General features: G+C 65.0%; 60 protein-coding genes and 1 pseudogene (2 of these 61 only partly in view). 39 read left to right on the top strand and 22 right to left on the bottom strand.

Annotated elements, in window-relative coordinates:
• Together ACZY1I_RS18615 and ACZY1I_RS18610 are read left to right on the top strand one after the other, a co-directional pair.
• A protein-coding gene (locus ACZY1I_RS18615) for a hypothetical protein (protein ID WP_463755937.1) crosses the window boundary here: on the top strand, positions 1 to 1,417 show its 3' portion. It extends 47 nt beyond the left edge of the window; only the last 1,417 of its 1,464 coding nucleotides appear in the window; its start codon lies off the left edge, out of view; its stop codon occupies positions 1,415 to 1,417.
• A gap of 300 nt (positions 1,418 to 1,717) precedes the next feature.
• The gene (locus tag ACZY1I_RS18610) at positions 1,718 to 2,773 is read left to right on the top strand and encodes an HGGxSTG domain-containing protein (RefSeq protein WP_463755936.1); all 1,056 of its coding nucleotides are present in this window, start codon (positions 1,718 to 1,720) and stop codon (positions 2,771 to 2,773) included.
• Positions 2,774 to 2,888: 115 nt separating this feature from the next.
• Here the strand turns inward: ACZY1I_RS18610 and ACZY1I_RS18605 are convergent, their stop codons facing one another.
• Genes ACZY1I_RS18605 through ACZY1I_RS18595 form a run of 3 tightly spaced genes read right to left on the bottom strand, consistent with a single transcriptional unit; the run spans position 2,889 to position 5,087 of the window.
• A complete protein-coding gene (locus tag ACZY1I_RS18605; RefSeq protein WP_463755935.1) occupies positions 2,889 to 4,136 on the bottom strand; it encodes a tyrosine-type recombinase/integrase in 1,248 nt (415 codons plus the stop codon).
• Positions 4,137 to 4,158: 22 nt separating this feature from the next.
• A complete protein-coding gene (locus ACZY1I_RS18600; RefSeq protein WP_463755934.1) occupies positions 4,159 to 4,905 on the bottom strand; it encodes a RusA family crossover junction endodeoxyribonuclease in 747 nt (248 codons plus the stop codon).
• Positions 4,902 to 5,087, bottom strand: a complete 186-nt coding sequence (locus ACZY1I_RS18595; RefSeq protein WP_463755933.1) for a hypothetical protein — start codon at positions 5,085 to 5,087, stop codon at positions 4,902 to 4,904. The genes ACZY1I_RS18600 and ACZY1I_RS18595 overlap by 4 nt, the downstream gene beginning before the upstream one ends.
• Before the next feature lie 594 nt (positions 5,088 to 5,681).
• Between ACZY1I_RS18595 and ACZY1I_RS18590 the strand changes: the two genes are divergently transcribed.
• From ACZY1I_RS18590 to ACZY1I_RS18570, 5 genes are all read left to right on the top strand, one after another.
• Positions 5,682 to 6,359: a helix-turn-helix transcriptional regulator gene (locus ACZY1I_RS18590; protein WP_463755932.1), complete on the top strand. Its 678-nt coding sequence runs from the start codon at positions 5,682 to 5,684 to the stop codon at positions 6,357 to 6,359.
• A 92-nt stretch (positions 6,360 to 6,451) separates the two neighbouring features.
• Positions 6,452 to 7,846: a PE family protein gene (locus ACZY1I_RS18585; protein ID WP_463756293.1), complete on the top strand. Its 1,395-nt coding sequence runs from the start codon at positions 6,452 to 6,454 to the stop codon at positions 7,844 to 7,846.
• Between the two features lie 79 nt (positions 7,847 to 7,925).
• On the top strand, positions 7,926 to 8,219 hold the full coding sequence (locus ACZY1I_RS18580; RefSeq protein ID WP_463755931.1) for a putative quinol monooxygenase: 294 nt from the start codon (positions 7,926 to 7,928) through the stop codon (positions 8,217 to 8,219).
• A gap of 6 nt (positions 8,220 to 8,225) precedes the next feature.
• Complete coding sequence (locus ACZY1I_RS18575; protein ID WP_463755930.1) at positions 8,226 to 8,516, top strand: hypothetical protein; 291 nt, start codon at positions 8,226 to 8,228, stop codon at positions 8,514 to 8,516.
• A 234-nt stretch (positions 8,517 to 8,750) separates the two neighbouring features.
• Positions 8,751 to 9,638, top strand: a complete 888-nt coding sequence (locus ACZY1I_RS18570) for a hypothetical protein (RefSeq protein WP_463755929.1) — start codon at positions 8,751 to 8,753, stop codon at positions 9,636 to 9,638.
• A gap of 19 nt (positions 9,639 to 9,657) precedes the next feature.
• On the opposite strand, the gene ACZY1I_RS18565 is transcribed toward ACZY1I_RS18570, so the two are convergent.
• Positions 9,658 to 10,464 (bottom strand): MBL fold metallo-hydrolase, encoded by an 807-nt coding sequence (locus tag ACZY1I_RS18565; RefSeq protein WP_463756292.1) that lies wholly within the window; start codon positions 10,462 to 10,464, stop codon positions 9,658 to 9,660.
• Positions 10,465 to 10,475: 11 nt separating this feature from the next.
• Positions 10,476 to 11,261, bottom strand: a complete 786-nt coding sequence (locus ACZY1I_RS18560; RefSeq protein WP_463755928.1) for an alpha/beta hydrolase — start codon at positions 11,259 to 11,261, stop codon at positions 10,476 to 10,478.
• A 68-nt stretch (positions 11,262 to 11,329) separates the two neighbouring features.
• On the opposite strand from ACZY1I_RS18560, the gene ACZY1I_RS18555 reads away from it, so the two are divergent.
• Together ACZY1I_RS18555 and ACZY1I_RS18550 are read left to right on the top strand one after the other, a co-directional pair.
• A complete protein-coding gene (locus ACZY1I_RS18555) occupies positions 11,330 to 12,112 on the top strand; it encodes a sulfite exporter TauE/SafE family protein (RefSeq protein WP_463755927.1) in 783 nt (260 codons plus the stop codon).
• A gap of 29 nt (positions 12,113 to 12,141) precedes the next feature.
• Positions 12,142 to 13,077, top strand: coding sequence for a catalase family peroxidase (locus ACZY1I_RS18550; protein ID WP_463755926.1), 936 nt, complete (start codon positions 12,142 to 12,144; stop codon positions 13,075 to 13,077).
• A 76-nt stretch (positions 13,078 to 13,153) separates the two neighbouring features.
• Here ACZY1I_RS18550 and ACZY1I_RS18545 read toward each other — a convergent pair whose 3' ends face one another.
• On the bottom strand, positions 13,154 to 14,260 hold the full coding sequence (locus tag ACZY1I_RS18545) for a glutamate--cysteine ligase (RefSeq protein ID WP_463755925.1): 1,107 nt from the start codon (positions 14,258 to 14,260) through the stop codon (positions 13,154 to 13,156).
• Between the two features lie 266 nt (positions 14,261 to 14,526).
• Here ACZY1I_RS18545 and ACZY1I_RS18540 point away from each other — a divergent pair, with 266 nt between their 5' ends.
• Complete coding sequence (locus ACZY1I_RS18540) at positions 14,527 to 15,174, top strand: TetR/AcrR family transcriptional regulator (RefSeq protein ID WP_463755924.1); 648 nt, start codon at positions 14,527 to 14,529, stop codon at positions 15,172 to 15,174.
• Between the two features lie 10 nt (positions 15,175 to 15,184).
• Here the strand turns inward: ACZY1I_RS18540 and ACZY1I_RS18535 are convergent, their stop codons facing one another.
• Entirely contained in the window at positions 15,185 to 15,616 is a 432-nt protein-coding gene (locus ACZY1I_RS18535; protein WP_463755923.1) for an anti-sigma factor antagonist, read from the bottom strand.
• A gap of 154 nt (positions 15,617 to 15,770) precedes the next feature.
• On the opposite strand from ACZY1I_RS18535, the gene ACZY1I_RS18530 reads away from it, so the two are divergent.
• Positions 15,771 to 16,424 (top strand): TetR/AcrR family transcriptional regulator, encoded by a 654-nt coding sequence (locus ACZY1I_RS18530; protein WP_463755922.1) that lies wholly within the window; start codon positions 15,771 to 15,773, stop codon positions 16,422 to 16,424.
• 7 nt (positions 16,425 to 16,431) lie between these two features.
• Here ACZY1I_RS18530 and ACZY1I_RS18525 read toward each other — a convergent pair whose 3' ends face one another.
• Positions 16,432 to 17,097, bottom strand: a complete 666-nt coding sequence (locus tag ACZY1I_RS18525; protein WP_463755921.1) for a DedA family protein — start codon at positions 17,095 to 17,097, stop codon at positions 16,432 to 16,434.
• Between the two features lie 111 nt (positions 17,098 to 17,208).
• On the opposite strand from ACZY1I_RS18525, the gene ACZY1I_RS18520 reads away from it, so the two are divergent.
• Entirely contained in the window at positions 17,209 to 18,846 is a 1,638-nt protein-coding gene (locus ACZY1I_RS18520; protein WP_463755920.1) for an acyl-CoA synthetase, read from the top strand.
• Here the strand turns inward: ACZY1I_RS18520 and ACZY1I_RS18515 are convergent.
• Both ACZY1I_RS18515 and ACZY1I_RS18510 read right to left on the bottom strand, forming a co-directional pair.
• Positions 18,839 to 20,071 (bottom strand): hypothetical protein, encoded by a 1,233-nt coding sequence (locus ACZY1I_RS18515; RefSeq protein WP_463756291.1) that lies wholly within the window; start codon positions 20,069 to 20,071, stop codon positions 18,839 to 18,841. The two genes, ACZY1I_RS18520 and ACZY1I_RS18515, sit on opposite strands and share 8 nt — an antisense overlap.
• A gap of 74 nt (positions 20,072 to 20,145) precedes the next feature.
• Positions 20,146 to 20,632 (bottom strand): annotated as a pseudogene (locus ACZY1I_RS18510) (PPE family protein); the annotation flags it as partial.
• 391 nt (positions 20,633 to 21,023) lie between these two features.
• Here ACZY1I_RS18510 and ACZY1I_RS18505 point away from each other — a divergent pair.
• Positions 21,024 to 23,396, top strand: coding sequence for a PE family protein (locus ACZY1I_RS18505; RefSeq protein WP_463755919.1), 2,373 nt, complete (start codon positions 21,024 to 21,026; stop codon positions 23,394 to 23,396).
• 17 nt (positions 23,397 to 23,413) lie between these two features.
• Positions 23,414 to 24,178 carry an IclR family transcriptional regulator gene (locus tag ACZY1I_RS18500; RefSeq protein WP_463755918.1) on the top strand — a complete coding sequence of 255 codons (765 nt, stop codon included), beginning with the start codon at positions 23,414 to 23,416 and terminating at the stop codon, positions 24,176 to 24,178.
• Here the strand turns inward: ACZY1I_RS18500 and phtC are convergent.
• From phtC to ACZY1I_RS18475, 5 genes are read right to left on the bottom strand one after another with little or no spacing between them, the layout of a single operon-like run.
• Complete coding sequence (gene phtC, locus ACZY1I_RS18495) at positions 24,166 to 24,897, bottom strand: 3,4-dihydroxyphthalate decarboxylase (protein ID WP_463755917.1); 732 nt, start codon at positions 24,895 to 24,897, stop codon at positions 24,166 to 24,168. The genes ACZY1I_RS18500 and phtC overlap by 13 nt on opposite strands.
• Complete coding sequence (gene hcaB / locus ACZY1I_RS18490) at positions 24,894 to 25,688, bottom strand: 3-(cis-5,6-dihydroxycyclohexa-1,3-dien-1-yl)propanoate dehydrogenase (protein WP_463755916.1); 795 nt, start codon at positions 25,686 to 25,688, stop codon at positions 24,894 to 24,896. The genes phtC and hcaB overlap by 4 nt, the downstream gene beginning before the upstream one ends.
• The gene (locus ACZY1I_RS18485; protein ID WP_463755915.1) at positions 25,672 to 25,938 is read right to left on the bottom strand and encodes a dihydrodiol dehydrogenase; all 267 of its coding nucleotides are present in this window, start codon (positions 25,936 to 25,938) and stop codon (positions 25,672 to 25,674) included. Before ACZY1I_RS18485 ends, hcaB begins: the two co-directional genes overlap by 17 nt.
• Positions 25,935 to 26,459, bottom strand: coding sequence for a 3-phenylpropionate/cinnamic acid dioxygenase subunit beta (locus tag ACZY1I_RS18480; protein ID WP_463755914.1), 525 nt, complete (start codon positions 26,457 to 26,459; stop codon positions 25,935 to 25,937). Before ACZY1I_RS18480 ends, ACZY1I_RS18485 begins: the two co-directional genes overlap by 4 nt.
• Complete coding sequence (locus ACZY1I_RS18475) at positions 26,456 to 27,775, bottom strand: aromatic ring-hydroxylating dioxygenase subunit alpha (protein WP_463755913.1); 1,320 nt, start codon at positions 27,773 to 27,775, stop codon at positions 26,456 to 26,458. Before ACZY1I_RS18475 ends, ACZY1I_RS18480 begins: the two co-directional genes overlap by 4 nt.
• Positions 27,776 to 27,920: 145 nt before the next feature.
• Between ACZY1I_RS18475 and ACZY1I_RS18470 the strand changes: the two genes are divergently transcribed.
• Both ACZY1I_RS18470 and ACZY1I_RS18465 read left to right on the top strand, forming a co-directional pair.
• A complete protein-coding gene (locus ACZY1I_RS18470; protein WP_463756290.1) occupies positions 27,921 to 28,847 on the top strand; it encodes a Rieske (2Fe-2S) protein in 927 nt (308 codons plus the stop codon).
• Positions 28,847 to 29,332 carry a hemerythrin domain-containing protein gene (locus ACZY1I_RS18465; RefSeq protein ID WP_463755912.1) on the top strand — a complete coding sequence of 162 codons (486 nt, stop codon included), beginning with the start codon at positions 28,847 to 28,849 and terminating at the stop codon, positions 29,330 to 29,332. The genes ACZY1I_RS18470 and ACZY1I_RS18465 overlap by 1 nt, the downstream gene beginning before the upstream one ends.
• Positions 29,333 to 29,335: 3 nt before the next feature.
• On the opposite strand, the gene ACZY1I_RS18460 is transcribed toward ACZY1I_RS18465, so the two are convergent.
• On the bottom strand, positions 29,336 to 30,106 hold the full coding sequence (locus ACZY1I_RS18460; RefSeq protein WP_463755911.1) for a class I SAM-dependent methyltransferase: 771 nt from the start codon (positions 30,104 to 30,106) through the stop codon (positions 29,336 to 29,338).
• Positions 30,107 to 30,209: 103 nt separating this feature from the next.
• On the opposite strand from ACZY1I_RS18460, the gene pcaH reads away from it, so the two are divergent.
• From pcaH to ACZY1I_RS18445, 3 genes are read left to right on the top strand one after another with little or no spacing between them, the layout of a single operon-like run.
• Entirely contained in the window at positions 30,210 to 30,917 is a 708-nt protein-coding gene (gene pcaH, locus ACZY1I_RS18455) for a protocatechuate 3,4-dioxygenase subunit beta (RefSeq protein ID WP_463756289.1), read from the top strand.
• Positions 30,904 to 31,482: a protocatechuate 3,4-dioxygenase subunit alpha gene (gene pcaG, locus ACZY1I_RS18450; RefSeq protein ID WP_463755910.1), complete on the top strand. Its 579-nt coding sequence runs from the start codon at positions 30,904 to 30,906 to the stop codon at positions 31,480 to 31,482. Before pcaH ends, pcaG begins: the two co-directional genes overlap by 14 nt.
• Positions 31,479 to 32,696, top strand: coding sequence for a lyase family protein (locus ACZY1I_RS18445; protein ID WP_463755909.1), 1,218 nt, complete (start codon positions 31,479 to 31,481; stop codon positions 32,694 to 32,696). Before pcaG ends, ACZY1I_RS18445 begins: the two co-directional genes overlap by 4 nt.
• On the opposite strand, the gene ACZY1I_RS18440 is transcribed toward ACZY1I_RS18445, so the two are convergent.
• Positions 32,684 to 33,331: a TetR/AcrR family transcriptional regulator gene (locus tag ACZY1I_RS18440; RefSeq protein ID WP_463755908.1), complete on the bottom strand. Its 648-nt coding sequence runs from the start codon at positions 33,329 to 33,331 to the stop codon at positions 32,684 to 32,686. The genes ACZY1I_RS18445 and ACZY1I_RS18440 overlap by 13 nt on opposite strands.
• 219 nt (positions 33,332 to 33,550) lie before the next feature.
• Between ACZY1I_RS18440 and ACZY1I_RS18435 the strand changes: the two genes are divergently transcribed.
• Together ACZY1I_RS18435 and ACZY1I_RS18430 are read left to right on the top strand one after the other, a co-directional pair.
• Positions 33,551 to 33,850: a PE family protein gene (locus ACZY1I_RS18435; RefSeq protein ID WP_463755907.1), complete on the top strand. Its 300-nt coding sequence runs from the start codon at positions 33,551 to 33,553 to the stop codon at positions 33,848 to 33,850.
• A gap of 40 nt (positions 33,851 to 33,890) precedes the next feature.
• On the top strand, positions 33,891 to 35,036 hold the full coding sequence (locus ACZY1I_RS18430) for a PPE family protein (RefSeq protein WP_463755906.1): 1,146 nt from the start codon (positions 33,891 to 33,893) through the stop codon (positions 35,034 to 35,036).
• A 13-nt stretch (positions 35,037 to 35,049) separates the two neighbouring features.
• Here the strand turns inward: ACZY1I_RS18430 and ACZY1I_RS18425 are convergent, their stop codons facing one another.
• Entirely contained in the window at positions 35,050 to 35,850 is an 801-nt protein-coding gene (locus ACZY1I_RS18425; RefSeq protein WP_463755905.1) for a class I SAM-dependent methyltransferase, read from the bottom strand.
• Between the two features lie 191 nt (positions 35,851 to 36,041).
• Here ACZY1I_RS18425 and ACZY1I_RS18420 point away from each other — a divergent pair, with 191 nt between their 5' ends.
• From ACZY1I_RS18420 to ACZY1I_RS18400, 5 genes are read left to right on the top strand one after another with little or no spacing between them, the layout of a single operon-like run.
• Complete coding sequence (locus ACZY1I_RS18420; RefSeq protein WP_463756288.1) at positions 36,042 to 36,725, top strand: helix-turn-helix transcriptional regulator; 684 nt, start codon at positions 36,042 to 36,044, stop codon at positions 36,723 to 36,725.
• Positions 36,722 to 37,150, top strand: a complete 429-nt coding sequence (locus ACZY1I_RS18415; RefSeq protein ID WP_463755904.1) for a hypothetical protein — start codon at positions 36,722 to 36,724, stop codon at positions 37,148 to 37,150. Before ACZY1I_RS18420 ends, ACZY1I_RS18415 begins: the two co-directional genes overlap by 4 nt.
• A 21-nt stretch (positions 37,151 to 37,171) precedes the next feature.
• Positions 37,172 to 37,519 (top strand): cupin domain-containing protein, encoded by a 348-nt coding sequence (locus ACZY1I_RS18410; RefSeq protein ID WP_463755903.1) that lies wholly within the window; start codon positions 37,172 to 37,174, stop codon positions 37,517 to 37,519.
• A gap of 20 nt (positions 37,520 to 37,539) precedes the next feature.
• Positions 37,540 to 38,406 (top strand): NAD(P)H-dependent flavin oxidoreductase, encoded by an 867-nt coding sequence (locus tag ACZY1I_RS18405; RefSeq protein WP_463755902.1) that lies wholly within the window; start codon positions 37,540 to 37,542, stop codon positions 38,404 to 38,406.
• Positions 38,407 to 38,458: 52 nt separating this feature from the next.
• Positions 38,459 to 39,673, top strand: coding sequence for an alpha/beta hydrolase family protein (locus ACZY1I_RS18400; RefSeq protein ID WP_463755901.1), 1,215 nt, complete (start codon positions 38,459 to 38,461; stop codon positions 39,671 to 39,673).
• 9 nt (positions 39,674 to 39,682) lie between these two features.
• Here ACZY1I_RS18400 and ACZY1I_RS18395 read toward each other — a convergent pair whose 3' ends face one another.
• Positions 39,683 to 40,186 (bottom strand): DUF1990 family protein, encoded by a 504-nt coding sequence (locus ACZY1I_RS18395; protein ID WP_463755900.1) that lies wholly within the window; start codon positions 40,184 to 40,186, stop codon positions 39,683 to 39,685.
• A gap of 33 nt (positions 40,187 to 40,219) precedes the next feature.
• Here ACZY1I_RS18395 and ACZY1I_RS18390 point away from each other — a divergent pair, with 33 nt between their 5' ends.
• The 9 genes from ACZY1I_RS18390 (at position 40,220) to ACZY1I_RS18350 (ending at position 48,795) form a co-directional block, all read left to right on the top strand.
• Positions 40,220 to 41,086, top strand: coding sequence for an aldo/keto reductase (locus ACZY1I_RS18390; RefSeq protein ID WP_463755899.1), 867 nt, complete (start codon positions 40,220 to 40,222; stop codon positions 41,084 to 41,086).
• 23 nt (positions 41,087 to 41,109) lie between these two features.
• Positions 41,110 to 41,733 carry a PaaI family thioesterase gene (locus tag ACZY1I_RS18385; RefSeq protein WP_463755898.1) on the top strand — a complete coding sequence of 208 codons (624 nt, stop codon included), beginning with the start codon at positions 41,110 to 41,112 and terminating at the stop codon, positions 41,731 to 41,733.
• Positions 41,734 to 41,797: 64 nt separating this feature from the next.
• Positions 41,798 to 43,858, top strand: a complete 2,061-nt coding sequence (thrS, locus tag ACZY1I_RS18380) for a threonine--tRNA ligase (RefSeq protein WP_463755897.1) — start codon at positions 41,798 to 41,800, stop codon at positions 43,856 to 43,858.
• A 2-nt stretch (positions 43,859 to 43,860) separates the two neighbouring features.
• Positions 43,861 to 44,427 (top strand): ATP adenylyltransferase, encoded by a 567-nt coding sequence (locus ACZY1I_RS18375; RefSeq protein ID WP_463755896.1) that lies wholly within the window; start codon positions 43,861 to 43,863, stop codon positions 44,425 to 44,427.
• Positions 44,424 to 45,065 (top strand): phosphatidylinositol phosphate synthase, encoded by a 642-nt coding sequence (gene pgsA, locus ACZY1I_RS18370; protein ID WP_463755895.1) that lies wholly within the window; start codon positions 44,424 to 44,426, stop codon positions 45,063 to 45,065. The genes ACZY1I_RS18375 and pgsA overlap by 4 nt, the downstream gene beginning before the upstream one ends.
• Positions 45,065 to 46,012: a phosphatidylinositol mannoside acyltransferase gene (locus ACZY1I_RS18365; RefSeq protein WP_463756287.1), complete on the top strand. Its 948-nt coding sequence runs from the start codon at positions 45,065 to 45,067 to the stop codon at positions 46,010 to 46,012. The genes pgsA and ACZY1I_RS18365 overlap by 1 nt, the downstream gene beginning before the upstream one ends.
• On the top strand, positions 46,012 to 47,136 hold the full coding sequence (locus tag ACZY1I_RS18360) for a glycosyltransferase family 4 protein (protein ID WP_463755894.1): 1,125 nt from the start codon (positions 46,012 to 46,014) through the stop codon (positions 47,134 to 47,136). The genes ACZY1I_RS18365 and ACZY1I_RS18360 overlap by 1 nt, the downstream gene beginning before the upstream one ends.
• Entirely contained in the window at positions 47,136 to 48,194 is a 1,059-nt protein-coding gene (locus tag ACZY1I_RS18355) for an NUDIX hydrolase (protein ID WP_463755893.1), read from the top strand. Before ACZY1I_RS18360 ends, ACZY1I_RS18355 begins: the two co-directional genes overlap by 1 nt.
• 1 nt (position 48,195) lies before the next feature.
• Entirely contained in the window at positions 48,196 to 48,795 is a 600-nt protein-coding gene (locus ACZY1I_RS18350) for a hypothetical protein (protein WP_463755892.1), read from the top strand.
• Here the strand turns inward: ACZY1I_RS18350 and ACZY1I_RS18345 are convergent.
• On the bottom strand, positions 48,769 to 50,529 hold the full coding sequence (locus ACZY1I_RS18345; protein WP_463755891.1) for a PE-PPE domain-containing protein: 1,761 nt from the start codon (positions 50,527 to 50,529) through the stop codon (positions 48,769 to 48,771). The genes ACZY1I_RS18350 and ACZY1I_RS18345 overlap by 27 nt on opposite strands.
• A gap of 203 nt (positions 50,530 to 50,732) precedes the next feature.
• On the opposite strand from ACZY1I_RS18345, the gene pdxS reads away from it, so the two are divergent.
• The 4 genes from pdxS to ACZY1I_RS18325 all read left to right on the top strand — a co-directional run bounded on the left by pdxS (position 50,733) and on the right by ACZY1I_RS18325 (position 53,967).
• Positions 50,733 to 51,659: a pyridoxal 5'-phosphate synthase lyase subunit PdxS gene (pdxS, locus tag ACZY1I_RS18340; RefSeq protein WP_463755890.1), complete on the top strand. Its 927-nt coding sequence runs from the start codon at positions 50,733 to 50,735 to the stop codon at positions 51,657 to 51,659.
• A gap of 9 nt (positions 51,660 to 51,668) precedes the next feature.
• Complete coding sequence (gene tesB, locus ACZY1I_RS18335) at positions 51,669 to 52,514, top strand: acyl-CoA thioesterase II (RefSeq protein ID WP_463755889.1); 846 nt, start codon at positions 51,669 to 51,671, stop codon at positions 52,512 to 52,514.
• The gene (pdxT, locus tag ACZY1I_RS18330) at positions 52,511 to 53,098 is read left to right on the top strand and encodes a pyridoxal 5'-phosphate synthase glutaminase subunit PdxT (protein WP_463755888.1); all 588 of its coding nucleotides are present in this window, start codon (positions 52,511 to 52,513) and stop codon (positions 53,096 to 53,098) included. The genes tesB and pdxT overlap by 4 nt, the downstream gene beginning before the upstream one ends.
• 113 nt (positions 53,099 to 53,211) lie before the next feature.
• The gene (locus ACZY1I_RS18325; RefSeq protein WP_463755887.1) at positions 53,212 to 53,967 is read left to right on the top strand and encodes a YebC/PmpR family DNA-binding transcriptional regulator; all 756 of its coding nucleotides are present in this window, start codon (positions 53,212 to 53,214) and stop codon (positions 53,965 to 53,967) included.
• Between the two features lie 4 nt (positions 53,968 to 53,971).
• On the opposite strand, the gene ACZY1I_RS18320 is transcribed toward ACZY1I_RS18325, so the two are convergent.
• Positions 53,972 to 54,490 carry a DUF2617 family protein gene (locus tag ACZY1I_RS18320; protein WP_463755886.1) on the bottom strand — a complete coding sequence of 173 codons (519 nt, stop codon included), beginning with the start codon at positions 54,488 to 54,490 and terminating at the stop codon, positions 53,972 to 53,974.
• A gap of 4 nt (positions 54,491 to 54,494) precedes the next feature.
• On the bottom strand, positions 54,495 to 54,611 hold the end of the coding sequence (locus tag ACZY1I_RS18315) for a DUF4178 domain-containing protein (RefSeq protein WP_463755885.1). 429 nt of this gene lie beyond the right edge of the window; the window shows 117 of its 546 coding nt (coding positions 430-546); its start codon lies off the right edge, out of view; the stop codon is at positions 54,495 to 54,497.

The raw sequence follows: 54,611 nt of genomic DNA, 5'->3' as shown, positions 1-54,611 counted from the left end.
CAAAAGGGATGACATGAGCTTAGGCGACCCGTCGACATGGGTCAAGTCAAATACGAACGGGCACAACGGAAATCAGGTATCGGTCGAGTGGCCGAATGATGATTGTTCCGGTGACGGCGACGAGTGGTTCTGGAAATCTTCAAAGATTTTGAGTGATCTGCGACAATTCGCGCAATCGCGTTGGGTACCACCCTATTCGATGCTCGGTTGTGTGCTCGCCAGAGTCGCCACAACGATTCCGCCCGAAGTCGTCTTGCCGCCGTTGCGTGTCGGCTATGCCAGTTTGAACTACTTCGTTGCCCTTGTCGGTTCCAGCGGCGCAACCAAGAGCGGTTCTATCGTGGCCGCCCGCGATTGGCTAATCACTGACCCCGATGTCCCAACGTCCAAACCCGCCAGCGCCGAGGGCGTGGCGAAGTTGTACGCCTACGTCACCAAACCCAAAAGTGGCGCGGGTTACCAGGTCGGCAAGGCGTGGACGGCTCTTGCTGTCATCCCCGAAGTTGAATCACTGACCGTCGCATCTAGCCGGTTAGGCAACGGCGTTATGGCCGAGCTGCGCGGAGCGTGGAGTGGCGAACGGTTAGGTTTTGACTACGCCACCGAAGACAAGCGCATTGTGATCCGCGATCACCGCTACCGCCTGGCGATGATTCTCGGTGTCCAAACAACCGCAGCGGAGACCCTGTTCAAAGGCTCTGAAGTAGGCACACCGCAGCGGTTTCTGTGGATGCCCGCCTATGACCACGAACCACCAGAACACGAACCTAGGCCGTCGCCACGGCTGGACCTGCCGTCCTGGTCAGTAGGTGATACCAAGACCGATCTCGCCCGCGCGAACCTGTTGCATCTTTCACCCGACCCCGGGAGCTTCCACGTTCTGCGCGTTCCTGAATCAGCGCGTAAAGCAGTGCGTCTAGAAGCAAGGGCCGCGCTCATGCGCGGTTTGACCGACGACAACGAAAACGGACACAGGTTGCTCTTGCAGCTCAAAACCGCCGCGCTGATGATGGCGCTCCACGGACGGCTTGACGAAATCACCGAAAATGATTGGAAGCTGGCCGATCACGTCGTCACGGTCAGCGATGGTCTGCGTTCCGAAACGCAACGAATCATTGCCCGCACCAAAAAGACTCGCAGCACAGTTGCCGCTGAGGTCAAAGGTGCGCTGGCCGACGTTGCCGAATCCAAGCGAGAAGAATTAGCGGTGTCGCGGGTCGCGAATAACATCATCAAGCAGCTTGGCAAATCTGGTAAATCGTTGTCGCGCAGCGAATTACGGAAATCGTGCATCTCTAGCCGCGATAGACCGTATTTCGATCCAGCGCTGTCAAAACTGATCAACGATCAGACGGTGAGAATGGAGACCTCAACGAATACGAAAGGCCAGAAAGGAGAGGTGATTTGGTTGCTGTAGCAAACCCGGTGGGGAGCTGTAGCGTTCGCCAGGGCAAAGGGGTGGACAGGGTGGACACCGTGGACAGGGTGGACACGAACACGTTTTCGACTGAAATCCGTATCTGCGTTTGACCAGGAAAAATGTAACTAGACCTGTATCGCATACCGGCAGCATGCGGGAATTTGCGCGGGCAGTGTCCACCGTATCCACCCTGTCCACCCTGACCGCGTTTGCACGAACGCCGCTCAGTGATTTCAGCAAACAAAAATCCGCATTTTCGGCGGAATTGACAGTAGAAATGAATCGAAAGGTGTTGAAATGCCGCGAAAGATGACCGATGCCGAGAAGGTGTCACGTAAGAGGGCTAGGTGGTTGGCGGAGCTTAAAGCAACGCTGAACAACGATGAGCTGAATGAAGGCACATTGCGAGAGATGGGCTTGAATGCGACGGATATCGCACAAGTATTGGGTTTGACTGATTCGCGGCCTGATTGCGCGCCAAGCGATGATGGAAGCGGAATTTTAGATGTTGAAGTGATATCAGTTGAAAACGATAGCGGCGATCACCCCTCGGGCAATAGACCTATGGAAGCGGCGGCAGCCCACCTACCAGCAGTTATTCAAGCCAAGCACTACGAACCGAACGGCACCAAAGAAGCTCAGTGGTCGAAATCCTCTGTGCCGGAGCGCCGTTGCAAAGCGCACAAAAAAGACGGTTCACAATGCCTGAATGCTGCGATCAAAGGCGGCACGGTTTGCCGATACCACGGCGGCGCAAGCAAATTCGTGCGTCAAGCTGCGCGAGCACGTCTGGACAATGCAGCCGACCTCATGGCAAAAGAACTGCTGGGGATTGCGATCAACGGTGAATCCGAGTCCAACCGCCTATCTGCCATCAAAGATGCCCTGGACCGTAGCGGCTTGAAAGCACCGAACGAAGTTGTGGTGTCTGCCGGCGCATCATCGGGCTTTGATGAAATTTTTGAAGACATCACTTCTGGCAGCAGAGCGGAGAGCCGCGCGGCCAGAGGCCTAGAACCTGACCCGATGGATTTTCTCAACGTAGAGCATGATGTTTCACACCCCGCACCTGCCTCAACCACAAATCAATCGAATGATGTTGACTACCAACATGATTCAAGATCGCAGAATGAATCCGGCAATCAATTCAATGAAACGCATTGCGGCGGCGCAGCGGCTCCGCTGGCCGATGAGACCCCACCCGCTAGGCCATCACCCCGGCGACGTGCCGATAGGCCGCGACATGACCGCTCAGGGCCGCATATCACCGGCGTTGACGCTATCGTGACAGCCAACGTCACCAACGCGCGCACAGGTGCCCTGCGAGCGCTGCCACCTGGCCGGTCAGGATAGGACATTGACCTGCATGGATAGCCGATGGATAGCCCAAACAGACGGGCCGGGCAGGGTATCACGGCTTTGACCTGCATGGATAGGCTAGTACCCGGCTGGTTTTGATCCAGCCGGACTACGAAACCTGCTGTGTTTCAATGGCTTTGACCATTTGCGCGTCTGTTGAATCCTCGGGTAGTTCGGGCACGTTTGCAAGAGCCGACAACGCAGCGGCGATTTCGACGGCACGGCCTGAAACCTGGCCCTGATAGCGCAGAGATGCCGTAGACGTGCTGTGGCCTAGTCGGGCCATCGTTTCGGGCAGGTTGGCTACGCGGGCCGTTTGGTGGCCTGCGAAGTGGCGCATGTCGTGAAGCCGCATACCTGACACGTCGGCACTTGTGCAGGCCAAGCGGAAGGCATCACGAATCACGCGGTCTGCTACGTGGCAACCCTTGCGAACGGGAACGAACAACCGGCCATCCCTGCCAGGTTCGGCGAACTTGTCTAGGTGCGATTGAATGTCGGCGCGGAAGTGCTCAGGCACGATGACCGTGCGGCCCTTGTGTGACTTTGGAGTGCTGACGATGCATCGGTTCAATTTGGAATCAGCATCAGTAGTAGACCGATGGGTGACACCGCGCGAGACTGTGATGACTTCGCAGCCGTCGCTAATATCCTTGCGCCGCAGTTCAATCACTTCGCCAAAGCGCAAGCCGCACCATGCCGAAATGAGTACGTACGCTTTGAATTTCGGCTCTATCTTCTCCGCGATCACTTGCAACTGCCCAATCGTAGGCACGACAGCTTCGCGAGTAGTTTTGACCGACGTTGCGCCTTCAATCATGCAAGGGTTTTTGTCTAGTAAGTCATCTGCGACAGCGGTTTTGCAGATCGCGTGGAGCAATTGGTAGGCATGTGAACGGTACGTTGGCTTGTCCCGCAAAGTTGTTGCGTACCAATTGCGCACAGTGGCCGCGTTCAACTGTCGAACCAACACGTTGCCCAGCTTGGGCGTGATGTGCTTGTCCAATAGCGTCTGATACTGGATCGCAGTACGCGGCTTTAGGTTCCGCTGTTCAATCCATTGTTTTCCGTAATCGGCCAGTGTCTTGTCCGTTTCGAAGATTGCCGCGATGGCAAGTTCACGTTGCTTTGGCCCCACCCAATCCAATCGTGTTGTCTTGCCGGTGCGTACTTTAACCTTCGCTTGTTCGATCTCACGCCGTTCGGTCGCTAACCATTCCTCAGCATCCATCTTGCGCTCGAACGTCTCGGGTGCAAAATGACGCGCATTATCTGGTCCTACGTAGGACGCTTGGAAGCGTCCACTGGTCCGCTTACGTATCCAGCCCCACCCGCGATGATTCTTGGTGCCGCTCATCGATATCTCCCCAAAAATTCTGCTACTGCGGTAGCGTGATAATTCCCGACAGGATTTTTGGATCCGTCGGATCATCATAAATCACATCGGTATCCCAAGGGTGAACTGCACGTGCGCCGATTAGGTAGTATCCAATTGATCCGCCATATTCAAAGCGACGCGCCGTCAGGCACTGGACTTGCTTGTCATTATTGTAAAGCACACCTTGAAGTGCATCTAATAAGCCTTTGGCGAGATTATCCGTATCCTTCGGGTAGTTGGGAGTGTGTGGTAGTACCGCTGCAACACTCATGCATATCGGCGACTCGCCCCACGGTTTGTATCGTTGCGTTTTTTGCAACTGCTCGCGAATTGCTTCAACAATAACTTTGTTGCGATTTCCGACCGACTGAGCGGACCACGGTGGAACTTTGATAGGCATATTTAGAATCATTGGAAATGTGCCGTCGTCACGCACAATGGGTTCACATGCGTTGCATAAGACTTGAGTTAGTTTGCGGACTTTGGAAGTTATGTCGTTTGAAACAGGCACAGCGAAGCGCGGGCGTTTGCCAAGTAGCGTTAAAGGCGGCTGACCGTTAATGCATTCCTGTTTGACCCACTGGTGTACATTATGACGCTGCTCTGCGGTGGGTGAATCTCCGATAGTTTCGCCGGTCGCGGCTTCATAGTGCTTCCAGACTGTGCTCAGCCGCGTTTTTGGGTCTGCGTCGTCAGGCAGGCTTTGAAGAGCCTGGTCCAAGGCGTGCGGTAGGTGCCAAGTCGTCATTTACCGAGCCCGCCAAATTCGTGCCTGCCGATGCAGTGCTTACACAGGTAGGTTCGTTGCAGAATCTTGCCGGGCAGCGTGTTGTCCTTCGCGCTACGGCCAGTGCCGACCCGAATCTGCCAGAACAAGTCATCAGGGTCGATCTTCTGCCCGCAATCGTCACAAGCATTCTTCCAAGACATTTGTATCTCTCCGATTCAATCCAGTCAGGAAAACTTCTGGCCTGCGTGTTTGCTGAGCCGGGCTATCCGTGGGCTATCCCTAGTAGCATACCGTTGAATCGCGCTGGTACGCGATGGTTCATGCTAAGACTTCAAATACGCTGTGGCACAACAATATCCGCAGATCATTGCGCATTTTGCGTCCGCGCGTTAGGCTAATTCGATCCCAGCCGGGACCACAACCCAGTCTCAGTTCAATGAATTCGGCGCGGAGCGCCAACGTCCGGTCTAGGGACCACAGTCGCAACTGCGAACTGCGGCTGCTGCGTGGACCGCGCCGATCACTTCGGCGCATCCGAATACGACTCTCGCCATGACGAAAACACATCCGGCTGCGTCGGCGGGCACGTTAAAATCAGCCGCACAGAAAGTTCTGATTAAAGTCATATTTGAATTCAAATCGGGGGCTTCGCGTGGCATATCTGGTTGCGTTAACCCAGTGCATCTGCCCGTCCAAGCTTCGGCGAACACGCACAGCAATCCGACACCTAACTTGTACAAATCACACACCAATTCGCCGCAATCGGAAGCGTCGCCGTGCGTAGCGTGCCCGGGGTGGAGCGCCTGCTGGAGCGCGAGAGAGTGCTGGGCACCCTCGGCGCGCTGACGCGTGCCGCCCGCAACGGCGACGGCCATGCAGTATTGCTGCGCGGTGAGGCGGGAGTCGGTAAGACCGTGATCAGCAAGTTCACCGCCGCGCTCGATATCGATGTCCGGGTGCTGCGCGGGTGGTGTGACCCGCTGGCAGCCCCGCGACCGCTGGGCCCGCTGCTGGACGCGCTCGCCGGGGTGGGGCCAGTAGCGCCGTTCCAGCTGGAGGTCGGCGGCGACTGGGCGGGTGCCGCGCTGCAATGGCGCCACCGCTGCTGCCCCTACGATGCGGCCATCGCCCAGCTTGACGGTGACATCGCAGCGGTGGAAAACGCATTGGAAACGTTCCGCCAACTGGGTGCGGCTGCGGCTGCGCGGCGCGCCCGGCAGCGACTCGGGGAATTGCGCGGACCCACCAAGCGTGGTCGCCGCGCTGACACACTGGCCGACCCGCACGGGTTGACGCGTCGGGAACGTGAGGTGCTTAACCTGCTTGCGGCCGGGCACACCGACGCCGAGATGGCGGTCAAGCTGTCCATCAGTCCCAAGACCGTCGGCCACCACGTAGCAGCGATCCTGACCAAATTCGGCGTCGAGAACCGCACCCAGGCTGCCGCGCGCGTCCGCGTCCACTCAACATAGGGAAAATTCCCGATCAACCGGGCCCTCCTGCTCGCGCAAACTACATCCGCGAGGACAGTGCGAACAGCTGGGGACCCCCGATGTCATATGTGATGGCATACGTAATTGCGGCGCCGGAATACATGGCGGCTGCGGCCGCCGATCTGGCGGATATCGCTAGGACCATCAGCGCCGCCAACGTCGCCGCCGCGGGCTCGACAACCAATCTTGCGGCCGCTGCGGCCGACGAGATATCGGCCGGCATCGCCGCTTTATTCGGCGCCCACGGCCAGGCCTATCAGGAGCTGAGCGCCCAAATAGCGCAATATCAGCAGCAATTCGGCCAGCTGCTCAGTGGTGGTGCTGCCCAATACGCTCTGGCCGAGGCGGCCAATACCAACCCCCTTCAGGCCATCGAGCAGCAGTTGCTGAACGTAATCAACACCCCCAGCCAGCTGCTGACCGGGCGCCCGCTGATCGGCAACGGCGCCAACGGAAAGTCCAATACCGGGGCCAACGGTGGTGACGCGGGGTGGCTCATCGGGAATGGCGGCGCCGGGGGATCTGGCCAGTCTGGCCACAACGGCGGCAACGGCGGTGCAGGTGGTCTGTTGGGCGGCGTCGGCGGGTCCGTCGGGTCCGGCGGGAACCAGGGCAACGGCGGGGCTGGAGGCCTGCTCGGTGGGGGTGGGGGCGTGGGCGGGGCGGGCGGCTTGTCCGGGAGCGGGATCGGCGGGACTGGGGGCACCGGCGGGACAGGCGGCATATTCGCCGCCGGCGGAGCCGGCGGTGCCGGCGGCGAATCCGTCGTTGGTGTTGCAGGTCTGGGTGGCCAGGGCGGTGCGGGCGGGCTCTTTGGCCCCGGTGGTGCCGGTGGCGCCGGCGGCTTGGGACCGTCCGGCGGAACGGGCGGCAGCGGCGGGGTCGGCGGATGGTTTGGCGCCGGGGGCGCCGGCGGTACTGGTGGCGCCGGGGTTGGGGTCGCGGGAGTCGGCGGCGCTGGTGGCAACGGCGGAAACGGGGGACTGTGGGCGACGGGCGGTGCCGGTGGCGACGGAGGTGGCGGAGAACCGGGAAACGGCTTCGGTGGCGCTGGTGGTGACGGTGGCAGCGGCGGCATACTCGGCGGCGGTGGCGGCGCCGGCGGTGACGGCGGAGCGGCCGGCAAGCATGGCGGCAATGGCGGATTGGGTGGCGCCGCGGGCCTCGTCTCGGGCAATGGCGGGGTCGGGGGCAGTGGCGGCACCTCGATCAACGGCATGGGTGGCTCCGGCAGCGCAGGCGGCAAAGCCGGGCTGATCGGCAATGGCGGCGCTGGCGGCTCCGGTGGCACCGGATTCTCGGTAGATGGCGGCGGCGGCAACGGCGGCGACGCCTTCCTGATCGGTGATGGCGGCAACGGCGGCAACGCGGGCCATGCCGGGATGGGTTCGTCAGGTCCTCCCGGCGCCGGCGGCTCGGGCGGATTGCTGTTCGGCCTCGACGGGCTCAACGGTCTCAACGCGTAGTGGCCGCCGACCACGCGAGGCGGCGCGGCCGGTAGCCTCGCCTTGCAGGCGCACTTGGGTGCAGTAGATGGAGGCAACGATGTCGGTCACGGTGATTCTCGAGCTTCGATTCAAGCCGGAGTCGGTGGCTGCCGGTCGGGAGCTGATGCACCGGACGCTGGAGGTCACCCGCGGGTTCGACGGCAACCTTCGCACCGACGTGCTCGTCGACGAGGATGACGAGGGGCACTGGCTGATCTACGAGATCTGGGACTCCATCGAGGCCGACGAGGCGTACCGCGCCTTCCGCGCCGGTGAAGGCAAAGTGACCGAGTTGCCGCCGCTGCTGGCCGCGCCGCCGGCGAAGACGCGCTACACCACCAGCGATGTGTAGTCACCGATGAGCTTTTCCGAAGGCATCGGCACGTTGAAACTCGAATGCCCGCAAGCCCATCCGGTCGGCCGGATCTTGCGGGAGAGTGCGCATCAGCTGGTCCAATTCGATCCCGGCGCCGCGGTCGGCGAGCGCCGATTCTGGCCGGGTGAGGACGAGCAGTCGAAGTTCACCGTGCGTTGTCGCTTCTGCGACAAGCCGGTCGCCGACGCCACCGCCGCGTTGCAGGCCAAGTTCTCCCAGCTGCTCGACGACACCGCCGAAACCCGTCGAACAACCACGCTGCCCTACGCATAGCCCGCGAAAAACGCTGTGGTGTCGCCCTTTTCCGGCCGCTGCGAGTATCAAATGGCGCACCTATACGTTGCAAATGTTGACGTAAGCGTCAGCGCGCATCGGGTGAATCAGCAGCGTATTCACCCATGCTGATATCGCCGCGTATTTATTGATTTCGTAGGGTTCATGAGGAAACGTCTACGAAGGCGCACGACACCGAGTCTTTCTCAAGTCCCTACCAGCACCGGAGTTCTCATGACGCTAACCCGCAGACACCCGCTGGGCGTCCTCGTGGCGATACTGGCGGCCATTGCCGCCGTCGTATCGTTCGGGGCACCCACGGCGCACGCGTTCTACGTCAAGTACCACGAAACGATCACGCGCAACGCGCTGCCGGCGGACCAGGTCAGCCAGCTGGCCATCAACCAGATTCTGGTGGGCCCGCCGCCGGGCGGCGGCGCCATGGGCAGTGACGCGTTTGCGACCGACGAGTTTCGGCACCTGGATAACTCGATAAACCCGGTCGACGTCTGCAACCGGGCGGGGCAGGCGTGGAACGTGTTCTCTCCCGTCGTGCTGAGCGGATCGGTGCTCAACGGCAACGTGGAAGTCGATGGCCCGGCAGCGCGCGCCGCCTTCGGCGCTCTGCTGCACACCCAGCAGGACTTCTACGCGCACTCGAACTTCGTCGACGACGACATCGCCATCGGTCAGCTTGACCGCCTCGCGCCGCCGATCTTCCCGACCTGCAACCCCGCTGATTTCCCGGCCGATCTGCACACCGGGTACTACAACATCGACTTCTCGCAGCAGTTCCCTCTTGAGGGCTGCCCGGCGGGAGGCCCGCCCCCGGGCTTCCAGGAATGCCACACGCTGCTGAACAAGGACGGCCCACACACGCCGCGCGGCGGCACCCCCGTGCCGGGAACCCGCTTGACCGAGTACGACGTCGCAGCCCAACTGGCCACCCGGGCCAGCACCGATCTCTACTTCGTGATTCGTGACCTGGTCGCCAACACCAACGGGCAGGACGCCGCGGTCCAGCTGTTCCAGCAGGGTGGGCCGCTGCCGTCGCTGTCCGACATCCCCAATCTGCCGAGCCTGCCCAACAACATCCCGAACCTGCCCTACACGGGATCCTGAGCCGGCTAGGGATCAGCGGCTACTCGGGGGCAGTCCAGTCGATCCACTGCCCGTGGGGAGCGACCCCGAGCACGCCGCTGATTCCGGCTTGATCGAACGCTGCGACGAACTCGTCGGTGCCTTCGCTGAAGTGGGCCCAGCCATCCACGTGGGCGGGCACCACCAATTTGGCGCCCAGTATTTCTGCGGCGGCCGCCGCACGCGCCGAGGTCAGCGTCAGCGGCCGGCCGCGTTCCTTGGTCGGCACGCTCGCCGCGCCCGCGAACAACACCGCGATGTCGATCTCACCCACATGCTCGGCGACTTGGCGCAGCACGTTCATCGAGGCGTTGTCGCCGCTGAGATACACGGTGGGCAGGCCAGAGCCGGGACCGCCGGACAGCACAAAGCCGGTCACTTCACAGTTGACGTGACCGCTGTCGTCGCGAGCGCCGTCGGCCGGACCGTGCACGGCCGGAACAGCTTGCACGACAAGGTGACCCGTGCCGCCCGGTAGCTCGTAGGTCAACCAGGGCGCCAAACCCACCGCCGGTGGACCCAACCTGCCCGCGCCGCCGGGGTGGGTGAGCACCAGGGGAGCGGCGAGTGCCATCCGGCGGCCCGCGTCGTCCAGGTTGTCGGGATGCTGGTCGTGGCTGATCAGCACCACGTCCACCGGGCCGAGGGCGTCCGCGGTCACCGCCGGACCCGCGGTCTTGGTCAGGTAGGCGTGCGGGCCAGGTGGGTCGAAAGTCGGGTCCATCACGATCCGGCGGCCCGCGATATCGACCACCGTGGTCGGCCCGCCCAGCACACTGATCGCACAATCGCGTCGTTGTGAGTCCACTCCCATGATTTCTAGAGTCCTCGCTCGCTCAGCCAGTTGCAGATCCGCTCGGCAACCTCGGTCCATCCGGGTTCCAGCATCATCATGTGTCCCATTCCCGGAAAAATTTCGGCCCTGGTCCCGTAGGCCCGCGCCGTCCAGTGCACATCCTTGTCGTTGATCAGTCCGTCGTGCTCGGCGCCCAGCACCAACAGTGGCGTCGTCACACGTTTGGGTCGGGGTAACCGAAACGCCTGGTCGGTGAAGACGGCGCGCAGGCTGTCCGGCTCGACGTTGGCCGCGCACGAGTCGACGAGATCTTGCGGAGTCTGGGGGCTGAAGAAGAATTCGCGCGCCAGCGGGGGCGTGTTGAAGAGGTGGTGGGAGCCCCCAAACATATTGGCCCGCATGGAAACCCACGGATGTCTACGCCACACGCGCACCGCGGCGGGGAAGATGCCGCGCGACGGGGTCGATGCCAGCAGAACTGCGGCGGGCGCGTCTCGGCCCTGGAGGTACTTCTGCGTGATGAAGCCACCGGTGGAATGGCCGATCAGGATGGGTCGTCCGCCGAGTTGGTCTGCGGCCCAGCGCACGTCGTGCAGATAGTCGGCGATCCCACACTTGGCCAGCGGTGTCGGCGAGCTGCTGGAACCGTGCGCGCGCTCGCTCACCGCGACGGCCCGGAAACCTCGGTCGGCGAAGAAGTCGAGAAAGTGTTCGTCCCAACACCACGCCGACAGACAGCCGCCGTGCACGAACAGCAGCGGGGTCGGGTGGGCTTCGGTGGTAGCACCCTTGTCGATCATTTCGAGCATGACGGCCTCCGGTGTCCTCACGCGGGATTGTCGGGGGTCAATGTTGCCAGCCCAGTAGGGTTTCTGGGGTGTCGGTTTCCCACATGATCTTGATCGGACTGGCAGGGCTCGGGGCCGGCGCAATCAATGCCCTCGTCGGGTCGGGCACCCTGATCACCTTCCCGACATTGGTGGCCCTCGGCTATCCGCCGGTCACGTCAACCATGTCCAACGCGGTCGGACTGGTCGCTGGCGGCGTATCGGGCACCTGGGGGTATCGCCAGGAACTGAACGGGCAGTGGGACCGGTTGCGCTGGCAGATCCCGGCGTCGTTGGCCGGCGCCGTGTTGGGTGCTTATCTGCTGCTGCATCTGCCTGAGAAGGTGTTCATCAAGGTCGTGCCGGTGCTGTTGGTGCTGGCGTTGATTCTGGTGGTGATCGGCCCGTGGATTCAGTCCTGGGCGCGCAAACGTGCCGAGGAGGCGGGTCGTTCGGCCGAACACATCACCCCGATTCGAAGGGCGGCCCTGGTGCTGGGCACCTTCGCGGTGGGTGTCTACGGTGGTTACTTCACCGCCGCACAGGGCATTCTGCTGGTCGGCGTGATGGGCGCCTTGCTACCAGAGTCCATGCAGCGCATGAATGCCGCCAAGAATCTGCTCACGCTGCTCGTCAATATCGTTGCTGCCGTTGGCTATACGTTGGTGGCCTGGGATCGAATCAGCTGGCCGGTGGCCGGGTTGATCGCGGTGGGCTCGCTGATAGGCGGATGGCTAGGGGCGCGCTACGGACGGAAGCTCTCACCGAACGCGCTGCGCGCCACCATCGTGGTGGTCGGACTGATCGGCCTTTATCGCCTGCTCGCCGTGTAACGCGGGCTTCCGCGGCATACGATTCGCACATGCCAGTCACACCTGACGATGCAATCGAAGCGATCCGCGGCACCGGAGGCGCCTGCCCGGGCTCCCGGGCCTTGCACGCCAAGGGGACGATGTACCGCGGCACCTTCACCGCCACCCCCGAGGCGGCAAAGCTTTCGCGGGCAAAGCATCTCGACGGCACACCCGTCCCGACACTGGTGCGGTTCTCCAACGGGTCGGGCAGTCCGACCCAGCCGGACGGTGCATCCGGGGTGCGTGGCGTGGCATTCAAGTTCACCCTGCCCGACGGCGAGACCACCGACGTGTCGACCCAGACCGCAAAGCTGTTCGTGTCCGCCGCTCCGGACGGATTCGTCGACCTGCTCAAGGCGATCCGGCCGGGCCTGACGAAGCCGTTACGCATGGCCGGCCTGTTCGTGAAAAACCCGGCCCTGCTGCGCGCGCTGCCCGGACTCGCTGCCGCCGGCAAGGTCCCGGCCAGCTACGCCACCATCGAGTACCACGGGTTGCACGCCTTCCGCTGGGTCGACGCCGACGGCGGCAGCAGATTTGTTCGCTACCACCTGATCCCGGCCGCCGGCGTGCAGCACCTCTCCTCGTCTGCCGCGCGTAAACGCGCCCCCGACTTTCTGGTCGACGAACTCGATACTCGCCTCGCGGACGGCCCGGTGGCCTTCGAGTACCGCGTTCAGATCGCCGGGCCGAACGACACGACCGTCGACTCGTCGGCGCCGTGGCAGAGCGCCGAGACCGTCACCGTCGGCACCATCGAGATCACCGGCCTGGACACCGAGCGTGAACATGACGGCGACATCGTCGTTTTCGACCCGATGCGCGTCACCGACGGCATCGAACCCTCTGACGATCCGGTGCTGCGATTCCGCAGCCTGGCCTATTCGGCGTCGGTCAAGCTGCGCACCGGTGTCGCCCGCGGTGCCGAGGCTCCCGCAGTGTAGTCATGTCGATAGCCGGTGCGACAACCCGTTCACCCGGTCCACCGCAGGCACGTAAACGACTCAGCAGCAACCATATTCAGCTCAGTGTGGCTGCGGCGGCATCCTCGATGACGTCCATCACCTCGCCGCGTCTGCGCCATGACTGCAACTGTCGCATCGCCCCGTTGCCCAGCGTGCTCACCCGATCGAGTTCCTCGACGACATGGTGATATTCGCCGAGTGCGTCCAGCGCCGGGCGCACACGTTGCACCAGCGCACTCAGTTGCTCTCGGGCCGGCACCGCCCCGCGGTCATTGACCAAATCCAGTGTGGTTCCGTCGAGTCCGTCATGTGCGGCCTTCCAGTACGCCGCTCGCAACGCGGCCGGTGGCAGTCGATCCGCGCCTTCGGGGGGCTCCCGCCCTGCCGTGATCACCGCCGCTCTGATCAGAGTGGCCAGCAGCACGGTGTCGGCGACCGTCGCAGGCACGTCGGCCACCCGGACCTCCACCGTCGGGAAATTCGCCGACGGGCGCACATCCCAGTAGGCCATGCCCTCATCGAGCAGCACTCCCGTGTCGACCAGCATGCGGACCGTGCGGTCGTATTCGGCGGGCGAAGCGAAGAACGGCGGCTCTCCCGCGGCCGGCCATCGTCGCCACAACACACTGCGCCAACTCGCGTAACCCGTGTCGGTGTTGCGGTACACGGCCGAGTTCGCCGACAACGCCAACAGCGTCGGCAGCCAGGGCCGAAGCCAGTTGCTGGCGTGGATAGCGGCCGCGCGATCAGGCACCTGCACGTGCACGTGGCAACCACAGATTCCCTGCTCGTGCGCGACCATCCCGAATTGCTCGCCGATCCGTTGGTAGCGCGGGGTGTCGGTGACCGGGAATTTGTGCGGCGTCGCCGGCGGGAGCCCGAGGGCGAGCAACCGCAACCCGACCGCTTCGGCGGCCCGCGCCGCGGTGCGGCGCAGTGAGGTCAGCTCCTCGGTCAGCTGGTGGGCGCTTTTCGCGACGCTGGATGCGGTTTCCACTTGGCAACTGGCCAGTTCCAGCTGCAGTGTGATTCCCAGCTGGCCGGCTTTGGTGGCGACGTCGCGGTTTCGGGCTGCTGGTTCGCCGGTTTCCGGGTCGATGAGGAGGAATTCCTCCTCCACGCCCACGGTCGGGAGTTCGTCTTCCGAGCGCCCGATCTTCATGTCCGCCGCCTACCCCTGCTGGTAGGCGGTAAACGCTCGACAACCGTTCCCATTGCAAACTTCTTGCCCTCCCGGATCGAACAAATTCTGTGCGTCCGCCCAGCTATGAATTTCATGAACTGCGCCATTTCGCTGTGTGAAGCAGATCAGTTGGAGACAATGGGCTCGATGACCCCGCGGGGAGGTCGGTCGGGCAATGCGCACTTGGGGGATCGGGCCCCCTTGCGCAATCACCATGCACGTCGGTATGAGGGGGCGTTTCAGGAGTGTCGAGTCCACGGGCGCAAGAGCACGAATACGTACTGGATTCCACCGAAGATTTGGTGGCCAAGGACGGTATTGATGCTGTGACGATTCGCGCGCTCACCAAGGCCACCGGGGTCTCCAACGGGGCGATCTACCGAACCTACGAGTCCCGCGGGGGCCTGCTCGGCCGCGTCTGGATTCGCGCGGAACGCCGCTTTTTGGACCAGTTGACCAGCCTGATCCAGGAGGCCAGTGCCCAACCCGGCAGTGAGCCATTAGACGCGGTGTACGCGGCGGCCGAGACGTCGCTGCTCTATCCGGAGATGTACCCGGGATCGTCGGCTTGCTTGATGACGGTGCGTCGCGACGAGGTGGTAGGCCAGCCGATGCCCGGCGACGTCGCCGAACAGCTGCAGGCCCTTGCGGCCGAGCTCGCCGAGGTGATGGCGCAACTGGCCGAAAGTCTTTGGGCGCGTAGCGATCCCAGTGCGGTCGATCTGATTGCGGCCTGCATCGTGGATCTGCCCAAGTGGATCGGACTGCGCGGTGAGCGATACAGCATGCAGATCCTGCGCGACTACCTGCGCGCCGCCGTGCGATCCGTGCTGGAGGTCGGGCCGCCGCCGGTGGGGGTCGGCCGCGAATTGGCCGCTACCGGCGCCGTCTGAGGCGGGGCGTCTAAACGGTCGGCGCCGCGAGGGCCTGATCGACCGTCTGGTAGATCGGCAGCGTGTCGCTGAGCCCGCAGGCATGAACCACCCGCGCGACGATCGGTGCTCCGCTCACCAAGCGCAGTTCGACACCGCGCCCGCGGCAGTCGCGCGCGGCGTCGGCCAGTACGGCATAGGCGCAGCACGCCATGAAATCCACATCGGTGACGTCAACGACGAAAGGCCCTGGCGGGGACGCGGTCGTCGCGGCCTCGTGGACTAACTGCTTCCACGTGCGTTCGTTGCAGGCATCGACTTCGCCGCCGGCGTGGATCACAACGGCCTCGCCGTAGCGGTCGGTGGTCGCACGTAACGTGCTGCACCGGTTACTTAGTTCGGAGCGCAGTCTGGTGCTTATCGTCAGATGTGTTGAAAAAGATTCGGCAATGATCAGGCTCATGTGCACTCCTAATCGGCTGGCGTTGGAAACGCCGCGATGGATGCCCATCCTGCGCGACTGAAGACAGACAGAAATATCGCCGTGAGTCTCATTTCTATAACAAGACAGAGCGGTCTGTCTACATAGGCTGACTAAGAGTATGTTAAGGCTTGCTATGAATCTGCCCCCTCACGAGCCTGACCTGGCGGCACCCGGCGTTCCGCCCGTGCCGGCCCGCGAACGGATATTGTCCGCGGCTTACGCACTGTTCAGTCGGCGCGGCATCAGGGCCGTGGGTACCGACGAGGTGATCGAGCGGGCCGGGGTGGCGAAAGCCACGCTCTATCGGCACTTTGCGACGAAGAATGACTTGGTTCTTGCGGTTCTGGAGCGCCGCGAACAGCTGTGGACGCACGGCTTGATCGAGGCGCACTCGGAACTGCTCGGCACTACACCCGAGGAACGTTTGCTGGCGATCTTCGACGTCATGCACGACTGGTTCCAGAGCCGCGACGGCTATGAGGGCTGCTCGTTTATCAATGTGCTGCTCGAACTGGGGCCCGATCATCCCGCCGGTATGGCCAGCATCGCCCATATCGACCATGTCCGCGACATCGTGCGGCGCCGGGCGGTGGCAGCCGGTTTGCGGGATGTCGAAGATTTCGCCTCGTCCTGGCACATCCTGATGAAGGGTGCCATCGTCCTCGCGGCCGTCGGCGACCTACAAGCTGCGCACCGAGCTCAGGCGATGGCCCGCAGCCTCATCGAGCGGCACCGTCCGGAAGAGGGTCGCGACGTCCAGTGCAGCGTCGTCGAGGCGGTTGGCTAAAAGCTACCTACTGCACTGACTCAGGCTCCGTGGAGTCCGTCTTGCGGCGATGCTCTTCTTCCAGCTCGGCGATCGCGCGAGAAGTGCGTTCGCGCAACAGAATCGCGGCAGTGGCGCCGATGATGATCGCGATGACCAGCGCGACCCAAGAGAAACTGGACAGCCACTTCTCGGCGGCCATGCCGGCGTAATAAATCAGCGCAGTGGTGCCGCCGGCCCAGCAGATACCGCCGGAGACGTTGGCCAGCAGAAAGCGCGGGTAGGGCATTTTCAACGCCCCGGCCAACGGACCGGCGAAGATGCGCAACAGGGCGATGAAACGACCGAAGAACACCGCTCGCACGCCCCAGCGGGTGAAGGTGCGTTCGGCGAGCATGACGTGACCGGGGCCGAAATGCTTGGGGAACTTGCGGCCCAGTCGGTCGAACAACGGCATCCCGAACCGGCGGCCGATGGAATAGCCGATCGAGTCGCCTGTCACTGCGCCGACGACCGCTGCCGCGCCGACGCCGATCGGGTTGATCTCCGGGTGCTTGGTAGCCAAGAATGCCGCGCTGACCAACACGATCTCGCCGGGCAGTGGAATGCCCAGGCTTTCCAGCCCGATCACACCGCCGACCACCAGGTAAACCGCGAGCGGCGGGATCGTTTGCAGCAGGGCCTCCACATCCATGCGTAAAGGATGCCTGACCGGGGCCGGCTGCGTACGGAGAACCTGGCCGCGAAGTTGCGCGGTAGCGTGGCGGGAGCCTGAACCCCGAGCGCGCCCAGGTGAGGAGAGTTCGTGGAATTCAATTTGGCCCAGGTCTTTTCGGCGGTAGCGGCAGCCAACCCCGATCGGGACGCGATCGTATTCGGGGACCGGCGGTTAACCTTCGCGCAGACCGACGAGCGTGCCCGCCGGTTCGCCCGGGCGCTGCACGACTGGGGCCTGGGCGCGCGCCGGGAACGTTCGGAGTTGGCGCCGCACGAATCGGGCCAAAGCCACCTCGGCCTTTACCTCGCCAATTGCAATGAGTTTCTCGAGGCGATGATCGGCGCGTACAAAGCTCGGGTCGCCCCGTTCAACATCAACTACCGATATGTTGCCGACGAACTGGTGTACCTGATCGGCAACGCCGACGCCGAAGCGATCATGTACCAGGCGCGGTTCGCGCCGACGCTGATCGAGGCTTTGGCCAAGACGCCCGGTCAGGTACGGCTGATCCACGTCGATGACGAGTCCGGCAATGAACCACTGCCGGGCGCGGTGCGCTACGAAGAACTGCTGGCTTCGGTATCGGACGAGCCGCTGGACCTCGTCCCGTCGCCGGACGATCTCTACGTCCTTTACACCGGCGGCACCACCGGCATGCCGAAAGCGGTGCTGTGGCGCCAGAACGACATCTACATGAACGCCATGGGCGGGCGGACTTTCGGCTCCGGCGAGCCGGTGTCCGGCCTGGACGAGATCGTCGAGCGGTCGCGACCGGACGGGCCGGGTTCGATGACGGCCGCGCCGCTGATGCACGGCGCGGCACAGTGGGCGGCATTCATCAACCTGTGCAGCGGACGGCCGTTCGTGATGGCGCCGACGACCACCCATTTCGATCCGGCCGAAGTGTGGGCCCTGGCCAGCCGGGAACGCGCGATCTCGTTGTCGTTCGTCGGCGACGCGTTCGGCCGCCCGCTGATCGACGCGCTCGAGGCCGGCGACTACGACCTTTCCGGTTTGTTCGTTCTGGTCACCGGGGGAGCGGCACTCAGCGCGCCACTCAAGCAGCGTTTCGTGGAACTGTTGCCGCACTTGACGATCCTGGACGCCGGCGGCTCCTCGGAATCGGGATCCCAAATGGGCCAGGTGTCCAGCCGACTGCAGAACGCCTCCGGGCGATTCGTCCCGAACCCGGGCGCGGTGGTGGTCAGCGCGGACCTGACCCGCCTCCTGACGCCCGGCGACGACGAGATCGGGTGGCTGGCTCAACAGGGTCCGATTCCGCTCGGCTACCTCGGCGATCCGGTGAAGAGCGCGCGGACTTTTCCCGTCGTCGAGGGAATCCGGCACTCGGTGCCCGGCGACCGCGCCCGGTGGCACGCCGACGGCCAGATCGAGCTGCTCGGCCGGGATTCGGTGACCATCAACTCCGGCGGTGAGAAAATCTTCGCTGAAGAGGTCGAGGCCGCCATCCTCGAGCATCCCGCGGTCTATGACGTGGTGGTCACCGGCCGGCCGAGCACACGCTGGGGAAACGAAGTCGTGGCACTGGTCCAGTTGGTGCAGGGCGAGCAGGCCGACCCCGACAGCATCCTCGCCGAGGCGGCCCGACACATCGCGCGCTACAAACTGCCCAAAGAGGTGATTTTCCGTACCAGGTTGCAGCGGTCACCGTCGGGTAAGGCCGATTATCGTTGGGCGAAAGAGCAAGTGACGCAGACTAATTGAAGAAGCCGGACTTTTCATTGGCCTTATTGAAGCTGCCGGAGTCGTAATCGCCCGAGTTGTACAGGCCCGCACTGTAATTGCCCGAGTTGTTGATGCCGGTGTTGTAGACGCCGGTGTTGCCGAAGCCCGCCAGACCGAATCCTGAGTTGTAGAACCCGACGTTGCCCCGCCCGTCGGAGTTGTGCCAGCCGGAGGTGTAGCCGAAAGCGTCGGCCGTGCTGTTCTGGAAGCCGGACGAGTCGCTGCCGTGGTTGCAGAAGCCGGACAGATTGCTGCCGACATTGCCGAAGCCCGAATTCACTACGCCGACAGGGGTTTCCGAGCTGCCGAAGCCGGTATTCAGGCTACCCGAGTCGAACATCCCGGTGTTGGTGTTACCCGAACTGAAGAAGCCCGTATTCCAGTAGCCCGAGTTGAATGCGCCGGTGTTGGTCCCGTAGTCGGCCGAGTTGAAGAAGCCGGTGTTGCCCGAGCCTGCGTTGCCGAAGCCGACGTTGTAGTAGAAGGCGTTGCCGGCGCCCATGTTGCCGTAGCCGGCGTTGCCGAAGCCGACGTTGTTGCTGCCGCCGTTTCCGAAGCCGGTGTTGATCCCGCCGGCGTTCCAGAAGCCGGTGTTGGTGCCGCCGGAGTTTCCGAACCCGAAATTGCCGCTGCCTGAGTTGAAGAGGCCGACATTGTTGTCGCCGGAGTTGAAGAAGCCGATGTTGTTGTTGCCCGAGTTGCCGAAGCCGAAGTTCCCGATGCCCGAATTCAGTGCGCCGATGCCGACCAGGTTGTCACCGGTGAGGCCGAAGCCGATGTTGTTGGTGCCGTTGTTGCCGAACCCGAAGTTGAAGCCGCCTTTGTTGCCGAAGCCGACGTTGCTGTGGCCGATATTGCCGCTGCCCATGTTGAAGGAGCCGACGTTGCCGCTGCCGAAGTTGGTGGAGCCGATATTTCCGCCGCCGACGTTTCCATCGCCGACGTTGCCCGGCCCGAAGTTTCCGTTGCCCTGGTTGCCGCCACCCAGGTTGCGGTTGCCGAAGTTCCCGTTGCCGAAGTTGGTGTTACCCCAGTTCCCGCTACCCAGGTTGGCGTTGCCTGTGTTGCCGCTTCCCACGTTGGCATTGCCGCCGTTGCCGCTGCCCAGATTTCCATTGCCATAGTTGCCGCTGCCCAGGTTGGTGCTGCCGGTGTTCCCGCTGCCGGAATTATTGCCCCCGGTGTTTCCGATGCCCAGGTTCAACGGACCGTTATTTCCAATGCTGGTATTCGTCTGAGCCAGGCCGGCCAGCGACTCTGGCCAGGCAGCCAACTCGCCGGCCGCCGCCGAGGCTTGCGAGTGATAGCCCACCAGCGCGGCCACATCGGCGGCCCACATCTGCTCGTAGAAACCCTCGGCGGCCGCGATTGCCGGCGCGTTCTGCCCGAAAAGATTCGATAGCACCAATTGCACAAAAACGGTTCGATTGGCGGCGACTGCCAGTGGGTGAATTGTCGCCGCTCGAGCCGCCTCGAACGCACCCGCTACAGCGTCAGCCTGCCCGGCCGTAGTGGCAGCCTGACCCGAAACCGCGCTGAGCCATCCCGCATACGGCGCTGCCGCGGCCGCCATGGCTTGAGCCGCCGGGCCCTGCCAAGCCTGCTCGGTCAATCCCGAAGTCACAGCTGCGAAGGATTGCGCGGCTGCAGCCAGTTCGTCTGCCAAGCCAGACCAGGCCGCGGCGGCGTCGAGCATTGGCGCGGACCCCGCGCCCGCGAACATTCGTAGCGAGTTGATCTCCGGAGGTAGGGCGAAAAAGCTCAACGCGCGGTCCTTTCCCAGCGCCATTCCAGACACTCTGGCTCAGAATGGCGCGCCACGTTGCATGCCGGTCATAATTTCCGGCCACTCTGCAACGTAACGCATGTAAATCGTATAGAAAATTAGGGTTGGGTATGGCGTTTTCATCCAAGCAACGAATCGGAAACCGCCCACCCGCGGGCTTGACCGCCTGATGTTCCCCGCGCATCGGACCCTGTCGCGATTCCACTTTTCGTTTGCTGCCGGTAACGATTTCCAGCGGCGTGACGATAGTTGGCAAGGAGGCAGATCTGCCGTCTGAATTTGCTGTTGCGGGTTTACGACCGGATCAGGATCTGTTGCTGAAGGTTTCTGCTGACGCGGCAATTCCTTGGACCTTGTCGGGAGGTTTCAGATGTCGTTCGTTGTTGCGATACCCGAGTCGGTGTCTTCGGCGGCGTCAGAGTTGGCGGGAATCGGATCGACGCTGGCGGCGGCGAATGCCTCTGTCGCAGTGCCGACCACCGGTGTGCTGGCGGCGGCAGCCGACCAGGTGTCGGGTGCCGTCGCGGCGGTGTTCGAAGCGCACGGCCGGGTGTACCGGAGCCTGAGCGCACAATTCGGTGCGTTTCATGAACAGTTCGTCCGGGCGCTGGCCGGCGGCGCGAATGCCTACACCGCTGCCGAAGCGGCAAGCGCATCGCCACTGGCGGACCTGCTGGGCCTGGTCAATGCGCCGAGCCAGGCTTTGTTCGGGCGCCCGCTGGTCGGCAACGGCGCCAACGCACCGGATGGCTCGGGGGCGTCTGGTGGCCCGGGCGGGCTGCTGATCGGTAACGGTGGCAACGGCGGCTCAGGCGCGGCCGGCCTGCCCGGTGGCGCCGGCGGGGAAGCCGGATTCATCGGCAACGGTGGCGTCGGCGGCGCTGGCGGAGTCGGGGTGACCGGGTCCGGCGCCGCGGGTGGCAGCGGCGGCCGCGGCGGCTGGTTGCTCGGCAACGGCGGTGTCGGCGGAATGGGCGGCGCCGCCGGGGCGACCACGGCCGGCGGGGTCGGCGGCACCGGTGGAATCACCGGCCTGATCGGTAGCGGAGGAGTAGGCGGTCGCGGCGGCGTCGATGCCGGCGCGGGCACCACCGGCGGTGTCGGGGGCCTCGGCGGCTCAGGTGGAGTGTTCGGCAATGGCGGGTTCGGCGGGGCCGGCGGTAGGGGCGCAGCGGGTGGCAGCGGTGGTGCCGCCAGCTACCTCGGTTCCGGTGGTGTCGGCGGCATGGGCGGGGAAGGCGCTGTCGGCGGCAACGGTGGCGCGGGGCCGCTGCTGCTCGGCGACGGCGGCAACGGCGGTCTCGGTGGAGCCGGCGCATCCGGTGGGCACGGCGGTCCCGGCGGGACGTTGCTCGGCGACGGCGGCAACGGCGGGCAAGGCGGCGCCGCGGTGGCGGGGGTCCTTGGCGGCCTGCCCGGCGCGGGCGGTCACGGCGGCAGTGCCAATTGGTTCGGTTCCGGCGGCGCGGGCGGTCAGGGCGGGACCGGCCTGACCGGGATGGCCGGGGCGAACCCCACCCCCAGCGGGATGGCCTCGCCCGGTAACAAAGGCGGGGACGCGAACGCCACGGTTCTCAACAACATTGTCGGGAATGTGATGGTCACAGGCGCGAGTGGGGACCCGGGTGGGAGCGGCGCTGCCGCTGAAACCGGAGGTACCGGTGGTGTCGGCGGGTCCGCAACCGTCACCAGCGGCTTCTCCATCACTGGCGACCTGGATATTCACGCAGGCAACGGCGGCGGCGGAGGCGTCGCCGGGCCGACCGGCGGCAACGGTGGCGCCGGCGGGGCCGGCGGTGCTGCCACCTTCACCAACACCGGTTCGGTCGGTGGTACCACGACCGTCACTGGGGGTGACGGAGGCGATGGGTCAGCGGGCGGGGCCGGTGGCGGTGCCGGAGGTGCGGGCGGCGTAGGCGGGTCGGCTGAGAACACCGGCAGCGGCGCTGCCATCGGAGGCAAGGGTGGTGCAGGCGGTGCCGGCCACGGCGCGGTCGGTGTCGCCGGCAACGGTGGGATGGGCGGAGTCGGCGGTGATGGCGGACGCGGCGGGCTGGTCACCGGCAACGGTGGTGCCGGTGGTGCCGGTGGCATCGGCGGCGCTGGTGGGGCCGGTGCCAACGGGTACGCAGGTGGTCCAGGTGGAGCCGGCGCCGCAGCCTCCGGCGGGGCGGGGGCCGGCACCGGGGGCGACGGCGGTATCGGTGGTGGTGGCGGCCTGGGTGGTTTGGGTGGCGCGGGCGGCGGCGGTGGAATCGGCGGTAACGGCGGTGCCGGCAGCGCCTTCATCGGTCTCGGCGACGCCGGTGGCTCCGGTGGGCTCGGCGGAACCGGTGGTATCGGCGGCGTCGGTGGCCTGGGCGCTATCGGTGGTGCCGGCGGCAGCGTGACCGGCAGCGGAACGCTCGCCGGCGGCAACGGAGTCATCGGTGGCCTCGGCGGCGCAGGCGGTAACGGCGGTGTCGGCGGCGTCGGCGGTACCAGCGGCGGCAGTGGCGGGGCCGGCGGCCTGATCGGGTGGGCAGGCGTCAACGGGGGCAGTGGTGCAGGTGGTTCCGGCGGCGCCGGCGGTCAGGGTGGCAACGGCGGCGACGGCGGTGGCGGTGGCACCAGCGGCGGCAAAGGCGGCAGCTTCGCCTTCGGCGGCGCCGGCGGCAACGGCGGCGCGGGCGGATCACCCGGCGGCACTGCCGGCCTACCGGGTCTGTTGGGCGCGCCTGGCAGCAACGGTAAGAGCGGATAGTTCGCTAGGCTCGCGAGATGCGGAATGACGTGCCGCAGTATCCGATCGAGTCGGTCGACAACGCGCTCAAGTTGTTGCTGCTATTGGGCGAGCAACCGCAGATCCGGCTGAGCGAGGCGACCCGCTATCTGGGGGTTGCGTCGTCGACCGCCCACCGACTGCTGGCGATGCTGACCTATCGTGGCTTCGTCCGCCAGGATCCGACCTCCAAGGCATATCTGCCCGGTCCGGCGCTGACCAGCGTGGCTTTTGCGATCTTCGGGCGCATCGACATTCAACGCACCGCTGTGCCCATCATGCGTGGCCTCAGCGAGCAACTCGGCGAGTCGATTCACGTCGGGATGCTTGACGGCGCCAACGTGCGATTCGTCGCCGCTGTCGAAGGACCGAAGGCCGTCCGGGTGGCCTCCCGGCTGGGACGAATCATGCCCGCGCACTGCACCTCCACCGGCAAGGCTCTGCTGGCGCAACTCTCGGAAGCCGAAGTGCGACAACTGCTTCCGCGCGACGAACTGGACGCCATCACCGTACGCTCGATAGTCAGCCGCGCCAAGCTGGAGTCCGAACTGTCCCGCATCCGGGAACGCGGCTACGCCACCAACCGCGAAGAGAGCGAAGAGGGCGTCGCCTCGGTCGCGGTGCCAATCCCCGCCCGGGCGCCCGGACTGCTACTGGCGTTGAATGCCGCCGCTCCGCAGAATCGGCTGTCCGCGTCGACGTATTCGTCGATGGCCGCCGCACTGGTGAAGGCGGCAAAGGAAATCGGCGATCAACTCGGCTGATCCGGCAGCCGGGCGACCTCGTGCCGCCAGGCTGACTCGACGTTGAAGCCCGAACCCAGGTCCGGCAAGTCATCCCAATCGGCGTCGTCGATGTCGCGCAGTGGGCCGCCGGCGGAGCGCACCCGCAAGGACATGCGGGCCAGCTCGTCGAGACTGATCGCCTGTAACACAGCTTGCTCGACGGTGGCTGCGGCACTGGTGATTCCGTGCCCACGGCAGATCACCAGCGGCGCTTCGCCCATCGCCGCCACCATTTCCCGGCCCAGCCCCGAATTGCGGATCAGTACCGCGCGTTCGTACACCGGCACACCACCGCGGGCCAGCCGGGCCCCAGGAATGTCGTACGCCCCGTAGATCGGCCGGATCGTGATGCCGGCCAGATCGGCGGCGACGACGTCCGGCGGATGCAGGTGCGCGACGGCTCGATGCCGGGCATCGGAGAGCATGGTCTCGGTGTGTATCGGCAGTTCGTTGGGCACCCGGTAACCGTCGAGTTCGCCTGCGGCTCCTTCGTTTCCGTCGAAGGTGATCAGTCGGATGTCGCTGGGACGGGTGAAAGCCACCCCGGTGTCGGTGTCGCTGCGGCAGCGGATCAGCAGATGGTCGTCGTCGATCCGCAGGCTCAGATGACCGAGGATGCCGTCCACCAAGCCGCGGTTGGCGGCGACCCGGCAACCTTCAGCCACCAAAGCCCGCTGCGCTGCCAGCAGGTCACTCATTTCGCTGCGCCCAAACGGAATCCGCCGTCGGGGTGAATGGTCTCACCGGTGATGCCGCGGGATCGGTCGGAGGCCAGGAAGACGTAGCTCCAGGCATGGTCTTCGCCGGAGAGCGCGACGTTCAATGGCGAACGGGCAGCCAGTTCCGTTGCCCGGCTGGGGGAGTCGTCGAGACGGACGTTGTCGAGGCCAAGGCTGGCCAGGCCACGCAGTTCGGTGTTCAGCGTCCCGCCCGGCGCCACCCCGTTGACCCGGATCTGCGGAGCCAGATCGTGTGCCAGCGCCGTCACCAACCCGCGCACCGCGAACTTCGACGGCACGTACAGCACACCGCCCCGGCCGGGATAGTAGGCCGACGTGGACTCGGTCAGCACGATCGAGGCGCCCGCCTGCGCGCGCAGCGACGGCAGTGCGGCTTTGACGGACTGCAGATGACTGAGCACATTGGTGCGGAACATCTCGTCGAACGCATCCGACAGGTCATCGGCGCCGATGTCGTCGATTCCCTGGTAAAAGTCAAAGATTCCAACGCAATTGACCAAGATGTCGAGACCGCCGAAACTGTCCACTGCAACGCTGACCGCGCGGTCGTTGGCTTCGCGGGTGGTGGCGTCACCGTCGACCACCGGAGCTTCCGGGAGTTCTTCGCGCAGCCGGACGCACTTGCCCTGATCCCGTTCCAGCACTGCGACTTTGGCGCCCTCGGCGCGGAATGCGTCGAGGGCTGCGCGCCCGATTCCGGATCCGGCGCCGACGATCAACGCGCGTTTGCCGTCAAGCCAACCGGGCATCGTTGTTCTTTTCGTCCGGGCCGTCCTCAACATCCGGCAGCAGTGGCGCGTTCACATTGCCGACCATGGCTGCCAGCGTACGGGGGTTCTGCCAGGTCAGTGCCTCGACCTCCAGTGCGTCCAGACTGATCCACTGCCCGGATTTCGGCGCGCGGATCAGCAGCCGTGATCCGTTGCGGGTATCGACCCGCTGAACCACCACTTCGGTGAATTCGTTTGCGACAGTGATGGGCTCACCGACGGGATTCACAGGAACACCGCCAGGTTCTGCATCCGCAGCACCGACTCGTCGGCGCGGATGGTGCGGCGGGCCAGCAACCAGGTTTCTTGCCCACTGTCCCAACGCAACAGGTCTTCGCGACCGCAGGACAGCAAGGCGCTGTCGTTGACGTCACCGCGGCTGCGGAACAGCAGTTCGGCAGACTCGACGAGCAGTTGCGCATCATCGTCGCACGCGAAAGTGCGCACGTTGGTGATGAAGTGCCGAAGTCGAGACGGCGGATCCTCGGCCCAGACGTGCTCGGTACCCATTCGGGCCACCCGCTGGCTCAGCGAGTATTTGTCCTCGTCGAAATGATCCATCCCCGGCGAGGTATCGAAGCCGGCGCCGCGGGCGGTGGTGACGCGCACCGGCATCACATAGCGAATGTCCTCGGTCATGGTGTCCAGCCACGCTTCATAATGCTGAGCATCCAATAGGTAGGCCTCATCCACCAGGAACTGATGGGCCTGTAGGTGCCGAATATCGTTAAACGGCAATGCTTTACTCATGACAAGAGCTCCGCCCACAACTTGAGCAGTTCGCGCTGGTTGTACTCGTTGTAGCCGACCTGCGCCCGTCCCGGACCGTGGAAGGAATCGGCCGTCAGTGCGTCGATCACCGGACGGTCGTCGGCGAGCAATCCCATCCGGCTGTTCAACAGCAATCGGCGGGCCATCGAACCGCCCGCGGTAGTAGTCAACGACACCCAGTTCTCCACGTCGTCCTGCTCGAACATTCCGGACGAGCCGAAGCACATCAGGTACGCCTTATACGAGTCCTTCTTGTACTGCTCGGGTGCCGCGGCGTCCACGGCGAACCAGGAACACACCTCGGTCTCGTTCGCACTGATCGGCTGCCATTGCCGGATGGAGATGAACGGCAAGACCGCATCGCCGCCAGGTAATTTCGGCCAGTTGTGCACGAAGCTGAGGTTCGGAAAGCAGGTGGCGGCCGAGAACATGAAACCGTCGTCGGCGACGACCTGCTGCTGGCGAGGTGACCAGGCTTCCTTGATCCGACCGATCATCTCGTCGGGGTAGCCGACGTAGCGCATCCGTTCGTCGAAGTCGCCCGGCGGCAACTTGTAGGTGGTTCCGCCGCCGCAGTCCGCCCAGTAGGTAGCGCCGTCCTTGCGCTTCTGCGCCTTCGGTTCTCGGAACAGACCGATCTCGACGATCGACGCGTGCGTGTGCGGGGTGTGGTACATGTCGCCGGAGAAGTTCTCGGCGCCGATCTTCCAATTCGCCTTGATCCGCCATCGTTGCGGTCCGCGCACTTGCAGGCCCTTAGTGCTCTGCTTGGTGTAGTAGTCCAGATAGAAGGCGAAGTCGCCGAGGTAGTCGGTCAGCGGCCGCGCGTGCGGGTCCAGGTTGACGAAGATCAGGCCGTTGTAGATCGCCATATTCGGTGCGGGCAGCAGGGATTGGCCCTTTTCAAAACCCGCGTCGCCGCCGTAGGCCTCGCGGTGAAACGGCAGACCGGTGAGTCGGCCGTCGTTGCGGTAGGTCCAACCGTGGTACGGACAGCGGAAATTGGAGGCGTTGCCCATTTCCGCGCGGCACACCTGCATGCCGCGGTGCAGGCACATGTTAAACATCGCCCGCACTTCGCCATTCGAGTCGCGGGTGACGATGAACGAGTCGTCGAGCACCCTGCGCACGACGTAGTCACCGTCCTGCGGGATCTCCGACTCGTGTGCGACGAACATCCATGACCGACTGAAGAGTCGTTCCTTCTCCAGCGTGAACAGATCCGTGTCGTTGTAGATGTGCGCGGGGACCATGCCGCGGCGCACGTTCGCAATGACGTCACTCTGAATGGTCATGGCACCTCACCTGCCAAGAATATCTGATGAACAGAGATTGTCTCTGTCTAGCAGAATCATATGTATTTACAATCACCACTATGTAAACTATTGCGAGCTGGGATAGTGTCTGCACATCACAGTTTGCAGTGGGGTTGGGAGGAATCTGGTGCATATCGGATCGCGAGTCGTGGCGGCCATCGGCCGTCAGGAATGGCTGGACCGGCCGAGTTATCGGCTCGAGCACGTGCTCACATTGCTCTTCAATGCGTTGGGCTCGGCCCGCGATCGCGTCATGAATGCGCTCAACGGTGTCTGGCTGGGGCATCCGGTGCATCCGCCGCTGGCTTCGTTCGCCAGTGGTGCGCTCGGAACGACGGTGGCACTGGACGCACTCAGCGTGCTCGGCGGCCAGCGCACCAACGAGGCTTCGCCCGCTTCGGATATTGCTTCGCGCTCGTTGGGGCTGGGGATTCTCGCCAGCATGGGTTCCGCGGTCACCGGCGTGGCCGACTGGCAGCACACCCACGAAGAAGACCGCCGGGTGGGGGTCGTGCACGGCGTGGTGAACTCGGCCGCGACCGCGTTGTACGCGCTGTCGTGGTGGGAACGGCACCGCGGCAATCGCCTACGTGGAATGGCAATCAGCACAGTGGGTTACGGAATCACCCTGGGTGGAAGCTACCTCGGTGGGGCGCTGGTGTTCGGCTCCGGAATCGGGATCGATCGGTCCGGCGAAAAGCTCCGGACCACGGAGTGGACGCCCGTACTGCCGGCCAACGAATTGAACGGAAAACCCGTCCGGGTCGAGGTCGATGGCGTGGGACTGGTGGTTTGCCAAACGGATCCGGGCGAGGTGTCGGCCTTCGGTGAGTTCTGCCCCCACCTCGCCGCGCCGATGGTCGACGGGTGGGTCGACCGGGGACGGATCGTATGCCCCTGGCACGGATCGCGATTCGCGCTGGAGTCCGGTGAGGTGCTGCGTGGTCCCTCGGCTACTCCGTTGCCGTGCTACGAGACCCGGTTGGTCGACGGAATGGTCGAAGTGCGCGCTGAGGAACCGGTCGTTGTGAGTAGGGATGGAGTGGTCTAGTGAATGCTTACGACGTGCTCAAGGAACACCACGTGGTGATCAAGGGGCTGGGCCGCAAGGTCAGCGACGCGCCGGTGAACAGCCAAGTGCGGCACGAGCTTTTCGACGAAATGCTGCTCGAGCTCGACATCCACTTCCGCATCGAGGACGACCTGTACTACCCGGCTTTGGCGGCGGCCACCGAACTGATCGCGATCGCGCACGCCGAACATCGTCAGGTGGTCGACCAGTTGGGTGTGCTGCTGCGTACGCCGCAGAGCGCGCCCGGCTACGAGGAGGAGTGGAACACCTTCAAAACCGTCCTGGAGGCGCACGCCGACGAAGAGGAACGCGACATGATCCCGGCGCCCCCGCCGGTGCAGCTCTCCGAGGCCGAACTCGATGATCTCGGGGCCAAGATGGCGGCGCGCATCGAGCAGCTTCGCGGCTCGCGCCTACACCGGCTTCGCACCAAAGGCAAAGCGGCGCTGCTGAAAGCCATTTAGCCGTCAGCGGCGGCCGATTCCGGCCATCATGATCGGTGTGTAGATGCGCATGCCCGCACCGAAGCCCGCGGCGGCTGCCTCTGCGTCTTCCGGCGAGATCAGTCCGGCATCCACAATCGCCCCGCGCAAGCTGGCGAAGGAAAGCCGAAAGAACTCGAAACCCGTCGCGCTGGAATCGATCACTCGCGCGCGCCCCTCGCCGCGAACCTCGGTGAGACCGGCCGCCGCCAGATCGGCGACAACCTGGCGGCCGTAGTGCGGCTCAAACCCGGCGCGCTGCATGAACGTCAGGGTCGCTTTGGTGACTCGGTCCATCAGATCGTCGCCGCCCTCGAAACCGAAAGGCGTCCAGTCGAAATCCTCGATCACCAGCCAGCCGCCGGGACGCAGCGTCTGGGCAAGGCGGTCCAGGATCTCCCGGCGGTTGGGCAGATGCTCGAGCACCAGTCGGGCGTGGACGAAGTCGAACTCGGACTGGGGGAGTTCGTCGGTGCGGATATCCACACGCCGGACCTCAATGCTGTCGCTGGCCAGTTGTTCGATGAATCGGGTGTCGATGTCGACCGCCAGCACGGTGGCGCCCCGGGTCGTCATCCACTGCAGGAGCGATCCGCCGCCAGCGCCCACTTCCAAGCAGCGTGCCGGCCTTTCGGGATCGCCGATGCCAAGCTGGTCGAGCAGGGCCTTAGTGCCGGAGTCCCACAGGCTCTCCATCGCGTTCAACCGGGATCGCTCCTCGGCGAAGCCCTGGTCGTAGACATAGTCACTTGGCATGGCGTAACGCTATGCGGCCGGATAGGTGTCGCGCGAGAGTAGCCTCACGTCCGTGAACGCCGCACCGGAGCGCGTCGCGTCGCAAGCCGACATCACCGCCGAGATGGCCGACATCGCGGCGGGCTACCAGCGCTTCGTCGGGGTGGGCGATCAGCCGCGACTCGACTACCCGCCCTACCGCAGCAGCGCGCTGCGGCACCCGAAACACCCACTGGTGGCCGTCGACCCCGAAGCGATCGAACGCTTTGCGCCGTGCTTCGGCCACCAAGATGTCGATCCACTCGACGCCGACCTGACCGCCGGTCATGCGGGTGAACCGATCGGTGAGCGGATTCTGGTCACCGGGCGGGTGCTCGAGCAATCCGGTCGACCGGTGGTAGGGCAGTTGGTGGAGATCTGGCAGGCCAACGCCAGCGGTCGCTACCGTCATCAGCGCGACGAGCATCCGGCTCCGCTCGACCCGAATTTCACCGGCGCTGGGCGCTGCCTCACCGGACCGGACGGCTCATACCGATTCACCACCATCAAGCCCGGACCCTATCCGTGGCGCAACCACCGCAACGCGTGGCGGCCGGCGCACATCCATTTCTCGTTGTTCGGTACGGCTTTCACCCAACGTCTGATCACCCAGATGTATTTTCCCGGTGACCCGCTGTTCGGGCTCGATCCGATATTCGGATCAATCCTGGATCCCGTTGCGCGCCAACGTCTCGTCGCGACATACGACCATGACCTGACCGAACCGGAATACGCGACCGGCTACCGGTGGGATGTCGTATTGAGTGGGGTGCTGGCAGGTGACAGTGGCTGAGCCCGAATTGATCTGCACCCCAGGGCAAACCGTCGGGCCGTTCTTCGGCATCGGGTTGCCGTACGTCGGCGACAGTGCACTGGTTTGCGATGCGTATCCGGCTGCCATCGAGTTGCACGGCACCGTCTTCGACGGTTCGGGCAATGCGGTGCCGGATGCGCTGGTGGAAATCTCGCAGCCCGACAGTGACGGACGGATCGCGCGGGCTGCCGGCTCGCTGCGGCGCGACGGGTCGACGTTCACCGGCTGGGGGAGGGCGGCGACCGATGCCGACGGGAGCTACGAGTTCACCACGGTGATCCCGGGGTCGGTGAGCCCCGGGCGCCCAGCCTTCTTCGCCGTCACCGTCTTTGCGCGGGGACTGTTGGACCGGATCTTCACTCGGGCGTATCTGCCCGCCTCTGATATCAATGCCGATCCGTTGTTGTCGGCCGTCGACCCCAGGCGTCGGCAGACCCTGCTCTGTGTCGCCGAAAGCGGTTCCGCGCGAACGCGATACCGTTTTGACATTCACCTTCAGGGTCCCCGCGAGACGATCTTCCTTCGGTACGGGGAGGGGCGATGACCAACCTGCTGTGGCCCGGCGACGAGCGCGCCGGAGAACACATGACCGACCAGGCGCTGCTGGCGGCAATGGTGGCGGTGGAGTCGGCGTGGCTGGATGCCCTCAGCGCAGCCGGTCTGGTGCCCGTCGACGGTGTCAACTTGCGGCACCTGGTGACCGCGCACGACTGTGAGTCGCTCGCGGTCACCGCCGAGGACGGCGGGAGCCCGGTGATCGGCTTGGTTGCCCTACTTCGTCAGCGGGCGGAGCCCGAAGTCGGGCCGTGGATCCACCGGGGGCTGACCAGCCAGGATGTGGTCGACACCGCCCTGATGTTGGCGTTGCGTGCTGTCATCGACCAGATCGCTGACCAGCTCACGGCGCAGATCTCCACACTGTCCGCACTCGCGACTGCGCACCGGGCCACCCCGATGGTCGCGCGGACCCTGACTCAGCACGCAGCGCCCACCACTTTCGGCGCCAAGGTCGCGGGTTGGCTCAATGGGGTCGTCGACGCCTATGAGCGGCTCGACGAACTGTCCACTCCGGCCCAGCTCGGCGGGGCGGTCGGAACATGTTCGGCCACCGTGGAATTGGCTTCGCAGCGTGTTCCCGGCGTGGACCCCGTCGAGCTCGCCGAACAGGTATGTCGAAACACCGCAACGGCTTTGGGTCTCGACTTCCGATTCCCTTGGCACACTACGCGAACACCGATCACCGCCGCCGCCGAGGCACTGGTGGGGTGCACCGATTGTTGGGGTCGGATCGCCACCGATATCGCCACCCTGGCCCGAACGGAGATCGCCGAACTCAGTGAACCCGAAACCGGGCTTCGCGGGGGTTCATCCTCGATGCCGCACAAACGAAACCCGGTGCTGTCCATCCTGATCCGGCGTGCCGCCATCGCCGCCCCGCCGTTGGTCGCAACGCTGCACACCGCCGCCGCGCTGGCCCACGACGAGCGTCCCGACGGCGCCTGGCACGTCGAATGGGACACCGTGCGCACCCTGGCGCGGCGAGCCGTCGTCGCCGGCTCGCAATGTACCGAGTTGTTGGCCGGTCTGCAGGTCCATGCCGCGCAAATGAGCGAGAACCTATCCAAGACAGACGTTCTCGGTGAACAACGGGCCATCGCCGACCTGAACGGCGCCGAACCGTCCGCAACCTACTTAGGCGCTATCGACCGGTTGATCGAGCAGAGCATCGCGCGGGCCGGGCGGCGTCAGCGGTCGTAGATGCTGGCCAGCCAGATGTGAACGAGTGTGTCGACGACTTCTTTTTCCGGGATGGTCGCTTTCTCGTCGGAATAGGTTGCGACCATGACTCGTTCGGTGAGCAGGGTCAGCGCGGTCGCCAGGTTTTTGGCTGGGACGGTGTCGGGGGCGGTGCCCTTCTTGCGTTCGGTCTCGATGGCGGCGGTGTTGTGCTCGATCCATCCGTTCATCAGGTTGGACCACATTTCCTGGACTTCAGGGTTGGTGGCTTTGGCGGCCGCGCCCGCGACGGCAACCGCGCGGTGGGCCCCAGTGATCTCGAAGAAGGCTTCGATGCGAGCGCGCCAGTCCGTGTCGGGGTTGCCCGAGAGCTTTTCGCGCAGTGGTTGGACGGTTGCCTGCGCCAGCACGTTGACATGGTCGAGCAAAGAGAGCAGGACCGCGTTTTTCGACGGGAAGTAGAAGTAGAAAGTGGGCCGCGAGATCCCGGCGCCTTTGGCGAGGTCGTCGACGGAGAAGTCGGCCAGGGGCCGTTCCTGAAGTAGGCGTTCGGCCGTGGCGAGGATGGCTTGCTCGCGGTCGTCGCCGACGAGGTGTGATTGGCGTCGGCCCCGGGAGGCCTGCACTCGATCGGTGCTGGTCGATGGCTTGGGCATGGCTGTCACCTTACCTAGCTGTCGAAGTAAGTCAACGTTCTGTTGATTCAATTCGACAAAACTGTTGATTTGCTGTCAATGATGTGTCAATCGAAGTCGCCAGCATGTTGAAATCCCTCGACAGAGTGATGACTGGGCCAGAGCATGCTCGATAGCCTGCATCTATACCGAGATCGACCACTCATTTGAGCTTAACGCACCGACCCGAAGGGGCATTTCATGTCATTTGTCACTACCCAGCCGGAGTTGCTGTCAAGCGCCGCCGCTGACCTGACCGCGATCGGCGCAGCTTTCACCGCCGGCAACACCGCAGCCGCTGCCCCCACCACCGGTGTCGTGCCACCTGCTGCAGACGAGGTATCGGCACTGATCTCGGCACGCCTCGCCGCCCACGGCGCGCAGTACCAGGCCGTCAGCGCCCAGGCCGCAGCCATCCACGAACTCCTGGTGGCCACCATGTCCGCCAGTGCCGACTCCTACGCCCTCACCGAAGCCGCCAACGCGGCGGCCGCCGGCTGAATGAACTGATCTAGGAACAAGCAAGAAGGGGAGCCCCGGCATGGACTACGGGCTACTGCCACCAGAAATCAACTCCACGCGCATGTACGCCGGCCCGGGGCCAGGATCTCTCCTGGCCGCGGCCAGCGCGTGGGGTGCGCTGGCTACCGAACTGCACACCACTGCAACCGGGTACCAGACGACGATTGCCGCCCTGGTCGACGGACCCTGGCAGGGGCACGCGGCAACGGCCCTCGCCGCAGCCGCCGCCCCCTACATCGCCTGGCTGGAAACCAGCACCGCCGATGCCGAAAAGGTTGCCCGCCAGGCCCACTTCGCTGCCGCCGCGCACGAAGCTGCATTCGCCATGACTGTGCCTCCACCGCTGATCGCAGCGAACCGTGCCCAGTTGGCAGCGCTGGTCGCTACCAACTTTCTCGGGCTGAACACCTCGGCGATCGCGGCTACCGAGGCGGAGTACGGCCAGATGTGGGCCCAGGACGCGCTCGCCATGTACGGCTATGCGGCCTCCGCGGCCTCGGCAACCCAGCTGACCGGCTTCCAGTCAGCGCCCCAGGTCGCCACACTGTCGGGACTGGCCCGCCAGGATGCCGCACTGGGCGCCGTCACCGTGAACGCGACTCAAACCGCCGTCCAAGACGGATTGTCCAAGTTGACGGCCGCCATCCCGAACACCCTCAAGAGCCTGGCGGTCCCGACTTCCCTCGACCAGACCCTGGCCTGGTACGGCAAATTCATCACCCCGTTCATGCCGTTGGCGACGTCCACCTCTCAAGCCACCAGCGCCGTGATCGCTGTAACGCAGTTCATGAAAGGCCTTGCACCCGTTGCAGTCTCGGCGGCCCAGGCCCTGCAGGGCGGTATCCAGGCACTCGGTGCCGCGGCGGAGACGGGCATGCACGGTGCCGGCACCGGCGTCGTGGCAGCACTCGGAAAGGCAATCCCGGTGGGCGGTCTGTCCACACCCGCAAGCTGGGCAGCGGCTGCGCCCATCGCTAATCCGGCTGCTGCCGCGATGAGCACCGGGCTCACGGTGCCCACGGCGGCGGCTGAAGCCGGCATCAGCGGACTGCCCATGGGGGCACCGCTAGGTGCGCTGAGTCAATCAGCCGGGCAGTTCGGTGGTGCGGCCCCTCGATACGGATTCCGGCCCTCGGTGATGGCCAAACCGTTCGCCGCCGGCTGACCGAGTCGGCCGATCAGGCCGGCTTGCGGGCGATGATGGCGACGGCGGTCAGCTGCTCCCGGTGCTTGCGGAAGGTGTTGCGCATCGCCAGAACTCGCTTCCGCGCTTCGGGTTGGGTGAGCACGTTCTTGGCAAAACTCAGCGCGCCCAGTGGCCCTTCGTCGGCGATCACCCGCCGTGGCTGCAACAGCGCCATCGGTGCCGTCGCAACGTGCTCGACAACCAGCCCATGACCGGCGAGCAGCGCAGACCACTCCGCGACCGTAAGCGGACGTGCGTTGACCTTGATCGCGCGGGCGAGCGACTGCCGGATATCGGTGGTCACTTCGTCGGGCAGATCGTCGGGTGTCAGGGCGAGTTCGTGGATCGCGTAGCGCCCTGATGGTCGGAGTACTCGCGCGGCCTCGGCGACGATCGCGTGTTTGGCGGCATCAGCCTGCATGGTCAGCATCGCCTCGCCGATGACGACGTCGACACTGGCGTCAGAAAGTCCGGTCTCGGCGGCGTCGGTGACCTTGACATCGCCGTGCCCGGCTACCACCCCGCGAACCAGGTTGGCGGCGTCTGGGTCGGCTTCGGCGCCGACGTAGGAACGCGGGCTGCGAGCGATGATTTCCACGGCGGTGCGGCCGAGTCCGGGGGCGAACTCCAACACATCTGCTGCGGAAACCTCGGCACGGGCCAGCAGGGTGCGGGTGAGTTCGACACCGCCCGGACGCAGCACCCGTTTGCCCAGGCGGGCCAGCAGCCAATGCCCCTGGACATGCTCGTCGTCGCGGCTCGACAGGGGGAGAGGGTCTTGTTTGCCGGCCATCAGACCGCCTTCCGTGCAGGGTTCGGGGTCCAGATTCGGTTCAGTATGCGGGTCGATTTGGCATTTGCGGGCCAATGCTTCGGCTCTTGAATATTGACACGAACGAAAGTTACGATGGCTTGCCTAATTTTCACAAATCGACATGGGTAAACTCCGGTGCGGGCCCCAGAAGATCCGAGAGGGTGAGTGGCATCACCGATTCAGTCATCCCCGAAGCAGGTGACGAGCCGGTCGGCCGCCGTCGTGCGGTGCTGCGGATGCTGCGGAAGTCTCACGCCCCGCTGAGCATCGTCGCAATCGCCGACGAGTTGGGCATCCACCCAAACACCGTGCGTTTTCACCTCGACAGCCTGGTCGGCGACGGCCAGGTGGAACAGGTCAAACCCGCCCGTCGCAGTCCGGGGCGGCCACCGCTGATGTTCCGGGCGGTTTCGCGGATGGACCGCGGCGGCACCCGTCATTACCGGATGCTCGCCGAGATGCTGGTTTTCGGTCTTGCGGCCGAGAAGGATTCGAGTTCGCGGGCCATCGCCGCCGGCCGCGCCTGGGGCGAACGCCTGGGTGCTCCGGTCGCGAAGCCGGGTAGCCAGGACGCCGTCGACCAGCTGGTCGACGTGCTCGACGCGATGGGCTTCGAACCCGAACGTCGCGCGGTCGACGGCAATCGGCAACTCGGCCTGCGGCACTGCCCGTTCCTCGAACTCGCGGAGCAGCAGTCGAACGTCGTATGTCCCATTCACCTGGGTCTCATGCAAGGAGCCTTGAAGACCTGGGAAGCACCGGTGACTGTCGATCGCCTGGAAGCGTTCGCTGAGCCGGGCCTGTGTCTCGCGCACCTGGCGCCGGTGGGAGCACCCGCGGGATCGGCGCGATGAACACCGGGCGGGCCATCGAGATCGCCTGCACCTTCGTGTGGCTGGGGATGGTGCTGGCGATCTCCTTCCTGGAAGCTCCGCTGAAGTTTCGTGCGCCCAACGTGACGCTGCAGATCGGGCTGGGGATCGGTCGGCTGGTCTTTCGCGCACTGAACACTGTCGAGGTGGTTCTCGCGCTGGTCATCGGGGCGTATGTGCTGGCAGAGCCGACCCCGGTGCCTGTCATCGCATCGCTGGCAGCGGCCGGTGCGGTGCTGGCGGGCCAATTGATCGCGGTGCGACCCCGTCTGACGCGCCGTTCCGACCAGGTGCTGGCGGGATTGGACGAGCCTCGCTCCCGGGCGCACTACGTCTACATTGCTCTGGAGGCGGTAAAGGTGGTTGCGTTGCTGGTGGCAGGAATACTGCTACTGAACGGGCTGTGACGGCTGAAGGGTGACCCACTGATGGATTCCATCTCGTTGACCGATCTGGCCTCCGAAAAGTTGGCAGAGGCCGCCACGACCCACAGTGGCCGGGCCGCCCACACCATCCACGGCGGACACACCCACGAACTTCGTCAGACGGTGCTGGCCCTGCTCGCCGATCACGACCTGTCCGAACACGAGAGTCCGGGTGAGGCGACGCTGCAGGTGCTGCGGGGGCACGTGCGCCTCACCGCCGGCGACGACAGCTGGGACGGGAAAACCGGCGACTACGTCGCGATTCCGCCGGTTCGCCACGCCCTGCACGCGGTGACGGACTCGGTGATCATGCTGACCGTGCTGAAATCCCAGCCCGGCGCATCCCACTAGCCGGACCCCGCAACCCGATCGTGCTCGCCACACCGTGGTCACGGGATTTCCGTCTCCGGGTGCCGATCGTCAACGCGCCGATGGGCGGGGTGGCCGGCGGTCGACTGGCCAGCGCGGTCACCGCAGCCGGCGGATTGGGCATGGTCGGCATGGGCAGCACAGCGACCCGGGCGTCACTGTCCGCGGAACTCGCGCAGGTGCGCGGACGATTCGGGATCGGCCTGGTGGACTGGGTCATGCGCAGCCGGGCCGGACTGCTGGAGGACGCGCTCGCTGCGGACCCAGCACTGTTGTCGGTTAGTTTCGGTGACGACTGGTCCTGGGTCGCGCAGGGTCACGACGCCGGAATCCCTACGGCCACCCAGGTTTACGACGCGGCAGGGGCGCGGCGAGCCGCCGACGCCGGCGTCGATCTGCTCGTTGCCCGCGGCGCCGAAGGCGGCGGTCACGGGGCTACCCAGGTAGCGACGCTGCCACTGCTGGACGCCGTCCTAGACGCGGTATCCGTACCGGTGCTCGCCGGCGGGGGAGTCGCATCGCCCCGCAGCCTCGCCGCAGTGCTTGCCGCGGGCGCCAGCGGCGCATGGGTGGGTACCCGGCTGGCTGCCTGCCCGGAGGCGCTGACCGGTGCGCAGGGCCGTCGGGCCCTGATCGCCGCGGACGAAACAGACACTCGGGTGACCCGGGATTTCGACGTCGCCGCCGGGTTGCCGTGGCCGGAGCGATTCCCGGCCCGGGTCCTGGCCGACGAGGGGTTGACCGACCCTGTGGACGCAGGTCAGGGCGTCGCGATGATCCGCGATGACGCTTCGGTCAGGGAGGTGATCGACGCCATGTGCTCGGGCGCGGAGCAACTGCTTGGGGAGTGGTGGTTCAGCGATAGCTGAAGTGACGCCTGATCCTCTGTGTTCCGCCGGAGATATCGGGTATTGGGCAAATATGGACCGGATCGAGCTGAAGGTGCCGGGCGTCGTCAGCGCGGCAGTGCGGCCGGCGTGGCACACCGGACGTTACGTCGCGAAGTCCTGGAATGACTATCTCAGGTCCGACGGCGGCGACCTGCCGATCGAACGACCCACCGTCGCTCTGGCGGCCCAGGCGTTTCGCGACGAGGTCGTCTTGGCGGGGCTGAAGGTGCGGCGTCCAATCAGTCGGCCGCGGGCGTTCCAGCGCATCAGCGAGGAGGTCGTCGCTGCGCTGAATTTCTACGGCCGGAAGGGTTGGCTGGACAAGCCGGCCGGATTCTTCGCAAAACCTTCGCCCCTGTCGGATGTAGAAGTTCGGCAGGTCAACCGACATGACAGTTCCTATCAGCGGCTGTCCTTTGAGAGCGGTTATCGACCCCGTTTCGGCGAACCCGGTGGCGACAGATGGAGCGGATATACCGCGCTGCGCCGCGAGTACGCACTGTTGCTGCGCCATCCAGCACCGCGACCTTGGTTGGTGTGCGTGCACGGCACCGAAATGGGTAGGGGCGCAATTGATCTCAAAATATTTCGGGCCTGGAAGCTGCACGAAGAGCTCGGTTTGAATGTGGTGCTGCCGCTGCTGCCCATGCACGGGCGCCGGGCGCGTGGCCTACCGAAGAGCGCGGTCTTCCCGGGCGAGAATGTTCTCGACGACGTACATGCGACGGCCCAGGCGGTGTGGGATATCCGGCGGCTGTTGTCCTGGATCCGCGCGCAAGAGCCCGGGTCGCCGATCGGATTGAACGGCATGTCGCTGGGCGGCTATATCGCGGCGCTGGTTGCCAGTCTGGAGAGCGACTTGACCAGCGCGATTCTCGGCGTTCCGGTGGCCAATCTGATTGAGCTGCTGGGTAGGCACTCCGGCCTGCCCTCCGGCGACCCGCGCCTGGACACGATGAAACTCGCCGAACCTATTGGCCGAATGATTTCGCCGCTGTCTTTCACGCCGCAGGTACCCGCCCGTGGTCGTTTCGTTTACGCCGGTATCGCCGACCGGGTGGTGCATCCTCGCCATCAGGTGATTCCACTGTGGCAGCACTGGGGTAAGCCCGAAATGGTCTGGTACCGCGGTGGTCATGCCGGATTCATCGGTTCTCGGCCCGTACAGCGGTTCATCACGGGCGCCGTGCAACAGTCGGGTCTGCTGGACGACCGTCCCGCGATCGAGGGCCGTTCGGCCTCGTAGGTCTAAAGCTCAAATCCCGCGTAGATACCGCTTCGCGATGACCCGCTGCGCTACCACCACAAACGGTCCGCCGAGCTTGCTCCACCAGGTGGCGGGCTGAGAAAACGACGACACCTCGGCGTAAACGGCGGATGTGGTCGGGTCGAAGCGGACAGCGAAGCGTTCCTCGCCCGTCGCGGGGTGGCCCGGCAGGGTTCCGTAGCCGAAGCCGCGTACATCGGGTTCGTCGATCACGTACACCACCCGGCACGGGGCCTGCAGCACGCCCATCATCCGAACCACCACCACGGTGGAGACCGCGACCTTGTCGGAGCTGGCCTTTACCCGCAGGCCGGCGCCGTGTTGCATGCCCCAGTGCATGACAGCGTCGGCGGCCTGTTCGAACCGTTCCCGACCGGTGCCGATCTGGGCTGAGGCGCTGAGGTGGGCGTACCCCGGCGGCAATTGGTCAGCGGCGGTCGCGCCCACTTCCTGATAGGTCAGCTGTTGCTGAGCGAGGGTGTCCAGGTCCACCTGGCCCAGCTTGCCACGCGTAACGTCGCAGGCGTGACTGCGAGCTCATCCGGAACGTTCACCCTCGGTGGCGACCTGACCATCAACCGACTCGGTTTCGGCGCGATGCGGCTGACCGGAAAGGGCGTATGGGGACCGCCCGCCGACCGCGACGAATGTGTGCGGGTGCTGCGGCGGGCGGCGGAACTGGGCGTCAACTTCATCGACACCGCGGATTCGTACGGCCCGTACGTGTGTGAGGAGATCATCCGCGAGGCGCTGCACCCCTATACGGACTTAGTGATTGCCACCAAGGCCGGCCTACTGCGTACCGGTCCGGATGTGTGGATCCCCCTGGGCAATCCGAGCTATCTACGCCAGGAATGTGAAATGAGCCTGCGGCGTCTCGGGGTCGAGACCATCGATCTGTATCAGCTGCACCGCATCGACGCGAACTTCCCGCTGGCCGATCAACTCGGCGAGCTGGTCGCCTTGCAGAGTGAGGGCAAGATCCGCCACATCGGCCTGTCCGAGATCAACGTCGACCAGCTCAACGCCGCACGCGAGATTGCGCCGATCGTGTCGGTGCAGAACATGTACAACCTGACGACGCGCTCGGCCGAGCCGCTGCTCGATGCCGCGGCCGCCCAGGGCATCGGGTTCATTCCGTGGTTCCCGCTGGCAGCGGGGCCGCTTGCCGCCCCAGACGGTCCGCTACAGAAGATCGCCTCGGCTCACGACGCGACTCCTTCGCAACTGGCGTTGGCCTGGCTCCTGAAGCGATCGTCGGTGATATTGCCGATCCCCGGTACGTCGAAGGTGGCCCACCTCGAGGAGAACGTGGCCGCCGCCGAGATCAGCATCACCGATGATGAATTCGAGGCGCTGTCGGCCGCCGGTGCCGCCCAGCAGAGCGGCTAGCTGCCGTTTAATACGGTGTGCTGGTGACAAACGATGCGGCCGCTCACCCCGGCGGCGGGTTCAACCCGCCTGTTCCCACCGACAAGGGCGGGCCGGACTACGGCAGGTTCATCGACGCGGTTCGCAAGTTGCAGGATCACGCCCGCGCCGCAGACGCACCCGACGAGATAATCACCCAGGCGGCCGACCGGCTCGAGGAGCTCTCTGCGCTGCTGGCTCCCTACGACGCCGACGAATGGCAGTCGCCCTCGGGTCGCCGGATGGACCTGCCGACGCGTGGCAACGTCCTGACCGTCCCTCTCGAAGCTCATAAGACTGCGGACGGGCGCATCGAGGGCACGGCCCGGTTCGCCCGCTTTCACCTCGGCCGCAACGGAGCCGTGCATGGCGGCTCGCTCGGCATGCTATTCGACAGCATGCTCGGGATGACGGCGGCGTGGCTCACCGGCAGCGCACGTCAGCGCACCGCCTACCTGACGGTCAACTACCGCAAGATCGTGCCGATCGAAAAGGAGTTGCAGTTCGACGCCGGAATCGACAACGTGGACGGACGCAAGATCTTCGTGTCCGGCCGGTTACGCGACGGCAACACCGTGCTGACCGAAGCTGACGCGTTGTTCGTGCGGCTCAAGCCGGGGCAGCCCTGAGGTGACGTCCCGATAGCATGGTCGCGACCCGATCCACCAAATCCTGAGTATTGGAGACCACCCGATGAGCGCCCCCGCACAGTCGACCCCCGCAGGCCCGATCCGGGTCCCTGCCGGGACTACCGCGGCGGCCGCTGTCGGCGAGGCGGGGTTGCCGAGGCGCGGGACGCCCGACTCGATCGTGGTGGTGCGCGACAGTGAGGGCAAACTGCGCGATCTGAGCTGGGTGCCGGAGGCCGACGCCGACGTCGTCCCGGTGGCGGCCAACACCGACGAGGGGCGCAGCGTCATCCGGCACTCGGCCGCCCACGTGCTGGCCCAGGCCGTCCAGGACCTGTTCCCGGGCGCAAAGCTCGGCATCGGACCACCCATCGTCGACGGCTTCTACTACGACTTCGCCGTGACCGAGCCGTTCACGCCGGAAAATCTTGCGGCGCTGGAAAAGCGGATGCGCCAGATCGTCAAGGAAGGCCAGCTGTTCGACCGGCGGGTCTACGAATCCAAGGACGAGGCGCGTAGAGAGCTGGCCGACGAGCCGTTCAAGCTCGAACTCGTCGACGACAAGTCCGGCGACCCCGATGTGATGGAAGTCGGGGGCGACGAACTCACCGCCTACGACAACCTCAACCCCCGCTCCCGCGAACGGGTGTGGGGCGACCTGTGCCGCGGACCGCACATCCCGACCACCAAGCACATCCCGGCGTTCAAGCTCACTCGCAGTTCGGCGGCGTATTGGCGCGGCGACCAGCGCAACGCCAGTCTGCAACGCATCTACGGCACCGCCTGGGAGTCCCAGGAGGCGCTCGATGCGCACCTGGAGCTGATCGAAGAGGCCCTGCGCCGCGATCACCGCAGGCTTGGGGTGGAACTGGACCTGTTCAGCTTCCCCGACGAAATCGGCTCCGGCTTACCGGTTTTCCACCCCAACGGGGGTATTGTGCGGCGCGAGCTGGAGGAGTACTCGCGGCGCAAGCACGTCGAGGCGGGCTACGAGTTCGTCAACACCCCGCACATCACCAAGGAACAGCTCTACATCACCTCAGGGCACCTGGAGTGGTATGCCGACGGCATGTTCCCGCCGATGCACATCGACGCGGAACTCAACCCGGACGGCACGGTCCGCAAGCCTGGGCAGGACTACTACCTCAAGCCGATGAACTGCCCGATGCACCACCTGATTTACCGGGCCCGCGGCCGCTCCTACCGCGAACTTCCGTTGCGGCTCTTCGAGTTCGGCAGTGTCTACCGATACGAGAAATCCGGCGTGGTGCACGGGCTGACCCGGGTGCGCGGCATGACCCAGGATGACGCGCACATCTACTGCACCCGTGAGCAGATGCGCGACGAGCTGACCTCGTTGCTGCGTTTCGTGCTCGACCTGCTCGGGGACTACGGCCTGGACGACTTCTACCTGGAGCTGTCCACCAAGGACCCGGAGAAGTACGTCGGGTCCGACGAGGTCTGGGACGAGGCCACCGAGGTTTTGCGCGAGGTCAGTGAGGCGTCCGGACTGCACCTGGTTCCTGACCCCGGCGGCGCCGCGTTCTACGGCCCCAAGATCTCGGTGCAGGTCAAAGACGCGCTGGGCCGCAACTGGCAGATGTCGACCATCCAGCTGGACTTCAACATGCCGGAGCGATTCGACCTCGAGTACACCGCCAGCGACGGCACGCGGCAGCGTCCGGTGCTCATTCACCGCGCGTTGTTCGGGTCGATCGAACGGTTCTTCGGTGTGCTCACCGAGCACTACGCGGGAGCGTTCCCCGCGTGGCTGGCGCCGGTTCAGGTGGTCGGTATTCCGGTCGCCGACGAACACATTCCGTACCTGAAAGAGGTTGCCGCTCAACTCAAGTCGCATGGAGTGCGGGTGCAGGTGGACACCAGCGACGATCGGATGGCCAAGAAGATCGTCCAGCACACCAACCAGAAGGTGCCGTTCATGTTGCTCGCCGGCGACCGTGACGTGCAGTCCGGTGCCGTCAGCTTCCGATTCGGCGACCGCACCCAGCTCAACGGCGTCGACCGGTCGAACGCGGTCGACACCATCGTGAAATGGATCGCCGATCGCGAGAATGCCACTCCCACAGCCGAACTGGTGAACGTGCCGGTGAGTGATAGTGAGTGACAATGGCTGAGGAGGAGCGGAGCGCGGACGACACCATCTCCGACCGCGGCGTCGGGGACCGAGACCACCTGCAGCGGCTGTGGACTCCGTACCGGATGAACTACCTCGCCGAAGGGCCGCTCAAGCGCGATGAGGACAACCCGGCGCAGCCTTTCACCGACATACCCACCATGTCCGACGAGGACGGCCTCGTGGTGGCCCGGGGCGAACTCGTCTATGTGGTGCTCAACCTCTACCCGTACAACCCGGGTCACTTGATGGTGGTGCCTTACCGTCGCGTCGCGGAGCTGGAGGATTTGACCGACTCCGAGAGTGCTGAGGTGATGGCTTTCACTCAGAAGGCGATCCGCGTCATCAAGAACGTGTCTCGCCCACACGGCTTCAACGTCGGCATCAACCTCGGAACATCGGCGGGTGGCTCGTTGGCAGAGCACCTGCACGTGCACGTCGTGCCGCGCTGGGGCGGCGACGCGAATTTCATCACCATCATCGGAGGCTCCAAGGTGATTCCGCAGCTGCTGCGCGACACCCGTCGGCTGCTGGCTGACGAGTGGGTCCAGCAGTCATGAGCAAGCTCCCGTTCTTGACGCGGGCGTTCTTCGCGCGCGCCACCGACCCGGTGGCACGAGCTTTGCTGAAGATTGGCCTCACGCCGGACATCGTCACCGTGATCGGCACCGTCGGCTCGATGGCGGGGGCGTTGACCTTGTATCCGATGGGCCGGCTGTTCGTCGGCGGCTGCGTGGTCTGGTTCTTCACCGTGTTCGACATGGCCGACGGGGCGATGGCCCGGGAACGCGGCGGCGGCACCCGCTTTGGTGCGGTACTGGACGCGACCTGCGACCGGATCAGCGACGGCGCGGTGTTCTGCGGGCTGCTGTGGTGGATCGCGTTCCACATGCATGACAAACTGCTCACCGTGGCGACCCTGATCTGCCTGGTCACCTCGCAGGTCATCTCCTACATCAAGGCCCGCGCCGAAGCCAGCGGATTGCGCGGCGACGGCGGCATGATCGAACGTCCAGAGCGGCTGATCATCGTGATGAGCGGCGCCGGGATCTCGATGGCCTGGCCGCCGGCGCTGCCGATCGGCATGTGGCTGTTGGCGGTGCTGAGCGTGGTGACGTGCGGGCAGCGTTTGTATGCGGTGCGCACCTCGCCCGGTGCCGTCGACCGTATTCCGCTCCCGAGAAGGAGCGAGCCGTGATGCCTCCCTCGGTGGGTCTGAAGTTGCCCGGCCGGCCCCGGGACTATGTGACGGGAAAGGCGACCGACTGGGCGTATGCCAGCGGTTGGCGGGCGGTGCGGGCGATGCCGGAGTTCGCCGCTCGCTCTGCGTTCGACGCCGGCGCCCGCTACGCTGCCCGAAATGGTGGTCCGGAGCAGCTGCGCAAGAACCTGGCGCGGGTCCTCGGGGTGCGGCCGAAGAAGGTACCGGACTCGCTGATGCGCGCCTCGCTCGAGTCTTATGGTCGCTACTGGCGGGAGGCCTTCCGGCTGCCGACGATGGACCTCGGTCAGCTGACAAGGCGGCTGAACAGCGGCACCCACGGCCAGGACAACCTCAATGCCGCGCTCGCCGCAGGTCGCGGTGTGGTGCTGGCGCTGCCGCACAGCGGCAACTGGGACATGAACGGGGTGTGGCTCGCTCATACCCACGGCACCTTCGCCACCGTCGCCGAACGGCTCAAGCCGGAGTCGTTGTATCGGCGATTCATCGAATACCGCGAGACGCTCGGCTTTGAAGTCATTCCGCTGTCCGGCGGCAATCAACAGCCCTTCGAGATCCTCTGCGACCGGCTGCGGGACAACCGGGTGGTGGCCCTGATGGCCGAGCGCGACCTCACCCGCACCGGAGTCGAAGTCGAATTCTTCAATGAAACCACTCGCATGCCGGCCGGCCCGGCCAAGCTCGCCATCGCGACCGGGGCGGCCTTGCTTCCGTCGCACTGCTGGTTCAACGGTGACAGCTGGGCGTGCAATATGGAGCCGCCGCTGGACACCAGCAGCGGTGACGTCAGTGCCATTACCCAGGTGCTGGCAAACCACTTCGCTGTCAATATCGCAGCCAACCCCGAAGATTGGCACATGATGCAACCGCAGTGGCTTGCCGATCTGTCGGACGAACGACGGGCACGGCTGAAGGGCCGCTGATGCGGATCGGGATGGTCTGCCCCTACTCGTTCGATGTGCCGGGCGGCGTGCAGGCACACGTGCTGCAACTGGCCGAAGTGATGCTGGCGCGAGGACATGAGGTCAGCGTGCTGGCGCCGGTATCTCCGGAAACGTCGTTGCCCGACTACGTCGTCTCCGCGGGCAAGGCAGTCGCCATTCCCTACAACGGGTCGGTGGCCCGGCTGCGGTTCGGCCCGGCCACCCATCGCAAAGTCAAAAAGTGGCTGCAGGAAGGCGAATTCGACGTGCTGCATCTGCACGAGCCGAGCGCCCCGAGCCTGTCGCTGCTAGCCCTCAACATCGCCGAGGGCCCGATTGTCGCAACGTTTCACACCTCGACCACCAAGTCGGTAGCCATGTCGGTGTTGGGCGGCATGCTGCGCCCCAGATTCGAGAAGATCATCGGCCGGATCGCGGTGTCCGACTTGGCCCGTCGCTGGCAGATGGAATCAGTGGGGTCCGACGCGGTCGAGATTCCCAACGGTGTCGATGTCGACTTCTTCGCGTCGGCGGCATTGCTGGAGGGATATCCACGGCCGGGTAAGACGGTGCTTTTCCTGGGGCGTTACGACGAACCGCGCAAAGGTATGGCGACGTTGCTGGCCGCCATGCCAGCGGTGGTGCAGCGGTTTCCCGATATGCAACTGTTGATCGTCGGTCGCGGCGATGAAGACGAATTACGAATTCAGGCAAGTGAATTCGTCGACAATGTGCATTTCCTGGGTCAAGTAGACGATGACGGGAAGGCGGCGGCGATGCGCAGCGCCGACGTCTACTGCGCGCCCAACACCGGTGGCGAGAGCTTCGGGATCGTGCTGGTAGAGGCGATGGCCGCGAGCACTGCCGTGGTGGCCAGTGACCTGGATGCGTTCCGGCGGGTCCTGCAGGAAGGGGAGCTTGGGCGGTTGGTTGCCGTCGAGGACGGCCCGGCGCTGGCTGACGCGCTGATCGCGCTGCTCGAAGATGACGCGCTGCGCGAGCAATACGTCGCCGCCGGCGCGGAGGCCGTCCGCCGCTACGACTGGTCGGTGGTCGCCAGCCAGATCATGCGGGTGTACGAGACGGTTGCCGGATCCGGTGTGAAGGTGCAGGTGGCCAGCTAGTGAATTGGCTGCTGGTGACTGTTGTCGCGGCTTTCGTTTTGCTGCTGGTCATGTTCGCCGCGTGGGGTTTCCAGCGCGCGCACAGATTGGACCGGCTCAACGTTCGCTATGACCTGTCCTGGCAGGCGCTGGACGCAGCGCTGGCGCGACGCGCGGTGGTGGCGCGGGCCGTCGCCATCGATGCCTATGGCGGCGCGCCCGACGGCATGCGGTTGGCGGCGCTGGCGGACGCCGCCGAGTGCGCTCGCCGCAATGCCCGCGAGACCGCGGAAAACGAACTCTCCGCCGCGCTGGCGATGGTCGACCCGGCGTCGGTGCCGGCGGCCCTGGTGGCGGAACTGTCCGACGCCGAAGCCCGGGTGCTGCTGGCCCGCCGATTCCACAACGACGCGGTGCGCGACACCCTGGTGCTGGCCGAGCGGCGCATGGTGCGGCTGTTCCGTCTTGGTGGACGAGCGCCGCTGCCAACCTATTTCGAGATCTACGAGCGACCGCACGCGCAGGCGCACACTGACCACGAGCTCAATCACCGCACGTCGGCGCGGGTGGTGCTACTCGACGAGGACGGCGCGGTGCTGTTGCTGTGCGGCTCGGACCCCGCGCTTGCCGAAGCCGGCGGCGGGGCGGCTCCACGCTGGTGGTTCACCGTGGGCGGCGAGGTGCGCCCCAGCGAGCGTCTGGCCGAAGCTGCCGCGCGCGAACTGGCGGAGGAGACCGGTCTGCGCATCCAGCCCGCTGACCTGGTCGGACCCGTCTGGCGGCGCGACGAGGTCTTCGAGTTCAACGGCTCGATGATCGACAGCGAAGAGTTCTATCTGGTGTGCCGCACCCAGCGGTTCGAGCCGGCGCCCGAGGGGCGAACGGAGCTGGAACTCCGCTACATCCACGGTTCCCGGTGGTGCACCGCGGCTGACATCGCGGAATTGGCGGCCAGCGGCCAGGTGGTCTACCCGCGTCAACTCGGTGAGCTGTTGTCGGTGGCCAACGAGTTGGTGGGCTCAGTCCGGCCCGATGCCGGCGCTGCCCGCAATGCCTTTGTCCCGCAGTCGATTCGTTGATATGCGTGGCGATCGCAAGCGCGGCGGAGGCGGGCGCAGCGGGTCGCCACCATCCGGCACAGCCTGGCTGCAGTTGCGCGTCGGCGAGCACTACGACTCGGGCATCAAGCGCTGGCCGGGCCACGAACTGATCCTGACCGACGCCGGGTGCGTGCTAATCGTCGACCACACCGCTCCGACACCGGAGCAGATCCACGAATTCGAAACCGCTGCAGCACATTTCACGTGGATCGATGGCCGGCACAACGGAATCCTATGCTACCGCTTCGGCACCACGCCCTGGCACTTGATCCCATTCAACCCACACCGGGACAATCCGCAGGGCGCGGTAGCCGGGATGCCCGCGGTCCCACCGCACGAGGGCCTTCAGGTTCTTGTCGGTTTGGTGGACCTGGAGTCACCGGTGCTGGCCGTTCGGGTGGTGAACTGGCCCGAACACTTCGTCAGCGCGATCCGAAGCACGGTGGAAAGGCTTGCGGCGCAACCCTATGACGCCGAAGCCACGGTCAACGAGTCCAACACTTTGTACCTATCCGTCGGCAGCGAACGGCTTGCGCGACGCGGAGTTCAGGCCTCAGAACCGCCACACCGGCGGAGGTGAGAATCCCAGACCGGACAGCGCGTCGTTGACACCTTGCACCGCGCCCTGTCCCAGTTGGTTGGCAACCACGGCCGGATCGACACTCGGGAACAGCGCGAACGGCGCGGGCACATCCTGGAAGGCGGTGCGGTCGTAGCCCAACTCGACGAGCACCCGCAGGTCCGGCTGGATCAGGTCGGCCAACGGGTCGCCCAGCAGGGGAATGGCGCGCAGTGGCGCCAGCAGCGGCAGGTTGTGGGTGGGAATCAGGGTGTAGGTGGTCAGGCTGCCGGGTGACACCGGCTGCACGATGCCCGAGGCGAATTGGGCGGCCGACAGGGTGTAGGACGGGTGCAGGAGCGCGAAACCCATCAAGGCGTTGGCGGTCGCGAACGGGTTCAACGCATACCTCGGGAAGTCGGCGGCGCCGTCGTACTGGATGGCGTAATCCATGGTGGGGTAGACGTCGGCGGGCGTGGCACCGCTGAAAGTGAAACCAATAAAGGGTATTTGGAGGCCCGGGAACCGTGCCAGCAGACCGCCGTTGGGCCGGTTGGGATTTGCGGTCAGCACGAACGACAACTCATCGGTGCCCGGCCGCAAGGCGGCTGGTAGCGATTGCAGATAACGCAGCTCCGCAGTGGCCACCGTGGAACTCTGAGACAGGCCGAAGACGATGGTGTCCTTGCCCGCTGCGTGCAGGTTCATGATCGCGTTGTCGAGCAGTTGCCTTCCCATGGCCACCGACGCGTCGAAGGTCAGGCTGGTCGGCCCGGTGACCGGGAACAGCTTCGACGGAGTGTTCAGGAACTGCGCGAAATAGGACGGGTGGCTCGGGGTGACGAAGCTCTCGGCCATCGGCACGAATCCCGGCCAGGGGATCGGGCTGACTCCGGTTCCGCCCATGAACAGCGCGGTCTTTGCCGGAGTGCCGGTGCCGACTTGGTTGAGATCAGTCAGTAGGGGGCCGACCATGCCGTTGCCGGGGAGTGCGAAGCCGACGAGTCCGCTGCCGTTGTTGGCGAACCCGACATTCCAGTTGCCGAGATTGGCGGCACCGATGTTGTAGTCGCCTTTGTTGCCGAAGCCGATGTTGCCGGTACCTCGGTTACCGGAGCCGATGTTGTTGTAGCCGATGTTGTCGCTGCCGAAGTTGAAGGTGCCGGTTTGCCAGTCGATGGTGAGTGCCGGCAATCCGGTCGCGGCGTAAATACTGCCCAGTTGGCCGCTCAGGCGCTGAAGGAGCACGTCAATGGCCGTCAGCCGGGCGGCGGCCGACGACGCACCGGCGTAGTAGTCGGCCATCGCGGCGACGTCCTGCGCCCACATCTGCTCGTATCCGGCTTCGGCGGCCGCGATCGCCGGAGCGTTCTGGCCCAGCAGATTCCCGGCGACCAGCGAGACCAGCTGATTCCGGTTGGCCGAAACCATCGCAGGGTGCACGATCGCTGCCTGAGCAGCCTCGAATACGCTCGCCGCGCTTCGCGCCTGGACGGCAGCCTGCTCGGCCTGCGCAGCCGCCGTCCTCAGCCACGTCAGGTAAGGGGCTGCGGCGCGAGTCATCGCGAGCATCGCCGGGCCCTGCCAGGCGCCGTCGGCAAGGCCGGAGGTGATTGCCGCAAAATCAGCCGCCGCGGCATCCAATTCCAACGCCAAACCGTCCCAGGAGGCCGCAGTGGACAACAGGGAACCCGAACCCGCACCTGCGAAGATGCGGGTTGAGTTCAGTTCCGGTGGCAGTACCGCGAAATTCATGGCTTTACATTCGGCATTGAGGCCTTTTGAGATTCCCGACGAGCTCGTTTGACTCCCCAATACCGGGGAGCTTAGGGCACTGCGAAGCGCGAACCCTGGGGTTTGTTGAAACTATGAAGGCAGAACAGCGGAAAAAATCGTTTCCGGTTCACCTTTAGACTGGTGGTCACATCGCACCCCTTGCGGGAGATTCAAGGAGAGAAGTGGAGACCCAGAACGGGGCCCAACCGGCCGCCAATCACGCCGGGGCCCAGACCGGAACCGCCCGCGTCAAGCGCGGGATGGCCGAAATGCTCAAGGGCGGCGTCATTATGGACGTCGTCACCCCCGAGCAGGCGCGCATCGCAGAAGGTGCCGGCGCTGTCGCGGTGATGGCGCTGGAACGGGTACCGGCCGACATCCGCGCCCAGGGCGGGGTATCGCGCATGAGCGACCCCGACATGGTCGAGGGCATCATCGACGCGGTCACCATCCCGGTGATGGCCAAGGCCCGGATCGGGCACTTCGTCGAGGCACAGATCTTGCAGAGCCTCGGGGTGGACTACATCGACGAGTCCGAGGTGCTCACGCCCGCCGACTACACCCACCACATCGACAAGTGGAAGTTCACCGTGCCATTCGTGTGCGGGGCCACCAACCTCGGTGAGGCGCTGCGCCGCATCAGTGAAGGTGCGGCGATGATCCGCTCCAAAGGCGAGGCGGGCACCGGCGACGTCTCCAACGCCACCACCCACATGCGTTCGATCGGTGGCGAAATTCGCCGGCTCACGTCGTTGGCGCAAGACGAATTGTTCGTTGCGGCAAAGGAATTGCAGGCCCCCTACGATCTCGTTGTCGAGGTGGCCCGGGCCGGCAAGTTGCCGGTCACCTTGTTCACCGCCGGTGGCATCGCGACTCCGGCTGACGCCGCGATGATGATGCAACTCGGCGCCGAGGGCGTCTTCGTCGGCTCCGGCATCTTCAAGTCCGGCGACCCCGCGCAACGCGCCGCCGCGATCGTCAAGGCCACCACCTTTTTCGACGACCCCGACGTGCTGGCCAAGGTCTCGCGCGGGCTGGGGGAGGCGATGATCGGTATCAACGTGGAGGAGATCGCCCAGCCGCATCGCCTGGCTCAGCGCGGCTGGTAAAAACTACCCGTGGCGATCGAAAAGATCCTTGATCTCGAACAACTCGAGGTCAACATCTACCGCGGCAGCGTGTTCAGTCCCGAATCGGGTTATCTGCAACGCACCTTCGGTGGTCATGTAGCCGGCCAGGCGCTGGTCTCGGCGGTGCGCACTGTCGATCCGAACTTCCAGGTGCACTCTTTGCACGGGTACTTCCTGCGGCCCGGCGATGCCAAGGAACGCACCGTCTTCATCGTTGAGCGCACGCGTGATGGCGGTTCATTCGCCACCAGGCTGGTCCGGGGGATCCAGCACGGCGAGATCATTTTCAGCATGGGCGCGTCCTTCCAGGTGGACCAGGACGGGATCGAGCACCAGGACGCGATGCCCGCGGCGCCGCCGCCCGACGGTCTGCCCGGCTTGTCTTCGGTCCGGGTGTTCGACGACGCCGGATTCAAGCAGTTCGCGGAATGGGACGTCTGCATCGTGCCGCGCAACAAACTGCAACTGCTGCCCGGCAAGGCGTCCCAGCAGCAGGTGTGGTTCCGGCACCGCGACCCGTTGCCCGACGACCCGGTGCTGCACATCTGTGCGCTGGCGTACATGAGCGACCTGACGTTGCTGGGATCGGCGCAGGTGAACCACCTCGAGGTGCGTGAGCATCTGCAGGTGTCGTCGCTCGACCATGCGATGTGGTTCATGCGGTCCTTCCGGGCTGACGAATGGTTGCTGTACGACCAGTCCTCGCCGTCGGCCGGCGGTGGTCGATCTCTCTGCCAGGGCAAGATCTTCAACCAGCACGGTGAGATGGTGGCAGCGGTCATGCAGGAGGGGCTGACCCGCTTCAAGCGCGGATACCAGCCGCCCAGCCAGTGAGCCCGCCGCTGGTCGGCGTGCTGGCACTGCAAGGCGACACCCGCGAGCACCTCGCCGCACTGCGCGAGGCCGGGGCCGAAGCGATCACGGTGCGCCGCCGCGACGAACTCGATGCGGTTGACGGCCTGGTGATACCCGGTGGAGAGTCCACCGCGATGACCCATCTGCTCCGCGACTTTGACCTGCTGGAGCCGCTGCGGGCCCGCCTGGCCGATGGGCTGCCGGCGTACGGATCCTGCGCCGGCATGATCCTGCTGGCCACCGAGATCCTCGATGCCGGCGCCAACGGACGCGCGGCGCTGCCGCTGGGCGGCATCGATATAACGGTGCGGCGCAACGCTTTTGGTCGTCAGGTCGATTCGTTTGAGGACGATCTCGCGTTCACCGGCCTCGACGAACCGGTGCATGCGGTGTTTATCAGAGCGCCGTGGGTCGAACGGGTGGGTGAAGGTGTCGAGGTGCTGGCGCGGGCGGCCGGTCATCCCGTGGCGGTGCGCCAGGGCCGGACGCTCGCAACGTCGTTTCACCCCGAGATGACGGGGGACCGCCGGGTGCACGCGATGTTCGTCGCCTCCCTGAGGTAGCTGAGGTCAGCCCTCAACCCGAGATGGGCTGGCCATGCTACGACGGCGGGCACGTACACTCGACGGTCGGACTTCACCGCAGGCGAGAAGCAGACAAGAAGAGGTTTTAGGGCATGAGCGGCCATTCCAAGTGGGCTACCACCAAGCACCAGAAGGCCGTCAAGGACGCGCGCCGTGGCAAGGAGTTCGCCCGGCTGATCAAGAACATCGAGGTCGCCGCCCGTACCGGCGGTGGTGACCCGACGGGCAACCCGACTCTGTACGACGCCATTCAGAAGGCGAAGAAGACGTCGGTGCCCAATGACAACATCGAGCGCGCCCGTAAGCGGGGCGCGGGCGAGGAAGCCGGCGGCGCGGATTGGCAGACGATCATGTACGAGGGCTACGCGCCGAACGGCGTGGCGGTGCTGATCGAGTGCCTGACCGACAACCGCAACCGCGCGGCCAGCGAGGTCCGGATCGCGATGACGCGTAACGGCGGCGCCATGGCCGACCCGGGGTCGGTCTCGTACCTGTTCTCCCGCAAGGGCGTCGTCAGCCTGGAGAAGAACGGGCTCACCGAGGACGACGTGTTGATGGCGGTACTCGAGGCGGGCGCCGAGGACGTCAATGATCTGGGTGGCGGCTTCGAAGTGATCTCCGAGCCGACAGACCTGGTCGCGGTGCGGACTGCGCTGCAGGACGCCGGCATCGATTACGAGTCTGCCGAGGCCAGCTTCCAGCCGTCGGTCAGTGTCCCGGTCGACATCGACGGCGCTCGCAAGGTGATCAAGCTGGTCGACGCGCTCGAGGACACCGACGACGTGCAGAACGTGTGGACCAACGTCGAACTGTCCGATGAGGTGCTGTCCGCGCTCGACGAGGAGTAGCGACTCACGGTCGCCAGCGGCTCGTGGTGTGCACCACGGTGCCCCCGGTCCGCAATGGGTGTCGCGGGTACAGGTGCCAGGTTTGCCATCGCCAGCCCGCGCCGTCGGGCGTAGCCGACAGCGCGGTCAGTGCGGCGTCGTCGCCGGGAAATACCCCACCCAGCCATCCGGACTCGGCCGAGCAATGCTCGCGGAGATCACGAGCGAGCCGACGAAATTCCGTTTCGTCAGTTTCGTAAGTACTGGACTCGAGGCGATAGCCGGGCGCTTCGACGTACTCCGGCAGGCTGTCGCCGTGGCTGCCGCCGGCGGTGCATGAGACCTGTTCGGAAAAGGCGCCATGGTCGACGGCGTCCACGGTGACCACGTGTGACGCTCCGAGGACTCCGAGTAGCAGCGCACCGCCATCTGGGTGTTCCAGCCGATAGGTGGCCAGCGGCGGCGGTGCCGCAGCGTTCAGCGCCAGGGCCAACCGGGCACCGGACACGTCGGCCGGGGCAACCATAAGTCGATGAAGTGGCACCGCGCTACCTTGACCGCGCCCGGTCGACGGTGACCTCGCTGGTTAGCAGGCATTTGCCAGTCGAGATCTCCCACGGCATGTCGGCGGTCCAGCGCTCGAAGCAGAGCATGGCGGACTCGTC

It is taken from the genome of Mycobacterium sp. IDUB_37 (assembly GCF_055419245.1).
The sequence above is the reverse complement of the archived record's forward strand: the minus strand, read 5'-3'. Positions and strand labels throughout refer to the sequence as shown.

Bases quoted from the DNA above. Each gene is read 5' to 3' on its own strand.
- ACZY1I_RS18610 (WP_463755936.1), top strand. From the start codon at position 1,718: ATGCCGCGAAAGATGACCGATGCCGAGAAGGTGTCACGTAAGAGGGCT.
- ACZY1I_RS18605 (WP_463755935.1), bottom strand. From the start codon at position 4,136: ATGAGCGGCACCAAGAATCATCGCGGGTGGGGCTGGATACGTAAGCGG.
- ACZY1I_RS18600 (WP_463755934.1), bottom strand. From the start codon at position 4,905: ATGACGACTTGGCACCTACCGCACGCCTTGGACCAGGCTCTTCAAAGC.
- ACZY1I_RS18595 (WP_463755933.1), bottom strand. From the start codon at position 5,087: ATGTCTTGGAAGAATGCTTGTGACGATTGCGGGCAGAAGATCGACCCT.
- ACZY1I_RS18585 (WP_463756293.1), top strand. From the start codon at position 6,452: ATGGCATACGTAATTGCGGCGCCGGAATACATGGCGGCTGCGGCCGCC.
- ACZY1I_RS18580 (WP_463755931.1), top strand. From the start codon at position 7,926: ATGTCGGTCACGGTGATTCTCGAGCTTCGATTCAAGCCGGAGTCGGTG.
- ACZY1I_RS18575 (WP_463755930.1), top strand. From the start codon at position 8,226: ATGAGCTTTTCCGAAGGCATCGGCACGTTGAAACTCGAATGCCCGCAA.
- ACZY1I_RS18570 (WP_463755929.1), top strand. From the start codon at position 8,751: ATGACGCTAACCCGCAGACACCCGCTGGGCGTCCTCGTGGCGATACTG.
- ACZY1I_RS18560 (WP_463755928.1), bottom strand. From the start codon at position 11,261: ATGCTCGAAATGATCGACAAGGGTGCTACCACCGAAGCCCACCCGACC.
- ACZY1I_RS18550 (WP_463755926.1), top strand. From the start codon at position 12,142: ATGCCAGTCACACCTGACGATGCAATCGAAGCGATCCGCGGCACCGGA.
- ACZY1I_RS18545 (WP_463755925.1), bottom strand. From the start codon at position 14,260: ATGAAGATCGGGCGCTCGGAAGACGAACTCCCGACCGTGGGCGTGGAG.
- ACZY1I_RS18535 (WP_463755923.1), bottom strand. From the start codon at position 15,616: ATGAGCCTGATCATTGCCGAATCTTTTTCAACACATCTGACGATAAGC.
- ACZY1I_RS18530 (WP_463755922.1), top strand. From the start codon at position 15,771: ATGAATCTGCCCCCTCACGAGCCTGACCTGGCGGCACCCGGCGTTCCG.
- ACZY1I_RS18525 (WP_463755921.1), bottom strand. From the start codon at position 17,097: ATGGATGTGGAGGCCCTGCTGCAAACGATCCCGCCGCTCGCGGTTTAC.
- ACZY1I_RS18505 (WP_463755919.1), top strand. From the start codon at position 21,024: ATGTCGTTCGTTGTTGCGATACCCGAGTCGGTGTCTTCGGCGGCGTCA.
- ACZY1I_RS18500 (WP_463755918.1), top strand. From the start codon at position 23,414: ATGCGGAATGACGTGCCGCAGTATCCGATCGAGTCGGTCGACAACGCG.
- phtC (WP_463755917.1), bottom strand. From the start codon at position 24,897: ATGAGTGACCTGCTGGCAGCGCAGCGGGCTTTGGTGGCTGAAGGTTGC.
- hcaB (WP_463755916.1), bottom strand. From the start codon at position 25,688: ATGCCCGGTTGGCTTGACGGCAAACGCGCGTTGATCGTCGGCGCCGGA.
- ACZY1I_RS18480 (WP_463755914.1), bottom strand. From the start codon at position 26,459: ATGAGTAAAGCATTGCCGTTTAACGATATTCGGCACCTACAGGCCCAT.
- ACZY1I_RS18475 (WP_463755913.1), bottom strand. From the start codon at position 27,775: ATGACCATTCAGAGTGACGTCATTGCGAACGTGCGCCGCGGCATGGTC.
- ACZY1I_RS18460 (WP_463755911.1), bottom strand. From the start codon at position 30,106: ATGCCAAGTGACTATGTCTACGACCAGGGCTTCGCCGAGGAGCGATCC.
- pcaH (WP_463756289.1), top strand. From the start codon at position 30,210: ATGGCCGACATCGCGGCGGGCTACCAGCGCTTCGTCGGGGTGGGCGAT.
- ACZY1I_RS18445 (WP_463755909.1), top strand. From the start codon at position 31,479: ATGACCAACCTGCTGTGGCCCGGCGACGAGCGCGCCGGAGAACACATG.
- ACZY1I_RS18440 (WP_463755908.1), bottom strand. From the start codon at position 33,331: ATGCCCAAGCCATCGACCAGCACCGATCGAGTGCAGGCCTCCCGGGGC.
- ACZY1I_RS18435 (WP_463755907.1), top strand. From the start codon at position 33,551: ATGTCATTTGTCACTACCCAGCCGGAGTTGCTGTCAAGCGCCGCCGCT.
- ACZY1I_RS18430 (WP_463755906.1), top strand. From the start codon at position 33,891: ATGGACTACGGGCTACTGCCACCAGAAATCAACTCCACGCGCATGTAC.
- ACZY1I_RS18425 (WP_463755905.1), bottom strand. From the start codon at position 35,850: ATGGCCGGCAAACAAGACCCTCTCCCCCTGTCGAGCCGCGACGACGAG.
- ACZY1I_RS18415 (WP_463755904.1), top strand. From the start codon at position 36,722: ATGAACACCGGGCGGGCCATCGAGATCGCCTGCACCTTCGTGTGGCTG.
- ACZY1I_RS18410 (WP_463755903.1), top strand. From the start codon at position 37,172: ATGGATTCCATCTCGTTGACCGATCTGGCCTCCGAAAAGTTGGCAGAG.
- ACZY1I_RS18400 (WP_463755901.1), top strand. From the start codon at position 38,459: ATGGACCGGATCGAGCTGAAGGTGCCGGGCGTCGTCAGCGCGGCAGTG.
- thrS (WP_463755897.1), top strand. From the start codon at position 41,798: ATGAGCGCCCCCGCACAGTCGACCCCCGCAGGCCCGATCCGGGTCCCT.
- ACZY1I_RS18375 (WP_463755896.1), top strand. From the start codon at position 43,861: ATGGCTGAGGAGGAGCGGAGCGCGGACGACACCATCTCCGACCGCGGC.
- pgsA (WP_463755895.1), top strand. From the start codon at position 44,424: ATGAGCAAGCTCCCGTTCTTGACGCGGGCGTTCTTCGCGCGCGCCACC.
- ACZY1I_RS18365 (WP_463756287.1), top strand. From the start codon at position 45,065: ATGCCTCCCTCGGTGGGTCTGAAGTTGCCCGGCCGGCCCCGGGACTAT.
- ACZY1I_RS18360 (WP_463755894.1), top strand. From the start codon at position 46,012: ATGCGGATCGGGATGGTCTGCCCCTACTCGTTCGATGTGCCGGGCGGC.
- ACZY1I_RS18350 (WP_463755892.1), top strand. From the start codon at position 48,196: ATGCGTGGCGATCGCAAGCGCGGCGGAGGCGGGCGCAGCGGGTCGCCA.
- ACZY1I_RS18345 (WP_463755891.1), bottom strand. From the start codon at position 50,529: ATGAATTTCGCGGTACTGCCACCGGAACTGAACTCAACCCGCATCTTC.
- ACZY1I_RS18325 (WP_463755887.1), top strand. From the start codon at position 53,212: ATGAGCGGCCATTCCAAGTGGGCTACCACCAAGCACCAGAAGGCCGTC.